General features: G+C 60.4%; 78 protein-coding genes (2 of these 78 running past the window's edge). 43 read left to right on the forward strand and 35 right to left on the reverse strand.

What is annotated here, in order from left to right:
- Both SynBMKMC1_RS10585 and SynBMKMC1_RS10590 read right to left on the reverse strand, forming a co-directional pair.
- Positions 1–300: the 5' portion of a hypothetical protein gene (locus SynBMKMC1_RS10585; protein WP_186471697.1), read on the reverse strand. It extends 84 nt beyond the left edge of the window; the window shows 300 of its 384 coding nt (coding positions 1–300); the start codon lies at positions 298–300; its stop codon lies beyond the left edge, outside the window.
- A gap of 22 nt (positions 301–322) precedes the next feature.
- Complete coding sequence (locus SynBMKMC1_RS10590) at positions 323–526, reverse strand: hypothetical protein (RefSeq protein ID WP_186471698.1); 204 nt, start codon at positions 524–526, stop codon at positions 323–325.
- Between SynBMKMC1_RS10590 and SynBMKMC1_RS10595 the strand changes: the two genes are divergently transcribed.
- A complete protein-coding gene (locus tag SynBMKMC1_RS10595) occupies positions 525–1,010 on the forward strand; it encodes a hypothetical protein (RefSeq protein ID WP_186471699.1) in 486 nt (161 codons plus the stop codon). The two genes, SynBMKMC1_RS10590 and SynBMKMC1_RS10595, sit on opposite strands and share 2 nt — an antisense overlap.
- 215 nt (positions 1,011–1,225) lie before the next feature.
- Here the strand turns inward: SynBMKMC1_RS10595 and SynBMKMC1_RS10600 are convergent, their stop codons facing one another.
- From SynBMKMC1_RS10600 to SynBMKMC1_RS10610, 3 genes are all read right to left on the reverse strand, one after another.
- A complete protein-coding gene (locus tag SynBMKMC1_RS10600; RefSeq protein WP_186471700.1) occupies positions 1,226–1,447 on the reverse strand; it encodes a hypothetical protein in 222 nt (73 codons plus the stop codon).
- Between the two features lie 166 nt (positions 1,448–1,613).
- Positions 1,614–1,841, reverse strand: a complete 228-nt coding sequence (locus SynBMKMC1_RS10605; RefSeq protein ID WP_186471701.1) for a hypothetical protein — start codon at positions 1,839–1,841, stop codon at positions 1,614–1,616.
- A 5-nt stretch (positions 1,842–1,846) separates the two neighbouring features.
- On the reverse strand, positions 1,847–2,602 hold the full coding sequence (locus tag SynBMKMC1_RS10610; RefSeq protein WP_186471702.1) for a C39 family peptidase: 756 nt from the start codon (positions 2,600–2,602) through the stop codon (positions 1,847–1,849).
- Positions 2,603–2,686: 84 nt separating this feature from the next.
- Here SynBMKMC1_RS10610 and SynBMKMC1_RS10615 point away from each other — a divergent pair, with 84 nt between their 5' ends.
- From SynBMKMC1_RS10615 to SynBMKMC1_RS10640, 6 genes are all read left to right on the forward strand, one after another.
- Positions 2,687–2,962, forward strand: a complete 276-nt coding sequence (locus SynBMKMC1_RS10615) for a type II toxin-antitoxin system Phd/YefM family antitoxin (protein WP_186471703.1) — start codon at positions 2,687–2,689, stop codon at positions 2,960–2,962.
- Positions 2,949–3,218 carry a Txe/YoeB family addiction module toxin gene (locus SynBMKMC1_RS10620; RefSeq protein WP_186471704.1) on the forward strand — a complete coding sequence of 90 codons (270 nt, stop codon included), beginning with the start codon at positions 2,949–2,951 and terminating at the stop codon, positions 3,216–3,218. Before SynBMKMC1_RS10615 ends, SynBMKMC1_RS10620 begins: the two co-directional genes overlap by 14 nt.
- Positions 3,219–3,281: 63 nt before the next feature.
- Positions 3,282–4,217, forward strand: a complete 936-nt coding sequence (locus SynBMKMC1_RS10625) for a major capsid protein (protein WP_186471705.1) — start codon at positions 3,282–3,284, stop codon at positions 4,215–4,217.
- Between the two features lie 62 nt (positions 4,218–4,279).
- The gene (locus tag SynBMKMC1_RS10630; protein WP_186471706.1) at positions 4,280–4,738 is read left to right on the forward strand and encodes a hypothetical protein; all 459 of its coding nucleotides are present in this window, start codon (positions 4,280–4,282) and stop codon (positions 4,736–4,738) included.
- 25 nt (positions 4,739–4,763) lie between these two features.
- Complete coding sequence (locus SynBMKMC1_RS10635; protein ID WP_186471707.1) at positions 4,764–5,645, forward strand: hypothetical protein; 882 nt, start codon at positions 4,764–4,766, stop codon at positions 5,643–5,645.
- Positions 5,646–5,686: 41 nt separating this feature from the next.
- Positions 5,687–6,199 (forward strand): hypothetical protein, encoded by a 513-nt coding sequence (locus tag SynBMKMC1_RS10640; protein WP_186471708.1) that lies wholly within the window; start codon positions 5,687–5,689, stop codon positions 6,197–6,199.
- A 29-nt stretch (positions 6,200–6,228) separates the two neighbouring features.
- On the opposite strand, the gene SynBMKMC1_RS10645 is transcribed toward SynBMKMC1_RS10640, so the two are convergent.
- Positions 6,229–6,573, reverse strand: a complete 345-nt coding sequence (locus SynBMKMC1_RS10645; protein WP_255486172.1) for a hypothetical protein — start codon at positions 6,571–6,573, stop codon at positions 6,229–6,231.
- A 133-nt stretch (positions 6,574–6,706) separates the two neighbouring features.
- Here SynBMKMC1_RS10645 and SynBMKMC1_RS10650 point away from each other — a divergent pair, with 133 nt between their 5' ends.
- Positions 6,707–6,877 (forward strand): hypothetical protein, encoded by a 171-nt coding sequence (locus SynBMKMC1_RS10650; protein WP_186471709.1) that lies wholly within the window; start codon positions 6,707–6,709, stop codon positions 6,875–6,877.
- Between the two features lie 72 nt (positions 6,878–6,949).
- Here the strand turns inward: SynBMKMC1_RS10650 and SynBMKMC1_RS10655 are convergent, their stop codons facing one another.
- Entirely contained in the window at positions 6,950–7,294 is a 345-nt protein-coding gene (locus tag SynBMKMC1_RS10655; protein ID WP_186471710.1) for a hypothetical protein, read from the reverse strand.
- A 168-nt stretch (positions 7,295–7,462) separates the two neighbouring features.
- Entirely contained in the window at positions 7,463–8,392 is a 930-nt protein-coding gene (locus SynBMKMC1_RS10660) for a hypothetical protein (RefSeq protein ID WP_255486173.1), read from the reverse strand.
- An 89-nt stretch (positions 8,393–8,481) separates the two neighbouring features.
- Between SynBMKMC1_RS10660 and SynBMKMC1_RS10665 the strand changes: the two genes are divergently transcribed.
- Complete coding sequence (locus SynBMKMC1_RS10665; RefSeq protein WP_186471711.1) at positions 8,482–8,655, forward strand: hypothetical protein; 174 nt, start codon at positions 8,482–8,484, stop codon at positions 8,653–8,655.
- Between the two features lie 205 nt (positions 8,656–8,860).
- On the opposite strand, the gene SynBMKMC1_RS10670 is transcribed toward SynBMKMC1_RS10665, so the two are convergent.
- Positions 8,861–9,040 carry a sigma factor-like helix-turn-helix DNA-binding protein gene (locus SynBMKMC1_RS10670; protein ID WP_255486174.1) on the reverse strand — a complete coding sequence of 60 codons (180 nt, stop codon included), beginning with the start codon at positions 9,038–9,040 and terminating at the stop codon, positions 8,861–8,863.
- A gap of 181 nt (positions 9,041–9,221) precedes the next feature.
- Between SynBMKMC1_RS10670 and SynBMKMC1_RS10675 the strand changes: the two genes are divergently transcribed.
- The 8 genes from SynBMKMC1_RS10675 (at position 9,222) to SynBMKMC1_RS10710 (ending at position 11,745) form a co-directional block, all read left to right on the forward strand.
- Positions 9,222–9,356 (forward strand): DUF4236 domain-containing protein, encoded by a 135-nt coding sequence (locus SynBMKMC1_RS10675; protein ID WP_255486175.1) that lies wholly within the window; start codon positions 9,222–9,224, stop codon positions 9,354–9,356.
- A complete protein-coding gene (locus tag SynBMKMC1_RS10680; RefSeq protein WP_186473499.1) occupies positions 9,307–9,630 on the forward strand; it encodes a hypothetical protein in 324 nt (107 codons plus the stop codon). The genes SynBMKMC1_RS10675 and SynBMKMC1_RS10680 overlap by 50 nt, the downstream gene beginning before the upstream one ends.
- 8 nt (positions 9,631–9,638) lie before the next feature.
- On the forward strand, positions 9,639–10,019 hold the full coding sequence (locus SynBMKMC1_RS10685; protein WP_222930360.1) for a type II toxin-antitoxin system PemK/MazF family toxin: 381 nt from the start codon (positions 9,639–9,641) through the stop codon (positions 10,017–10,019).
- Positions 10,020–10,025: 6 nt separating this feature from the next.
- Complete coding sequence (locus tag SynBMKMC1_RS10690; RefSeq protein WP_186471712.1) at positions 10,026–10,577, forward strand: DUF4236 domain-containing protein; 552 nt, start codon at positions 10,026–10,028, stop codon at positions 10,575–10,577.
- A gap of 185 nt (positions 10,578–10,762) precedes the next feature.
- A complete protein-coding gene (locus SynBMKMC1_RS10695; RefSeq protein WP_186471713.1) occupies positions 10,763–10,957 on the forward strand; it encodes a hypothetical protein in 195 nt (64 codons plus the stop codon).
- Positions 10,957–11,205, forward strand: a complete 249-nt coding sequence (locus SynBMKMC1_RS10700) for a hypothetical protein (RefSeq protein ID WP_186471714.1) — start codon at positions 10,957–10,959, stop codon at positions 11,203–11,205. The genes SynBMKMC1_RS10695 and SynBMKMC1_RS10700 overlap by 1 nt, the downstream gene beginning before the upstream one ends.
- A 67-nt stretch (positions 11,206–11,272) precedes the next feature.
- Complete coding sequence (locus SynBMKMC1_RS10705; protein WP_186471715.1) at positions 11,273–11,461, forward strand: hypothetical protein; 189 nt, start codon at positions 11,273–11,275, stop codon at positions 11,459–11,461.
- A gap of 62 nt (positions 11,462–11,523) precedes the next feature.
- Positions 11,524–11,745, forward strand: coding sequence for a hypothetical protein (locus SynBMKMC1_RS10710; RefSeq protein ID WP_255486176.1), 222 nt, complete (start codon positions 11,524–11,526; stop codon positions 11,743–11,745).
- Between the two features lie 40 nt (positions 11,746–11,785).
- On the opposite strand, the gene SynBMKMC1_RS10715 is transcribed toward SynBMKMC1_RS10710, so the two are convergent.
- From SynBMKMC1_RS10715 to SynBMKMC1_RS10725, 3 genes are all read right to left on the reverse strand, one after another.
- Complete coding sequence (locus tag SynBMKMC1_RS10715; protein ID WP_186471716.1) at positions 11,786–12,787, reverse strand: hypothetical protein; 1,002 nt, start codon at positions 12,785–12,787, stop codon at positions 11,786–11,788.
- The gene (locus SynBMKMC1_RS10720; RefSeq protein ID WP_186471717.1) at positions 12,787–13,239 is read right to left on the reverse strand and encodes a hypothetical protein; all 453 of its coding nucleotides are present in this window, start codon (positions 13,237–13,239) and stop codon (positions 12,787–12,789) included. The genes SynBMKMC1_RS10715 and SynBMKMC1_RS10720 overlap by 1 nt, the downstream gene beginning before the upstream one ends.
- 222 nt (positions 13,240–13,461) lie before the next feature.
- Entirely contained in the window at positions 13,462–13,674 is a 213-nt protein-coding gene (locus tag SynBMKMC1_RS10725; RefSeq protein ID WP_186471718.1) for a hypothetical protein, read from the reverse strand.
- Here SynBMKMC1_RS10725 and SynBMKMC1_RS10730 point away from each other — a divergent pair.
- On the forward strand, positions 13,673–13,822 hold the full coding sequence (locus SynBMKMC1_RS10730) for a hypothetical protein (protein ID WP_186471719.1): 150 nt from the start codon (positions 13,673–13,675) through the stop codon (positions 13,820–13,822). The two genes, SynBMKMC1_RS10725 and SynBMKMC1_RS10730, sit on opposite strands and share 2 nt — an antisense overlap.
- Before the next feature lie 104 nt (positions 13,823–13,926).
- Here the strand turns inward: SynBMKMC1_RS10730 and SynBMKMC1_RS10735 are convergent, their stop codons facing one another.
- From SynBMKMC1_RS10735 to SynBMKMC1_RS10745, 3 genes are read right to left on the reverse strand one after another with little or no spacing between them, the layout of a single operon-like run.
- Positions 13,927–14,715 (reverse strand): RAD52 family DNA repair protein, encoded by a 789-nt coding sequence (locus SynBMKMC1_RS10735; protein WP_255486177.1) that lies wholly within the window; start codon positions 14,713–14,715, stop codon positions 13,927–13,929.
- 16 nt (positions 14,716–14,731) lie between these two features.
- The gene (locus tag SynBMKMC1_RS10740) at positions 14,732–15,352 is read right to left on the reverse strand and encodes a siphovirus Gp157 family protein (protein ID WP_186471720.1); all 621 of its coding nucleotides are present in this window, start codon (positions 15,350–15,352) and stop codon (positions 14,732–14,734) included.
- A 51-nt stretch (positions 15,353–15,403) separates the two neighbouring features.
- Positions 15,404–15,925: an SLOG family protein gene (locus SynBMKMC1_RS10745; protein ID WP_186471721.1), complete on the reverse strand. Its 522-nt coding sequence runs from the start codon at positions 15,923–15,925 to the stop codon at positions 15,404–15,406.
- A gap of 259 nt (positions 15,926–16,184) precedes the next feature.
- On the opposite strand from SynBMKMC1_RS10745, the gene SynBMKMC1_RS10750 reads away from it, so the two are divergent.
- Positions 16,185–16,322 (forward strand): hypothetical protein, encoded by a 138-nt coding sequence (locus tag SynBMKMC1_RS10750; RefSeq protein ID WP_186471722.1) that lies wholly within the window; start codon positions 16,185–16,187, stop codon positions 16,320–16,322.
- Positions 16,323–16,812: 490 nt separating this feature from the next.
- Here the strand turns inward: SynBMKMC1_RS10750 and SynBMKMC1_RS10755 are convergent, their stop codons facing one another.
- On the reverse strand, positions 16,813–18,891 hold the full coding sequence (locus tag SynBMKMC1_RS10755) for a glycogen-debranching protein (protein ID WP_186471723.1): 2,079 nt from the start codon (positions 18,889–18,891) through the stop codon (positions 16,813–16,815).
- Between the two features lie 63 nt (positions 18,892–18,954).
- Between SynBMKMC1_RS10755 and SynBMKMC1_RS10760 the strand changes: the two genes are divergently transcribed.
- The 5 genes from SynBMKMC1_RS10760 to SynBMKMC1_RS10780 all read left to right on the forward strand — a co-directional run bounded on the left by SynBMKMC1_RS10760 (position 18,955) and on the right by SynBMKMC1_RS10780 (position 22,030).
- Entirely contained in the window at positions 18,955–19,629 is a 675-nt protein-coding gene (locus SynBMKMC1_RS10760) for an MBL fold metallo-hydrolase (protein WP_186471724.1), read from the forward strand.
- Positions 19,630–19,783: 154 nt separating this feature from the next.
- On the forward strand, positions 19,784–20,059 hold the full coding sequence (locus SynBMKMC1_RS10765) for an HU family DNA-binding protein (protein WP_006043393.1): 276 nt from the start codon (positions 19,784–19,786) through the stop codon (positions 20,057–20,059).
- Between the two features lie 99 nt (positions 20,060–20,158).
- Positions 20,159–21,007 (forward strand): tRNA glutamyl-Q(34) synthetase GluQRS, encoded by an 849-nt coding sequence (gene gluQRS, locus SynBMKMC1_RS10770; RefSeq protein ID WP_186471725.1) that lies wholly within the window; start codon positions 20,159–20,161, stop codon positions 21,005–21,007.
- Positions 21,008–21,402: 395 nt separating this feature from the next.
- Positions 21,403–21,711 carry a hypothetical protein gene (locus tag SynBMKMC1_RS10775; RefSeq protein ID WP_186471726.1) on the forward strand — a complete coding sequence of 103 codons (309 nt, stop codon included), beginning with the start codon at positions 21,403–21,405 and terminating at the stop codon, positions 21,709–21,711.
- Positions 21,712–21,793: 82 nt separating this feature from the next.
- Positions 21,794–22,030, forward strand: a complete 237-nt coding sequence (locus SynBMKMC1_RS10780) for a hypothetical protein (protein ID WP_011933821.1) — start codon at positions 21,794–21,796, stop codon at positions 22,028–22,030.
- Between the two features lie 3 nt (positions 22,031–22,033).
- Here SynBMKMC1_RS10780 and SynBMKMC1_RS10785 read toward each other — a convergent pair whose 3' ends face one another.
- Positions 22,034–22,270 (reverse strand): hypothetical protein, encoded by a 237-nt coding sequence (locus SynBMKMC1_RS10785; RefSeq protein ID WP_011933820.1) that lies wholly within the window; start codon positions 22,268–22,270, stop codon positions 22,034–22,036.
- 73 nt (positions 22,271–22,343) lie between these two features.
- On the opposite strand from SynBMKMC1_RS10785, the gene SynBMKMC1_RS10790 reads away from it, so the two are divergent.
- The 5 genes from SynBMKMC1_RS10790 (at position 22,344) to SynBMKMC1_RS10810 (ending at position 24,182) form a co-directional block, all read left to right on the forward strand.
- Entirely contained in the window at positions 22,344–22,550 is a 207-nt protein-coding gene (locus SynBMKMC1_RS10790) for a hypothetical protein (RefSeq protein WP_186471728.1), read from the forward strand.
- Between the two features lie 11 nt (positions 22,551–22,561).
- Entirely contained in the window at positions 22,562–23,086 is a 525-nt protein-coding gene (locus SynBMKMC1_RS10795; protein WP_011933818.1) for a hypothetical protein, read from the forward strand.
- A gap of 77 nt (positions 23,087–23,163) precedes the next feature.
- A complete protein-coding gene (locus SynBMKMC1_RS10800) occupies positions 23,164–23,505 on the forward strand; it encodes a hypothetical protein (protein ID WP_011933817.1) in 342 nt (113 codons plus the stop codon).
- 52 nt (positions 23,506–23,557) lie between these two features.
- Positions 23,558–23,839 carry a hypothetical protein gene (locus SynBMKMC1_RS10805; RefSeq protein ID WP_255486178.1) on the forward strand — a complete coding sequence of 94 codons (282 nt, stop codon included), beginning with the start codon at positions 23,558–23,560 and terminating at the stop codon, positions 23,837–23,839.
- Positions 23,817–24,182 (forward strand): hypothetical protein, encoded by a 366-nt coding sequence (locus tag SynBMKMC1_RS10810; RefSeq protein ID WP_186471729.1) that lies wholly within the window; start codon positions 23,817–23,819, stop codon positions 24,180–24,182. Before SynBMKMC1_RS10805 ends, SynBMKMC1_RS10810 begins: the two co-directional genes overlap by 23 nt.
- A 51-nt stretch (positions 24,183–24,233) precedes the next feature.
- Here the strand turns inward: SynBMKMC1_RS10810 and SynBMKMC1_RS10815 are convergent, their stop codons facing one another.
- On the reverse strand, positions 24,234–24,668 hold the full coding sequence (locus SynBMKMC1_RS10815; RefSeq protein WP_186471730.1) for a glyoxalase: 435 nt from the start codon (positions 24,666–24,668) through the stop codon (positions 24,234–24,236).
- 1,207 nt (positions 24,669–25,875) lie between these two features.
- Here SynBMKMC1_RS10815 and SynBMKMC1_RS14555 point away from each other — a divergent pair.
- The 5 genes from SynBMKMC1_RS14555 (at position 25,876) to SynBMKMC1_RS10830 (ending at position 28,342) form a co-directional block, all read left to right on the forward strand.
- Positions 25,876–26,028 carry a hypothetical protein gene (locus SynBMKMC1_RS14555; RefSeq protein WP_222930361.1) on the forward strand — a complete coding sequence of 51 codons (153 nt, stop codon included), beginning with the start codon at positions 25,876–25,878 and terminating at the stop codon, positions 26,026–26,028.
- A gap of 305 nt (positions 26,029–26,333) precedes the next feature.
- Positions 26,334–26,828 (forward strand): SLOG family protein, encoded by a 495-nt coding sequence (locus tag SynBMKMC1_RS10820; RefSeq protein WP_186471731.1) that lies wholly within the window; start codon positions 26,334–26,336, stop codon positions 26,826–26,828.
- Between the two features lie 61 nt (positions 26,829–26,889).
- Positions 26,890–27,228: a hypothetical protein gene (locus SynBMKMC1_RS14745; RefSeq protein ID WP_255486179.1), complete on the forward strand. Its 339-nt coding sequence runs from the start codon at positions 26,890–26,892 to the stop codon at positions 27,226–27,228.
- 63 nt (positions 27,229–27,291) lie between these two features.
- The gene (locus SynBMKMC1_RS14750; protein WP_255486180.1) at positions 27,292–27,537 is read left to right on the forward strand and encodes a siphovirus Gp157 family protein; all 246 of its coding nucleotides are present in this window, start codon (positions 27,292–27,294) and stop codon (positions 27,535–27,537) included.
- Positions 27,538–27,553: 16 nt separating this feature from the next.
- A complete protein-coding gene (locus SynBMKMC1_RS10830) occupies positions 27,554–28,342 on the forward strand; it encodes an RAD52 family DNA repair protein (RefSeq protein ID WP_255486181.1) in 789 nt (262 codons plus the stop codon).
- 107 nt (positions 28,343–28,449) lie between these two features.
- Here the strand turns inward: SynBMKMC1_RS10830 and SynBMKMC1_RS10835 are convergent, their stop codons facing one another.
- Complete coding sequence (locus tag SynBMKMC1_RS10835; RefSeq protein WP_186471732.1) at positions 28,450–28,602, reverse strand: hypothetical protein; 153 nt, start codon at positions 28,600–28,602, stop codon at positions 28,450–28,452.
- Between SynBMKMC1_RS10835 and SynBMKMC1_RS10840 the strand changes: the two genes are divergently transcribed.
- The 3 genes from SynBMKMC1_RS10840 (at position 28,601) to SynBMKMC1_RS10850 (ending at position 30,483) form a co-directional block, all read left to right on the forward strand.
- Positions 28,601–28,813: a hypothetical protein gene (locus SynBMKMC1_RS10840; RefSeq protein ID WP_186471733.1), complete on the forward strand. Its 213-nt coding sequence runs from the start codon at positions 28,601–28,603 to the stop codon at positions 28,811–28,813. The genes SynBMKMC1_RS10835 and SynBMKMC1_RS10840 overlap by 2 nt on opposite strands.
- Before the next feature lie 210 nt (positions 28,814–29,023).
- Positions 29,024–29,476 (forward strand): hypothetical protein, encoded by a 453-nt coding sequence (locus SynBMKMC1_RS10845; RefSeq protein WP_186471734.1) that lies wholly within the window; start codon positions 29,024–29,026, stop codon positions 29,474–29,476.
- Entirely contained in the window at positions 29,476–30,483 is a 1,008-nt protein-coding gene (locus SynBMKMC1_RS10850) for a hypothetical protein (protein ID WP_186471735.1), read from the forward strand. Before SynBMKMC1_RS10845 ends, SynBMKMC1_RS10850 begins: the two co-directional genes overlap by 1 nt.
- Before the next feature lie 33 nt (positions 30,484–30,516).
- Here SynBMKMC1_RS10850 and SynBMKMC1_RS10855 read toward each other — a convergent pair whose 3' ends face one another.
- The 6 genes from SynBMKMC1_RS10855 to SynBMKMC1_RS10880 all read right to left on the reverse strand — a co-directional run bounded on the left by SynBMKMC1_RS10855 (position 30,517) and on the right by SynBMKMC1_RS10880 (position 32,633).
- Positions 30,517–30,738: a hypothetical protein gene (locus SynBMKMC1_RS10855; protein WP_255486182.1), complete on the reverse strand. Its 222-nt coding sequence runs from the start codon at positions 30,736–30,738 to the stop codon at positions 30,517–30,519.
- Between the two features lie 62 nt (positions 30,739–30,800).
- Positions 30,801–30,989, reverse strand: a complete 189-nt coding sequence (locus SynBMKMC1_RS10860) for a hypothetical protein (protein ID WP_186471736.1) — start codon at positions 30,987–30,989, stop codon at positions 30,801–30,803.
- 67 nt (positions 30,990–31,056) lie between these two features.
- Positions 31,057–31,305 carry a hypothetical protein gene (locus SynBMKMC1_RS10865; RefSeq protein WP_186471737.1) on the reverse strand — a complete coding sequence of 83 codons (249 nt, stop codon included), beginning with the start codon at positions 31,303–31,305 and terminating at the stop codon, positions 31,057–31,059.
- Positions 31,306–31,335: 30 nt separating this feature from the next.
- Positions 31,336–31,536 (reverse strand): hypothetical protein, encoded by a 201-nt coding sequence (locus SynBMKMC1_RS10870; protein WP_186471738.1) that lies wholly within the window; start codon positions 31,534–31,536, stop codon positions 31,336–31,338.
- A 185-nt stretch (positions 31,537–31,721) separates the two neighbouring features.
- A complete protein-coding gene (locus tag SynBMKMC1_RS10875; RefSeq protein ID WP_186471739.1) occupies positions 31,722–32,273 on the reverse strand; it encodes a DUF4236 domain-containing protein in 552 nt (183 codons plus the stop codon).
- 15 nt (positions 32,274–32,288) lie between these two features.
- Complete coding sequence (locus SynBMKMC1_RS10880) at positions 32,289–32,633, reverse strand: hypothetical protein (protein ID WP_255486183.1); 345 nt, start codon at positions 32,631–32,633, stop codon at positions 32,289–32,291.
- A 159-nt stretch (positions 32,634–32,792) separates the two neighbouring features.
- On the opposite strand from SynBMKMC1_RS10880, the gene SynBMKMC1_RS10885 reads away from it, so the two are divergent.
- Positions 32,793–33,545: an SIMPL domain-containing protein gene (locus tag SynBMKMC1_RS10885; protein WP_222930362.1), complete on the forward strand. Its 753-nt coding sequence runs from the start codon at positions 32,793–32,795 to the stop codon at positions 33,543–33,545.
- Between the two features lie 70 nt (positions 33,546–33,615).
- Complete coding sequence (locus tag SynBMKMC1_RS10890) at positions 33,616–34,053, forward strand: hypothetical protein (protein WP_186471741.1); 438 nt, start codon at positions 33,616–33,618, stop codon at positions 34,051–34,053.
- Positions 34,054–34,149: 96 nt separating this feature from the next.
- On the opposite strand, the gene SynBMKMC1_RS10895 is transcribed toward SynBMKMC1_RS10890, so the two are convergent.
- Positions 34,150–35,751, reverse strand: coding sequence for a hypothetical protein (locus SynBMKMC1_RS10895; protein WP_186471742.1), 1,602 nt, complete (start codon positions 35,749–35,751; stop codon positions 34,150–34,152).
- A gap of 191 nt (positions 35,752–35,942) precedes the next feature.
- A complete protein-coding gene (locus SynBMKMC1_RS10900) occupies positions 35,943–36,935 on the reverse strand; it encodes an integron integrase (RefSeq protein ID WP_370593957.1) in 993 nt (330 codons plus the stop codon).
- A 211-nt stretch (positions 36,936–37,146) separates the two neighbouring features.
- Between SynBMKMC1_RS10900 and SynBMKMC1_RS10905 the strand changes: the two genes are divergently transcribed.
- Positions 37,147–37,623 carry a hypothetical protein gene (locus SynBMKMC1_RS10905; protein ID WP_186471744.1) on the forward strand — a complete coding sequence of 159 codons (477 nt, stop codon included), beginning with the start codon at positions 37,147–37,149 and terminating at the stop codon, positions 37,621–37,623.
- 150 nt (positions 37,624–37,773) lie between these two features.
- Here the strand turns inward: SynBMKMC1_RS10905 and SynBMKMC1_RS10910 are convergent, their stop codons facing one another.
- The 4 genes from SynBMKMC1_RS10910 to SynBMKMC1_RS10925 are packed head-to-tail and all read right to left on the reverse strand — an operon-like array spanning position 37,774 to position 40,628.
- Positions 37,774–38,013: a hypothetical protein gene (locus tag SynBMKMC1_RS10910; RefSeq protein ID WP_186471745.1), complete on the reverse strand. Its 240-nt coding sequence runs from the start codon at positions 38,011–38,013 to the stop codon at positions 37,774–37,776.
- Positions 38,013–39,134, reverse strand: coding sequence for a ThiF family adenylyltransferase (locus tag SynBMKMC1_RS10915; protein WP_186471746.1), 1,122 nt, complete (start codon positions 39,132–39,134; stop codon positions 38,013–38,015). Before SynBMKMC1_RS10915 ends, SynBMKMC1_RS10910 begins: the two co-directional genes overlap by 1 nt.
- A complete protein-coding gene (locus SynBMKMC1_RS10920) occupies positions 39,124–39,975 on the reverse strand; it encodes a Mov34/MPN/PAD-1 family protein (RefSeq protein WP_186471747.1) in 852 nt (283 codons plus the stop codon). Before SynBMKMC1_RS10920 ends, SynBMKMC1_RS10915 begins: the two co-directional genes overlap by 11 nt.
- Before the next feature lie 8 nt (positions 39,976–39,983).
- Positions 39,984–40,628 (reverse strand): hypothetical protein, encoded by a 645-nt coding sequence (locus tag SynBMKMC1_RS10925; RefSeq protein ID WP_186471748.1) that lies wholly within the window; start codon positions 40,626–40,628, stop codon positions 39,984–39,986.
- 274 nt (positions 40,629–40,902) lie between these two features.
- Here SynBMKMC1_RS10925 and SynBMKMC1_RS10930 point away from each other — a divergent pair, with 274 nt between their 5' ends.
- Positions 40,903–42,105: a hypothetical protein gene (locus tag SynBMKMC1_RS10930; protein ID WP_186471749.1), complete on the forward strand. Its 1,203-nt coding sequence runs from the start codon at positions 40,903–40,905 to the stop codon at positions 42,103–42,105.
- 53 nt (positions 42,106–42,158) lie between these two features.
- Here the strand turns inward: SynBMKMC1_RS10930 and SynBMKMC1_RS10935 are convergent, their stop codons facing one another.
- The 3 genes from SynBMKMC1_RS10935 to SynBMKMC1_RS10945 all read right to left on the reverse strand — a co-directional run bounded on the left by SynBMKMC1_RS10935 (position 42,159) and on the right by SynBMKMC1_RS10945 (position 46,519).
- The gene (locus SynBMKMC1_RS10935; RefSeq protein WP_186471750.1) at positions 42,159–43,124 is read right to left on the reverse strand and encodes a hypothetical protein; all 966 of its coding nucleotides are present in this window, start codon (positions 43,122–43,124) and stop codon (positions 42,159–42,161) included.
- A gap of 446 nt (positions 43,125–43,570) precedes the next feature.
- The gene (locus tag SynBMKMC1_RS10940; RefSeq protein WP_186471751.1) at positions 43,571–44,011 is read right to left on the reverse strand and encodes a hypothetical protein; all 441 of its coding nucleotides are present in this window, start codon (positions 44,009–44,011) and stop codon (positions 43,571–43,573) included.
- Positions 44,012–44,296: 285 nt separating this feature from the next.
- Positions 44,297–46,519 carry an AAA family ATPase gene (locus SynBMKMC1_RS10945; RefSeq protein WP_186471752.1) on the reverse strand — a complete coding sequence of 741 codons (2,223 nt, stop codon included), beginning with the start codon at positions 46,517–46,519 and terminating at the stop codon, positions 44,297–44,299.
- Between the two features lie 148 nt (positions 46,520–46,667).
- Between SynBMKMC1_RS10945 and SynBMKMC1_RS10950 the strand changes: the two genes are divergently transcribed.
- On the forward strand, positions 46,668–47,213 hold the full coding sequence (locus tag SynBMKMC1_RS10950; RefSeq protein ID WP_186471753.1) for a LysR family transcriptional regulator: 546 nt from the start codon (positions 46,668–46,670) through the stop codon (positions 47,211–47,213).
- A gap of 5 nt (positions 47,214–47,218) precedes the next feature.
- Here SynBMKMC1_RS10950 and SynBMKMC1_RS10955 read toward each other — a convergent pair whose 3' ends face one another.
- The gene (locus SynBMKMC1_RS10955) at positions 47,219–48,277 is read right to left on the reverse strand and encodes a hypothetical protein (RefSeq protein ID WP_186471754.1); all 1,059 of its coding nucleotides are present in this window, start codon (positions 48,275–48,277) and stop codon (positions 47,219–47,221) included.
- A gap of 133 nt (positions 48,278–48,410) precedes the next feature.
- On the opposite strand from SynBMKMC1_RS10955, the gene SynBMKMC1_RS10960 reads away from it, so the two are divergent.
- Positions 48,411–49,260: the 5' portion of a VWA domain-containing protein gene (locus SynBMKMC1_RS10960; RefSeq protein ID WP_186471755.1), read on the forward strand. The gene runs 431 nt beyond the window's last position; the window shows 850 of its 1,281 coding nt (coding positions 1–850); the start codon lies at positions 48,411–48,413; its stop codon lies beyond the right edge, outside the window.

The raw sequence follows: 49,260 nt of genomic DNA on the forward strand, positions 1-49,260 counted from the left end.
AGCATTTGGCTGGCGCTGCTGCAGCCAGTTCAGAACCCGCTCGAGGGATGCGGTGGTGTGGGGTGCACCGGTGCCCATGCCCTCACTGCTGGTGGCGAGGATGCGGAGGCCATCGGGGCTGAGGCGTTCCAGCAGCACGGTGACCAGGAGAGCATCGGGTCCGCAGGCGAGCCTCAGTTCCGCATTGCGGGGATCCAACCACTCGAGGTGACCAGTAAGTGCGGTGTTGAGTCGCTCGAGATCGGCCTGAAATGCCGGACCGCGCTCCATGCCGCTTAGAACGGCTTCCAGGCGTGCCATCGCATCCATCGCTATGAGGCCATCATCCACCGCGTGCGCGTGAGAGCAGTGGCAAGAACGACAGAGCGATGCGGATCGTGGAGGGTGTGGCCTGGGCTGGCTGTTCTGGCTGTGTTCTGCTGAGGACTGAGTCGGTGCAGGGTTGAGGGGTCGCGTTCCGTTGCTGTTGCCGTTGTTTGCCGCAGGCGCTGGCATTGGCCTGGGCAGGGCTGGTGACTGTCGTCATGGCAGCGTCACCGTCCTCGGCCGGTTCCCAGGACAGGCAGGGGCAATTGCCAGTTCAGGTTCAGCCGCTGGCCCGTGAGCTCCAGGCCTATGGCTTCCAGATCCGACTGGCGCCGCCACCTAAGCGCGGTGCCTATGGATTGTTTGACAGCAAGAGCCGAACGCTGTGGATTGCACCTGTGGCGATCCCTCTGGGGATTGCCCGGCAGACCTTTCTGCACGAGGCGGTGCATGCCATCCAGAGCTGCCCGTCGGGTCAGTTGACGCCCCTGGGAGTCAGCGGCCCTTTGAATCCGGTGGTGGAACGTGAGATCAGCGCGATCCTGCTGCGGAACTATCACCACACCAACCGCTTGCTCGAACGCGAGGCGTTTCTGATGCAGGCCCAGCCGGATGCAGTGCCCCGCCTGCAGACCCTTCTCAAGCAGCGCTGCAGGACACCGTCTGGACCATCGCCGGCGTGGCAGGACTTGCCACCACCTTGACGATTCCCTCGGGTATGCAGTGATCGTTTCTTTGGTTGTCTTACCTGCACTTCGTCGTTCATCCGGAGATCAAGCACTGCACTCTCAACGCCTCCAGGTTGCTGCGGTGGTCACGGCACGACCTACCGCAAGTGAGCGGCGCTCAGGCGGCCTGCCGCCTGATCCACTGCTGAGCCCCGCCTGGAGCGGGGCTTTTTGATGGCAAGATCTGCGGGTCAGAGCACTGAAACGGTGACGCCGGGCGTGCCCTGCAGCTTGCGGGCGATGGCATGGGCGCGCTCAGCGGGAATCAGGCGCATTTTCTTGACGGGTTTGCCGCGCTTACCGAGCCACTGCAGCTCATCGGGGCTGGTGCCGCCTTTGCGCACACCGGGCGCGTAGCGATGGATGCAGAGGAAACGGATCGGGCAGGAGAGAGGTTGAACAGCGGAGGCCATGGAGCGCAATCGCGAGGGACCCCACCGATGAGGCGCGGCCGCGCAGCGCAGGCAAGGACACCCTGCAGGGGTGCATGGCTCGATCCTTGCCGGGTGAGCAGGCCAGTGGCTGGATGGGGTTGTGACCTCGCGCTGCTCTGTGGCCTGCAGCTGAGCTGGACCCGCGTCATCGCTCTGCCTTGATGCTGCTGCCGCCCAGCAGCGACAGGGTGGTGGCCAGTGCGGTTTCAAAGGTGCGCTGCAGATGCTCGCCGTAGTTGCTGCAGACCGGTCCGGTGCTGCTCCGCTGGTTCTGCTCGATGCAGGCCGCCAGGCCGATCAGAAAGATCAGGAACTGCACCGCAAAGATCGCGGCAATGGCCCGCAACAGAAAACGCTCCCGCTGAAAGCCCATCGATCTCAGGCGCGGCAGCTGAGCCACCAACCGCTGCCGGGACCATCCGCTTCCCAGCGCGGTAGCCAGTTCGTCCAGCTGTAGTGCTGAGCGGCGCCATTGGTGTTGGCGGTGTAGCCGCCCTGGACCAGATCGGCCTCGCCATTGGGATCGTGGTGGATGGCGTGCGTGCTGGAGAAGCCGATCACCACACTCCAGTGGCCGCCGCCTGTAAGAGCTGTGGCGGGGCCGTGATGCAACCAGCCGACAGCGACGGGCCGGCCGGCCTGGATCTCGGCCTCCAGGGCAGCGCGATCACCGTTGGTGGCGAAGTTCGCCGTCAGCCCGAGTGAGCGCAGGGCCGCCAGCTGGGCTTCTGCGGAGGTGGTGTCGCCGTAGCGGGCACGGATGACGTTGTAGGCGTCATCGCCTGAGACCTTGCCCCAGTAGCGGGCGAGCATGGCGCAACTGCTGGAGAAGCACTCGCGATAGCCACTGCCGGATGCGTTGTCGTTCTGGTTCTCCCAGATCACCGGCAGCGGATTGGCATGGACCGGAGCTGGTGGCGCTGGTGGCAGTGATGAGAAGGTCTGCCGCCAGGACGCGACCTCGGTGAGGATCGCTGGATCAGCGCTGATGACAGCCTGGCGCAGCTGCTCGATACCCTCCAGCTGCTGAGGCTGAGCTTTCCAGTGGTCCCAGAACTGGCGCCAGCGTTCGGCGCTGAACGGTGCTTGGGCCGCAGGCGATGCCTGGGATGCAGAGGCAGCGGTGACGGTCATGGCAGCAGAGCGGTTTCCTGCTGTTGCCGCAGCGGGCCAAGCCCGTTGCCCCTAGGCTCTTGTACAAGGAGTTGGACGTGTGCAATGCAGGTCGTCACTTTTTCTGAGGCCCGCGAGCGCTTCAAGGCCGTGCTCGATCGCGTCGAGGCCGACGCCGATGTGACCCTGATCACGCGGCGCAACTCCCAGGGTGCCGTGGTGATGTCGCTCGATACCTACAACAGCCTGATGGAGACGGTGCATCTGCTCCGCTCTCCCGCCAACGCCGCCCATCTGCAGCGCTCCCTGGAGCAGGCCGAGCGCGGTGAGCTGCTGACGCACCCCCTGATCGACGTCGATTCGCTCAATGCCGGCAGCTGATCGACTGGCGTGGACTGCCGCTGCCTGGGAGGACTACCTCTACTGGCAGGGTCAGGACCGCAAGCAGCTGCGCCGCATCAACCAACTGATTCAGGCTTGCCTGCGCGATGCGTTCGTGGGCATCGGCAAGCCAGAACCGCTGCGCGAAAACCTGTCGGGGTGCTGGTCGCGCCGGATTGATGATGAGCATCGCCTCGTCTACCTGCTGGAGGGCGCCACGCTCGTGATCCTGGCCTGCCGCTACCACTACCGCTGAGCCGTGCAGCCGCCTCGGCAATAGCGGGTGACGTCGCTGGGGCCCGGCCCCATTTCTCTTGCCATGGGCCTCACCCTGATCGAGGCGGCCAAGTACGAAACCCGCCTGGAACACCTGGCGGTGCTGCGCACCTTCTCAGAAGGTGAACTGCTCGGCCGCCTGCCCTTTCTGAACATCAACGGCAGTGGGTTGTTCTATGCCGCAGAAGCAGAACTGCCCGCCGTTGGCTTCCGCGCCGTGAATGAGGGCTACAGCCAGAGCTACGGCGTGATCGATCAACGCGCTGAGGCGGTGCATCTCTTTGGCGGCGATGTGGATGTGGATCGCTCGATCGTGGATCTGATGGGCCCGGAGGCCCGTGCCAGCCAGATCGAAATGAAGATCCGCTCGATGCGTCTCACCCTGGAGGCGACGATCGTCAATGGTGACGCCACTGCCGATGCCCGCGCCTTTGATGGCCTGGCCAAACGGCTGACGCCAGCGGATGCGATGGCGATCGACAACGGCGATGCACCGCTGAGTTTTGATCCACTTGATGCCCTGATCGATTCGGTGGACGGCATGGGCCGTCCCAAGGTGCTGCTGATGAGCCGAGCGATGCGGCGGCAGCTCAATGCCCTCGCCCGCAGCGAGCAGTGCTGTTCCTACAGCGCTGAAACCAATGCGCTGGGAATGACGGTGCACCGCTACCAGGACTGCGAGATCCTGACGGTGGACCGTGATGCCCAGGGCCGTGAGGTGATGGGTTACGACGAGGCGGGTGGCACCAGCTCGATCTACTGCCTCGCCCTCGGTGATCAGGGGGTGACCGGATTGCAGGGACCGTTCCAGGGGCGTTATGGGATTTCGGTGCGGGATCTGGGGGAGGTGCCGGATGCGCCGGTGTTCCGCACGCGGGTGGATTGGTACGTCGGCTTTGCCGTGCTGCACCCCAGGTCCGCCGGCCGGCTGCATGGAATCACGCCATCGGCGGCGATGACGGCAGCGGCGGCTCCTTGAAACGCTGCTGTCGCCCTTTTTGGTCACGCTCCCTTCCTCTCAGTCCATCCCATCTCTGAACCATGGCCGCCATTCCCATTCCTCACATCCGAGCGCGGAGCAATCCCCTGCTTGATGCCGCCACCGTGCTGATCGGTCCTGTGGCCGCAGGCGCTGATCGCCCGGTGGCCGAGCAGCGGGCATCCGGCACCGAGGTGCTGCTGAGCACCAAGCTCGATGCCGCCGTGCGCTTCTCCTTGATCTGTTGCCATTCCGGCCACGACCAGGCGGTGACGGTGGAGCTGCAGCTGGCGCCGCAGCGGATTGATGGCAGCCTCGGCAGCTTCCAGAGCGCTGCCACGGTGTCGCTGCCGGCAGAAGGCGGGCGGGTGGAGGCGTTCATCAGCGGCCATGACCTGCAGATCGATGCCGCCGATGCAGACCAGGTGCGGTGGCCGTGCATGGCAGCCGCCAAGGCGATCGCCAGTCCGGGCACACCGGCCGATCTCAGCTGTGGCCTGACCGCCACCCTCCCCGCCTGAACCGCGCCTGCTTGAGGAGACAGCCATGAGCCAAGAGAACCGAGCCGTTGTGATGCCATTGCTGCCGGGCAGCCGCAGTTGGCGCTCGCTGGAGAAGGACAACCTGCAGCAGCTGGTGCCGGTGGTGCATGCCAACCGCTGGCGGCAGCAGGGCTGGCGGCAGCAGGTGCCGCGCCGTAGACCGCCCCTGGCGGGTCTGGATTGCTCGGTGAACAGCGCCCGGGTGCAACCGCACTGCAGCGGTGTTGGCATCACCTTGACCACGACCGCTCGAGTGAATGAGGCCGGTGCCTTCCAGGGCGGCGGCAGCGGTAACAAGGCGATCTACGGCGCCTGCGGCCTGGACCTGCTGCCGCTTGCTGAACTCCAGCACCTGCTGATCGTCTGGCAGAACCAGGCCGGTCCGGCTGGCCCCCATGTGGAACCAGCGCAAGCCGTGACGGTGGCCACGCCCTACCTGAATCTGCTGGTGGACCTGAACGCTGCTGATGCTCCGGCGGGGGCGGACATCCGCGTGCTGGTGTGTTGCTGTGATCAACTCAGCCCGGCGATCAGCGAGGCGATCGGCGTCACGAGCAATGACGGCAGCAATCGACTCACGGTCCGTTGGCGTGCCGACACCCACGGTGTGCTGATCGTGGGTTACGACGGCAGCAATGCCCCCGGTGGCATCAGCCCGGTGCTGAGCAACGGCAGCAGCTGGATGGAGAACGTGTTTTCCCTGGCGGATCTGCTGGTTGCCTGCCCGCAGGCGCGGCTGGTGGATGCGGTCAGTGGTGATGGCGGCCTGCCAGCGGCGGAGCGCACCCCGGCACTGCTGCTCTGCAGTGGCGACAGCGGCTATCAGGAGGCGCAGAGCAAATGGGTGGAACGTCTCGAGATCAACGGCCGTTCGCTGCTGCCATGAGCTTGACCGCAACAGGACGAGCCACCAGGGAAGGAAACGCGATGGGACGGAGCACGGAGGATTGGCAGAGCTACCGCCTGGGGGAGCGGATCATTCACACCCCGGCGGTGCATGGTGCGGGCTGGCAGGCGCTGGGCTGGCAACGGCTGAATGGCCTGGATGCGCCGATGCCCCCAGCAGAGGCGAGAGAAGAGGTGCTGGCTGGTGAAGGCATGACAGCTGTGGCAGCAGCAGCAGCGGACGGTGATGCTGGCGCGGCGAGCGTTAGCGAGGTCTTTCAGGACGCGGAAGCCGAGCCATCACTGGTGCTACCGGCCTCAGAAGCGATGGCTGCAGCCGCTGAGGATCCAACCGCCGGCAGCACGGAGGAGATCGATCTGCAGGCGATGACCAAAGCAGCGATCATCACGGCCATGCAGCAGCGGCATGGCGTGCAGCTGGAGCGTGGCCTGAGCAAAAGCGAACTGCTGGCTGCCGCACTGGAGCTGGAGCAGGCCGATTGGCGCCAGCAGTCAACAGCTCTGGATGCTGCAGACCCCGACACGTTGTTCTGAACAGTCGTGCAGCTGAGCTGATTGGGGCCTCAGCCCCCACCAGCTCCAGCCTGGTGCTGCTGATCCTGCTCCAGCTCGAGCTCATGATCGATTTCATCGATGCGCTGGAGGCAGCGGCTGATCGCGGGCAACACCTCCTCCTCCAGGCGGGTGCGCTCCTCTTCTCCATAGGGGTGATCGATCCAGCAGCGTTGCAGCGGCCGTTGATCGGCATGACGCAGCAGGCGCTCCACCGCCTTGAGCGTGGATTCCAGCAACAGGAATGGATCCTCCTGCGGGGAGCCAAAACCTGCAGCCATTGAGGAGATGAGGGCCATGGTGATCGGCGCCGGTGCGGCGCAGCGATGGGACCGAGCCCAGGGGAGGCCCGACACCAGGAGGGCCTCAGACTGGCGAGGCCCAGAGCAAGCTCACCCAGCACACGTCAAGGTGCTGCTGCCCTTGGCACCACAGACCAACCGTTGCGTTGCCAGACTCATTGGTCTCATGTTGCTCCGGTTGCCTGCCATGACGGTCAACATCGAATGGCAGGACCAACACGGCCATTGGCATCACCTTCAGAGCAAGCAGAACCAGACCGACGCCTATCGCGTCGCCATGCAGCGGGCTGCATCCACCGGCAAGCGTCACCGGCTGGTGGATGCCTCAGGTCGGTTGCTGGAGCTGCTCGCCGCCTGAGCTTGCGTTGCAGCCCTCAGCTGCAGTGAGCGGCTGCTGCCGCCGCCCGGGCGCCATGAGCCGGGAAGGTGATCACGAACCCCCGATCGGCCTGTGCGCAAAGGGGGAGGCCAAAGCGGCCACCTGCCGGAGGCTCAGTGGAACGGGCTGCAGGAGGAGGCTCCGCACCTGACGCCCGACGGCGCCATCGGTGGCACGATCCAGCTCCGCCAGATCACTGCTTCCCTGTTGCAGTTTCTCAGCACTATCCAGCTCATTGAGGCTCACCCTGACGGTGGTTTCCAGCAGAGGAATCTCGATCAGCACCTCCTCAAGGGCCAGAACCGGGGTCCCCGCCAACAGAGCGGTCAGCACCCCGGCACCGAGCAAAGCGGCATTCAGAGCACGACAGCGGCACTGGTGGAAGATCATCGGCATCTCGAGGATTGAAAACGGTTCATGCCCAGAACTGATCGCGACTGGATGCGCCGAAAGGGAGATTCTGAGGCCGCTGCAGCATCGAGGCGGGGGCTGAAGCGGGTAGCGTCTGAGCAGCCAGCTGGCACAACCATGCAAATCCGCGCCGCGCGGACCCATGCATGCTTCTCAGAACAACACCTTCACGCCAGCCTCCAAACCGTTCTGATAGCTGCTGAAGCCGTTGTCCGGTGAGCCTCCGTTGTTGTAGTTGATGCCGAAGTAGCGCCAGGAGAGCCGCAGCTGGGTGCTGTTACCCACTGCATAGGCCAGTCCCAGTTGGGCATTGCCGCTGAGATCGTCGCTGCCACTAAGACCGAAGCCACCGATATCCGCCCGGGCGAACAGCTGCAGCCTTGGAGACAGAAACACCCCGGCCTGGGTCCCCAGCAGCGGCTGCACCCAGGTGCGATCAAGTGTTCCTTCCGGCTGTTGGCGACCATTGAGGAGCTCCGCCGAGACTCCCAGCTCCGCCTGCACCAGGCGTAGTCCTGCATAGGGGATGACGCTGAATTGACCTGGACGGCCCACGGCAGTCTCGCGATCACCGAATCGATAGCGCACAGCGAGGTCGTAGAGCCCCTGGATCGTCGTCAGTTCACCGCTGCCGCTGAACACGCCGTAGCGACCTGTCCGCACCTTCTCTGCACCGAGGCGCACGTAACTCAGATCCGTGAGCAGGCCCAAGCGCTCGTGTTCAACGCTGCCGCGCAGGGCTGCGCCAAACTCGAGCAACGGCAGAGCCTCGCCAAGGGTCACGTCACTCTCGACCGTGAAGCCGCGCACGGTGGTGTCGCCAGTGGTGCGCAACGGAGCGAAGCCGTAAATCTCAGCCGTCCAGGCCCAAGGATTGGCGTCGGATTGCGGCTGATCCGATACCGGGATGGAGAGCTGCTGCACATCAACAGGCAATGAATCTACTGGGTCTGGGGCCGCACGCATCGGCTCGGCCCGCAGCGCTGCTGGTGCGCCGCTGAACAACAGCATCAGGAGTGCAGGCAGGCACGGCCGGCGGCGGATGAATGGGAGCGACGGGGTGGCCTGATGCGAGGCGTCCACAACAGAGCGGCGGTTTGTGCAAATCATCTTGGAGTATCCGCAGCCCGCCCGACCCAGAAGTGCAAATCTCGCCACCACCTGGCACCCGCGTGGGCACTCCTTCGGTGCGGCGGCTGCGGCTGGAGCACGACGACCTGGGATTCCTGGAAGAGGCGGCGCGGCTGCTGGGGTTTCAGGTGCGGCGGCTGGTGCTGGAGACCGCAATCGGCCCGGTTTTGGCATTGCGTGATGGAAAGGAGAGAGAAGCGCGATGGGACGGATGAGCAGCCACAGGTGAGGTGACGCAGGACCCGCCCTGCAGCCGCGCCGTCCGGCAAGGGCCAGCCCCGCCCCGATGGCGCAGCGCAGCGAAGCCGAACCTTCAGCCCGGCTGGCTCGTATCACCCTTGCCAAGGCGCGCAGCATGGAGGGACCTGCGGCCAACGCCTTGGCAACAACGCAGAGCAGCACGGAAGTCAGACGAGGGCCTCAGCCCCCACCAGTGAGCTGCTGGCGCAAAGCTGCCAATGCTTTCTTCTGAGCGCGCTGCACTGACATGCAGCTGATCTCCAGCCGCTCGGCAGCAGCCCGCAGAGACAGGCCCTCCAGGACTGTGAGCCTCAGGGCAGTGACCTGGGCGGCCGGCAGCTGATCAACGTGGTGAGACACAACATCTAGTGGCCGGTGGCCTCACGCCGCACGGCAGAACCCCCTGAACGAACTTTGAATAGATGATTGGCTTATTTAAAGAACTGGGCGTTTCCTTGAATAGCCGTCTGGTTAGGGCTCGTCTCTCGACGCTCGCACCAGGCGCTATTGCCCGCAGAACTGCTGATCTGTTGTTGATGCCATGGCCTTTCGTTTCCGCAAATCCGCCCGACTGGGCCCCCTGCGGTTCCACGTCTCCAAAAACGGGCTGAGTTCGATCTCCGTGGGTGGCCGGGGTGCTGCCATCCAGAGAGCGTGCCAGAGACATCGGGATTAACGTTGGTGCACTGCCCATGCGGTCGGTGAATGCCGCTGCCCTCATGACCCCAGCCGATCGAGCGATTCAGGAGCCTGATGCTCCTTTCTCTGTCCGTCGCCGGCAACGTGGCGGCAGACGGGTTGTGGCGGTAAGCAGTTCTGTGAGCGCCGTGGATGCCCTGCGCTCCCGCATCCGGGCCCAAAGCAAAACGGTCGCTGATCACATCGCCACTGATGTTGAGGCCAAAGCCTTCATCGACGACTGGGCTACCCCTGAGCCCATCACGCGCTGAAAACCGGGGTGGAGCTCAAGGCCGGGCAGATTGTTGCCGTTGACTGGCGCAAGGAACCAGCCGACCCAGCCCAAAATCCTCAGCCTCCAGAGCCGAACAAGCTCCGGCCGGCTGTTGTGGTTCAGGACACTGAGCTGTTCGATCCGGCGTACCCCACGGTGCTGGTTGTTCCGATGACAGGCGACTCAGCCTTGGCCATTCCCGATTTGACGGTGGTGCTGCAGCCATGCAGAACTAATGGCTGCAAAAAGCTGAGCTACTTGCTTCCGCAGCACCTGACCTGTGTGGCCAAGACACGCATCACCGCCGTTACCCAGTCAGAGATCACCTCAGCGGAACTGCAGCAGCTGCGCCAGTTGGTGGTGCTGACCATCGGCGGCCTCAGCTGAAATTCCATGGCCTTTCGTTTTCGCAAATCCGCCCGCTTGGGTCCGTTGCGGTTTCACTTCTCCAAAAACGGGCTGAGTTCGATCTCCGTGGGTGGCCGGGGTGCTTCCTTCAACATCCCGGTGAACCGCAGCGGCGGCAATCGCAGCACGGTGGGCCTGCCGGGCACCGGTCTGAGCTGGAGTGTCGAGCATGAGGCAGACGCTGCCAGGGGCCTGCCCAACAGCCGTCGGCTCAAGCCGGGCCAGTTGGACCTGCTCAAGCAGCAGTGCCTGCAGATCCTGCACCAGGAGCTGTTTGCGCCGGGCAACGATGCCCACCGGCTCTGGAGCGAGGGACTGGTGAGCCAGTTGCTGCTGGATCCACGCCTCAAGGGCCGCAACGCTGGATTGCTGGCGCTGATCGAAACCCCAGAAGCGATGCAGGCCTATATCGAGCGTGGCCGCAGCCAGGACGACGTCAAACGGCGGGCGCAGCGCTGCCTCAAGGCGGCGGAGCTGGCCGGGCAGTTGCTGAATCCCGGTGGCGAGAGATACCTGAATGAGACAACTGAGAAATGAGTGGTTGGTCTGATCGCGGCACCCCGTCAGCTGCGGGACGCTCGGGACAGCGGGCTGGGAAGCCTGCATCGGCCGTTGTCATGCCAGGCGGGCTTGAGACCCCCGCCTTTTTCTGGCCAAGTGCTGCATCGATCACAACAGCGTCCGCCGATCCGGACTAGACAATCCCGAGACGCTTGAGACTGATGCCTGCCTTTGCTGTGGCCTGCACCCCGCGCGGCTCCTCGATTGAGCGGTTGCGACCCGGTCGCTACCGGGTCTGCGACACCGACCATCACTGCCGTGAGGTGGAGGACGTCTGGAGCGCCTTTGAGCTGGTGCGGGAACTGGAGCTCGAGGGTGCCCCAGTGAGCGACACAAGTCTGGCGGATCCGAGCTGATGCCAGACGAGCGCCGCTATCGCCTCACCGATGCTGCGATGCAGCCCCATCCCCATCTCGACGACGAATTCGCCTCCCTCCCGGAAGCCCTGGAGACGGCGATTCATTGGAGTCGTTTGCTGGCGTTTGATCCGATCCAGGCGTCGATCGGCGTGGAGGTGAGCACCGCCTGCGGCAGCTGGCGCACGTTGCAGAACCCCACCAGTGCCGCTGCTGTCACCACCGATCAGGGCGGACGCAATCTCTGAATCCATCGCAGAGCGAACATCAGGCCTGCGCTGGATGCGGTTTCCTGCGGCAACCTGCGCTTTCGGCATGGCTTCTGACGCCCTCAAGTCACACGCATCCTTCCGGCAACAGCGTTTCGGCTCCACCGCCCATGCGGATCTGGTGGCGGTTCAGTTCTGGATGAATGGTTGCGCCCAGGTCGCCCATATCAGCCCAGCCGGCCTGAGGCGGTATCGCCAGGAGCTGCTGGCCACAGGTGCTGTGTTGCTCACTTGAACAGGCATGATCCCAAGGTCAAACTGAAACTTTCTGGCCATATCCTCTGAGCTCTGCATCGTGTGGTTAGCTCAGAGGATGTGTTCGCCATGTACACGATCGAGCGCCTTGTCGATCAGGGATGGGCCAGGGAAATCAGCTTCAAAACGGAATTCAAGGCCTTTATCAATGCCCGCACCAAGTGCATGGCAACGGGCAAAACCTATCGCGTTATCAACAGCGATCGAACAGTGGTGTGTGTGATCACGTTGGATGATTGCAAGCGTCAGCTCCGGGCGATATAAGCCCCGGAGCAGATGGACGCATCAAGTGCAGATTCAATCTCTAGAGAAGATCTATCTGCTTTTCGGGCTGTTTCAGGATCTCAATGGTTTCCACTTCCACGAGCCTGGGCTGCTCATCAGCCGAGGCTTCGTAGCTGCCACTGACGCGGACATTGCAGTCAAGGATCTCGCGCACTGTTCCCTTGTGCCGATCGTCGTAAATGCAGCGAATACCACGCTGATACCGGGCTCCTCGGATCTCAAAGCGCAGAGCATCCAGGTCGATTTCCCGCACAACACCTTCAAAGGAATCTGTGCCACTGGAGCGCTTGCTGGATGGCTGGACGAGGGTCTGCCTCAGGATCTCCCGGCTTTTCTTGGTGAGTGGCAACGGAGCGATCTTTTCTTCTCCGGGGCAGCTCAGAAACAGATCGGTGATGCCCTTGCTGCTTTTGGTCGGCGCCAGCTTGTGTGCAGCCAGCATCACGGTGTCCCGCACCGCCGGGTCAGGGAAGAGCGAATAGACCTCGTCGCTGACGCCATCTTCCTGGATCAACCTGGGAATGATCGGCAGGCTGCGTACTGCATCACGCACCGCCGCGTACAGCCCGTCGGTGACGCCTTCAAGAACAAGCTGGCCCTGGGAGTCGACTTCCCCAGGACGCGGCACCCGCATGCCGACAACGAGACTGCCGTAGGCCAGGCCGGAAAGGTGAGGATCAAGATGTGTAGGCCAGCGCAGCTTCTTATCCTCCAGGCCGGCGATCGATTTAGCGATGTGCTGAATCTGGGTGCGCAGCTTGGAGAAGGCCCCTGTGACCAGGGACACCGGTGGTTCCGGTCTGGCAACACCAGGCCCAGTAAAGCGGGCCACTAGATCAGCCTGATCAGCCAGTGAGGCGTAAGCAAAGTCTTCCCGGTAGAGCTTGGCCAGCATGTCCAGGTAGGGTCCGCTGATGGCATCAGGCTCCTGGCCCATGCGCACAGCAAGCGCGCGAGCTGTCTGCAGTTCCTGGTGAATGATGAGGGCCCTGGCCTCGATCGCCTTGATCCAACTGCCCATCACATCAACCTCAACACGCCTTTGCGATGACCGTGATACAGCCCCTTTTCGAGGGCCGTCTGAGGGCGCAGGTTCTGCAGCAGATCAACGAAATCCTTCTTGAGACCGTTTAAGCCCAGATGCAGATCGATCTGGTAGCTGCGGAACAGTTCTGCTTTGCCCTGAAGCAGCATCTGCCCCTCCCACTGGTCGGTATCGGGAAGATCGCTGAGCTCAAGAACCAGATTGATATTGCTCGGGCTGGCCTTCTGGCTGACGTAACTGCCATCGAGAACAACAGGAGGGACCACGGCAAACCGCGGTACCAACTCAACGGCAATGAAGTCCCTCAGTTGAGCAGTCAGCTGGCGCCGCACGTCATTCCAAGCCAGGTTCATCTCGACCTCTTCGATGGTGCACTCATGAATGCCACCAGGCAGCAGGCCAAACCGATCGAAAGCAGGGATGGGCATCTGCTATCCAGCAATCGCGGCCCCGAGGCTCAGGGCCCTGCCTACGGCTACAACAGATGACGCCGCCTCGGTGATTGCGCTGATGGCGTAGCCGGGCATGGGCTGCCGCAATTGTCCGGTTTATACCCAGGCCTGTGTGCTTCTGGTAGTCGCTGACAGGGTTTGTTGGCATCGAGACCAGTGGAGGCAAGCCGGAGGCGAAGCCGCCTCCGGCCAGGCGCGTCACAGCACCTGAACCCTGGCCTGGGGCCCAAGCACCCGCTGCTGATTGGAGGCAAGGATCAGGGCCTCGGCCCGTGGCACGAAGTGCGGCTCGGCGCTGATGTGGCCTTCGCGATCGAGGAACAGCACCCGCAGCAGCCGGCCGGCGGCATCAAGCAGATGGACCGAGATGATGCGGATCGGGCAGGTGCGGACCAGGGGAGTGGCGGCCATGACTGGACTGGCGAACGACACCGCTGTTGAGCCCCGGCGCCGCCTGCGCCGCGCAAGGGTCGCGCAGCGACTCGCGTCAGCCCTTGCGCGGTGCGCAAGCCGGGGCAGGCCGGGTGGCGTGATCGCCAGCCCCATGGCCAACCCCTGAGCTTCCCCTGAACACACCTCCCCTTGTGGATTGATGCAGTTCAGCAGGCTTCCCGAGCAAGGCAGGAGCCATGCGGGGCGAATCAATCGCTTCAGAACCGATTCCTACGTTGGCTTCCGCACTGTTTGGTGCTGCAGGAGAAACGCTTCAATCCAGTCATGATGCCGCCGCTGGTTGATGCGATCGGCGATCGATGTCGCCTCTGCGGGGACCTGGAACCGCTTGCGGAACGCCTTGGTGAAACCCTCCAGCTCTGGGCGAGGCAACCTGCGGACCGTGGCAAGGATCGTCTGGACCGTGGCGGCATCAAGGGGCTCCAGGCCGTCCTCTGCCTTTGCGTTGCTCACGGCGCCCGGGCGTTGAGCCGTCAGCCGATGGCGGGTGTTGGGTGGTGTGGATGACGCCGGGCTGGTGACCTGCCGCTGCTGCTTGTCGTAGAGGGCCAAACCAAACGGATTACCAAAGGTCATCAATGCCCGCTTCATCGCATCGGTTTCGGCTTCCTTGAGCGCGGATTCATGGGCCTGGCCCAGGTCAGCGTCGATGCCATGGCCGGCGCCGCTGCCTTCCCGGATCACTGCACCGACGCGGATACGGACACGGGCGGTGTAGGTGACGCCCCAGCCAGAGCGACCATCGTGGCCAATCGAGCGCTCGCTCTGGTTGACGCATGCCAGGGCGATGGTTTCGCGCTGCCAGCCGTCAAAGCCAAAGATGCGGTTGGCCTCGGCGATCACCTGCCAACCCTCCAGATAGGCGAGGGATCGCCCGGCCTGCTGGCGGGTCTGAACCTTGGCGCGATCGAGGGGAGCGGAGAGGGCTGCTAGCTGCTCAGGGGAGAACCCAGCGGTGGTGGGGTGCATGGCGTTGGACGGGGAGAGGAGGACGGTCAACAGGGGATGGGCCGGGTTAACGGATGCGCCAGCTGCGGCGGGAGATCAACTGGGCACCGGTGATCTGCTGGCCGGCTTTGAGGGCCTCCTTGATGGCGGCCTTGTCTGGCTTGCTGCTGGTGGTGACGGCGAGCCACTGGTGATCGAGGGCCTGCTCGTCGTCGATCACGACGGCCGAGGACCTGCGGGAGCTGAGCTCGTGATTGGGGAAGGAGAACCGGGTAGAGGTGGGCTGCAGGCGGGTGAGCACCAGCACCAGGGACTCCTCCAGGGCATCGGCCCTTCCGGCGTCGGAGCGGGAGAGCTCGGTGAGCCGCTTGGCCTGCTGCTGGCGGTAGGTCGCCTGACCACGCAGGTGGTCGATCACCCAGCAGGTGGCATCGGCCTTGGCCAAGAGGGCTTGCTTGTTGCCCTCTTCTGCAAGCAGGGCGGCCTCTAGCTCAGCGAGGGCCTGGGCCCGGGTGTCGTTGTCATCGGTTTCCAGCTGTTCAGCCAGCTGGCCGATGGCGGTGGTGAGCTCCTGGGCCTCGATGCCCAGCTGCCAGAGGGAACCGGGACGCTGGAGCGAGCAGGCAGGCCCGGAGGCCTGGGGGACAGCCGGGGAGAAAGGAGCGGCGGGTGTAGTGAGAACGGCCATGGGCAGGTGAATGGGGACGAGGGACAAGAAAAACGAGACGGCGACTTCCGCTCAGGCGGCAAGGGGCTCTGGCGAGAACGGCGGCGGCACTTCCATCACCACCACCGGCACCGGCGAGCGGGAGGAGCAGCGGCGGGCCTGTTGCACCAGCGAGGCCGTGCCGGCCCCACCGGGGAAGGCGATCACCAGCACCGAGGCGCTGAACGCTGGGGAGGTGTGGGCCTGGGCCTCCACCAGGGCCTGCTCGAGCAGACGCCGATTGCGGATGGGCCCAGCACGGCGGCCATAACGGCGCCAATCAGCGGCGAGCGACTGGACGCGCCAGCCGAGCTGGTGGGCAGCGCGGCCGATGGCGCGATCGGCGCCACGGGCACCGCCATGGAGCAGCAGATGGACAGGCCGGCCACCGCTGTGCTGAAGCAGAGCAGAGGCGATGCGCGCCTGAGGCCAGATGAGATCACGACCACCGCCAGCGACGATGACGAGCGAGCGACGGGCCAACGCCGGCGGCGGCAGGAGGCCATGTGAAGGCAATGCAGCGGCCTGGGCCACTGCAGCAGAGGACAAGCTCATGGGCTACAGAGCAAACGAACGGGGCAAGTTGTCCGAGAAATTCGTTGCCGCAGGCGATGGGCTCGGGGCCTTTGGCGCTGACCTTATTCTACCAGTTCAAATGCACTAAGAACCGATCAGAGTGGCTGCGGCGCAATGGATTGACGCCTAGCAAACTGATCAGCCGGCGGCATTGAAAACTGATAAGCAAGACCACCAGATTCCCGCCTGAATGCCCGGCTGGCCGCGCAGCCGCGCGAGGACACTTGATGCCTTTCCGATGCCCATCAACGCGAGCGATGACCCTGCCACCGCAGCCGCGGGAGAGCAGCCATGCCCACCACCCCAACACCGGACCCGGAGCGGAGGGCGGCGGCGGCTGGCCGCTGCAGGCCACGGCGGAGCCGTGGCACGTTGAAGGACGGCCGCTGTCGCACCGATAGGTGCGCTCTGCAGATCGATACGGAGTCCTGCGGTGTCTGCTCAGCCTTGCGTCATGGAGCGCAGCGAGGTGAAAGCTGCGTGGGTCGTTCAAGCCGTATCTGCCGACCATTTTGAGTGAACCTTGAATTCGCCGGATCCTTATTCAGCGAAGCGGCCGTTTCCCTGAATAAGGGGCGACTTTGCACTTGCCTCTCGCATGTCCCGCTTTCGTCTCGCGTGCCTGCGGCATGACGGGCATGCCCCCCGGGCGCCCCCAGCCTTGACCGGCTGCCGGAGGCAAAACATCTCACCAAACATCTCACATGCGGCATTTTCCTTGTTGAGAAGTCAGTACTAGCAATGAGACTGGGCGATTTATGGCTCAGCCTTCCAAGCTGATGATGCGGGTTCGATTCCCGCCGCCCGCTTCCTGAAATCCGGTTCTACCCGGGCTCCTGGCTGTTTTAGGCCTTGGCGCTCCTGGCTTAGAGCTTGAGGCCATTGGTGTACTCCCTGGCCACCATCACCACCAGGCTCCTGGCCTCTAGGGGCACTCCCGATGGAGTCCAGGGTTCGGGCTGGGCCGGAAGGTCCTCTCCCGGTGGCAGGGCCGTATCGATCAGGCGATGCCACGGTGTGGCGGCCTCGGGCAGGTCGAAGTGCATGGCCTTGAAATAGGCGTTGAAACCGACCCACAGCACCGCCCCCTGGCTGCCCCGGTGCACGCTCAGGGCCAGGCAATGGGACCAGCTGGCCCAATCGGGTTTGCCCAGCTCCACGCCATGCCACTGTCGCCAGAACCCCTCAGGATCACTGCTGAGCTGCTGGGGCTTTTCGTTGTGGGCGATCAGCGGGGTGAACAGATCCTTGAGTTGGTGACGCACAGCGATCAGCCGCCGCACATAGGTGAGCAAGTCCCTGTCGCAGTGATCATCCGACCAGATCATCCAGCTCAGTGGGGTGTCCTGGCACCAGGTGTTGTTGTTACCCCCCTGGCTGCGGCCCACTTCATCACCCATTAACAGCATGGGCACTCCGCGGGCCAGCAGCAGGGTGCTGAGCATGTTGCGCTGCTGGCGCCGGCGCAGAGCTGTCACCGCATGGTCGCTGCTCGGCCCTTCCACACCGTGATTCCAGCTGATGTTGTGATTCTCGCCATCGCGGTTGTCTTCCCCGTTGGCCAGGTTGTGCTTGCTGTTGAAGCTCACCAGGTCCATCAGCGTGAAGCCGTCGTGGGCTGTGAGCAGATTCACCGAACGCCCAAGCGTCACGGGCTTGCCGTCGTAGAGGTCCGGGCTGCCGCGCAGGCGTTGCCCCAGGGCCCAGGTGGTGTTCTCATCCCCTTTCCAGAAGCCGCGCAGGGCGTCGCGAAAGCGGCCGTTCCAGGTGCCGATGCGCTGGGCCGGAAAGTCGTTGAGCCGGTACAGCCCGCCGCAGTCCCAGGGTTCACTCACCAGTTTGAGGTCGCTGAGAAGCGGGTCGGCTTCCATGGCTTCCAGCAGAGGTGGGTGGTCGAGTGGTTTCAGGCCCTCTCCACGGCTGAGCTCGATGCCCAGATCGAAGCGGAATCCATCCACTCCCAGCTCCAGAGCCCAGCAGCGCAGGGACTCCAGGATCAAGGCCCGTGTCAGCGGCTGATTCGCGGCGATTGAATTGCCGCAACCGCTCACATCGAGATAGTTGCCTTTGCTGGATTGGTGGTAGTAGATCCGGTCGGCGAACCCACGCCAGCTCAGGGTGGGGCCGGCTTGGTTGCCTTCGGTGGTGTGGTTGTAAACCACATCCAGAAGCACCTCGAGGCCGGCGTCATGACAGGCGGCCACAAGGGCGCGCATCTGCTTGCGGGCCTGCAGGGGGTCGTCTCCGCAGATGTAGCCCGCGTGCGGGGCGAACCAGCTCAGCGGGCTGTAGCCCCATACGTTGTCGCGGCCTGGAGGCGCATCGTGCGGATCGAAGGCTTGCACCGGCAGCAACTCGATCGTGGTGACACCGAGGGCTTTGAGGTAAGGAATCTTGTCGATCACCCCCAGGAGGGTGCCGCGCCGCTCCGGCGCCACACCGCTGTCGCTGCGCCGGGTGAAGCCCCCCACATGCAGTTCGTAGATCACCGTCTGCTGCCAGCTGTGGCGCGGTCTGGGGTGGGCATCAAAGTCGAAGCGGTCGCGCTCACACACCACACCTTTGAGGCAGCAGTCGGTGTTCGGTGAGGCCCCGGTGGCCATCTCCCGCTGGTACACCGACCAGCCCTCGATCCCCCGGGCGCAGGGATCGAGGAGCACTTTCGCGGGCCGGAATCCATGCCCACCCGGCGCCAACGGCCCGAACACCCGGTAGCCGTAGAGGCAGCCCTCCGTTAGGCCCTCCACCTCCACATGCCAGTAGTCGCCGGAACGATGGGTGTGCACATCAAGATCGATGATCCGCTCAGGACTGGGAGCCTCACTGCTGCTGAAGAGCAGCAGCTCCACCCGGTTGGCCCGTGGCGCGGCCACCGAAAAATTCACGCCCCGTGCTGTCACGGTGCTGCCCAGGGGCCAGGGTCTGCCTCGAAGGATTGCGCTCACCGAACCACCCGCCGGCCGCAGGACGCACTGGTTTCAAAGTAGTGGTATCTGCGGTGAAGCACCGTGACTGTGTTGACCTCCGCCCTGGAACCCGGACGCCCTCCGCAGCGCATTCGTGCGGATCTTTGGTTGTTCCCCCCCAATCGCGACTGCCGCGGTGGCTCGTCCTGGTGGCTTGATGTGGCTCCGGAACCGGTGCTGATCGACTGCCCCCCGCTCACCGAGGCCACCCTGACGGCCTTGAAGGAGCTGGCTGGAGGCCGTGTGGCTCGCATCCTGCTCACCAGCCGGGAAGGGCATGGCCGCCTGCGCCGCCTGCAGGAACGCCTTGATTGGCCGGTGCTCTTGCAGGAGCAGGAGGCGTATCTCCTGCCGGGGGTTCAAGACCTCGGCACCTTTGCCGAGGCTCACACCACCATCTCCGGCTTACGCCTGCTCTGGACCCCAGGGCCAACCCCGGGCCATGCGGTTGTGTATGCCCCAGCCCCCTCGAATGTGCTCTTCTGCGGACGCTTGCTGGTGCCGGTTGCCGCCGAGTCTCTGGCCCCGCTGCAGCACCGGCGCACCTTTCATTGGCCAAGACAGCAGCGCAGCTTGGAGCGTCTGCGCGAGTGGCTACCTTCAGAAGCCGCTCCCTCACTGGCATCTGGAGCCGGGCTTGGCGCCTTGCGCGGTGGGCGTCTGGCCCCATTCAGCAGTTGGAGTCCCGCCGGGCAGCGCAATGGATCTGAGGTTTGAATCAGGCAACATTGCAGAGAAAGCATTGCGGCACGGTGTTTTTCGGTTGCCGCTCTGCTCAGACCTCCATACGATTGGCGCGCTCAGGCAAGCCGTGCGGATGTCGACTTCCGCATTGTCGTTCCAACCGCTTCCGCCACTTTCCTCCCTTTCCATGAACAAAGCCGATCTCGTCAATCTGGTTGCTGCCCGCACCGAGCTCACCAAAACCGACGTGTCCCTGGTTGTGGACGCTGCCATCGAAACCATCATCGACTCCGTTGTTGAAGGCAAGAAAGTCTCCATCCTTGGCTTCGGCTCCTTCGAGCCCCGCGAGCGCTCCGCCCGTCAGGGCCTGAACCCCAAGACCGGCGAAAAGATCAAGATCCCCGCCAAGCGTGTGCCTGCCTTCACCGCTGGCAAGATGTTTAAGGACCGCGTTCAGGGCTGATCCGCACCTGTTGAACGCTTTGAGGTGGTCCTACGGGACCACCTTTTTTTTGTGATCTGCCCAGACCACCTGCTTGCCATCCTGCGCCGTGGTGAAGCCATGGCTTCCGAGGGATATCGAGGACGCTTTGCTCCCACGCCCTCAGGCCCGCTGCATCTGGGAAATCTTCGCACTGCCTTGCTGTCGTGGTTGCAGGCCCGTTGTCACCAAGGCCAGTGGCTGCTCCGCATCGATGACCTTGATACGCCGCGGATCCGGCCCGGAGCGACCGAGTCCGCTCTGAACGATTTGCAGTGGCTCGGTCTCCACTGGGATGGACCCGTGGTGTTCCAGAGCCAACGCCGGGGTCTCTATGGATTCTTCCTGTCGGCCCTGCGCCGCGGGGGAGTGGTGTATGCCTGCCGCTGCAGCCGCCGGCAACTGGCCGGGATCTCCCGTTATCCAGGAACGTGCCGTGGCCGAGGCCTGAGCTGGGGCTTCGAGGATGGCCGGCTTCCCGCCTGGAGGCTCACCGTGCCGGAACCCTATGCATCCTCGTGTGGTGATCCGGTGGTGCGCCGCGCTGATGGTTTCGTGGCCTACCACCTGGCCACGGTGGTGGATGAGCTCTCCTTGGGGATCACCGAGGTGGTGCGCGGCCAGGATCTGGCCCCGGCTTGTCTGCCGCAGCAGGCTCTGGCGGCGGTGTTGGGGCAAACGGCACCTGCCTACTGCCATGTGCCTCTGCTTCTTGCGGAGGACGGCTTGAAGCTCTCGAAGCGTGAGCGGGCCAGTGGATTGGAGCCCCTGAAACAACAAGGATGGGGGCCTGATCGAGTGGTGGGCCACCTCGCCGCATCCCTGGATTTAGTGCCTGCTGGCACGTCCATGTCAGCGCTTGAGTTGCTCGAGCACGTTGGCCGTCAGCCCAAGCGATGGCAGAGTCTCAGCAATTGCCTTCATTCTTAAGGAAGGCTTCGGGATCAATGGGGCCCATTGCTCCCACACTGAAGCCATTGCGTGATTGTGGTCATGGAGGTCTGCTCCTGTTGCGGTGGCAGTGGAATTCAGCGGGTGGGTGAACAGCAGTTCCGCACCTGTCTGGCCTGTTTGGGACAAGGCTTTGTCGATGCTGAGGATGCAGAACTGAAGTCGCGGCTGGACCAAGCCGCAGCCGAGGCCGTCAACGCAGTTGCTTCTTCCGTTGCTGCCAGATGAAGAAGGTGGCGGTGGCTACCACAGCCAGCAGGGGAACGCTGGTGAACAGCAGCAGAGCGACAGCGGTCCAGTCTGTGTACATCCTTTCAGCAAATAAGCCCCAATAGTCTCTCAGGAGAATGGTCTCAGTGGCTGGTGATCGGCGTATGAGGCGGCTGTGTCTTCTGTGTCTGGCGGCGACCATCCCGTTCAGTCCTGCGCTGGCCCGTGCCCTGGATGGCATCAGGCCTGAGCTCATCGCCTGCTTCACAACGGAGGATGCCAGCCAGTGCGCCCGTGCCCTGGACCTCACCGAGCAGTTGCAACGCCGTGCTGCGAGCAGGGAACGATTTCCCTGCCAATCTCTTCTCCTCGGTCTTCAAGCGGAGGTGGTGATGGTTCAGCTCTCTGAAGGTCGAGGCGATCGGGCCCTGCGGACCCTGCAGGACAGCGATCGTCTCTGTTGGGGCCTATGAGCTCCATTCCAATGCCTAGGCCTGCAAACTATCTGAAGTATTGCCATGACTCATGCAGGCCTTGAAGCAGTCTTTGCCCGCCATGACCCTCGGTGCAATGGTGGCTTTCTCGGTGATCCCGGCGGAAGCCCAGATCCGTTTCGACGATTGTCAGCCAGCGGCTGGGGGAGGCATCACCTGCAACACGGTCCCCTACGGCAACACCAGGGCCAACATGATCGATGGTGAGTACGGCCTGCTGGATCAGGGCAGTCCCGGTTGGGCTGAATACAACCCCTATGAGGGCTACGACGACATGCTGGGCGGTAATCAGACCTGAGCCTCAGGGGCGACGCCAGATCTCCCAGATCAGCAGGGCGGGGACAGCCAGCAGCACCACGATCAACACAAGGATCAGAATCGCGATGGTGGGCCACACAAAGGTGGGCGGCAACATCGTGTTCAGGTCCCACATGGTGGCCATCACAACCGTCTGAATCCCGCTGTTCAGCAGCGACAGGAGCACGATCCAGCAGCCCGTGATCAATGCGGTGAGGATCAGTCGTCGGTTTTTTGTCATCACGTCATCTCGGCTGCACCTCTAGACGCCTGCCGCGAACTGGACCAGCATGGGACAGGTGCGCTCCGATTGTATGGATCAGGATCCAAACGCCACCAGCTCAAGGGAACGCACGGTGCTGATTGTTCTGTTCCTTGCCCTGGGCCTTGGGCTCGTGGCGATTCCTCCGGTTCGCGAGGGGATCCTCAAGGATTTCAGGCGCAAGTGGGATCAGAACGGGCAGCTGCACAACGCCGGATCCATCCGGCTGGCATCACGCGCTGATGTCTTGATGCCATGACGGTGGTTTGAATGCCATCCCAACCCCGCAATCGAGTCGGTGAGGTGTACGGCAAGCTCACGGTGCTGCGGCTTTCAGAGCGGCGCACCAAGGGCGGGAATGTGTACTGGTGGTGCCGTTGTGCTTGCGGCCGAGAGCGGGAGGTTCCTGGAGACAAGCTGTCCCACAACACCCTGCGCAAAAAACCGGTGGTGATCGCTTGCCATGCATGCGCGCGGGAGCTGCAGGTTGAGGCTGTTCAGGCGCGCAATGATCGCGATGAGCAGGAGCGGCGGGAGGAGGCGCGTCGCAACAGGAGCGCGCTGCAAGGTCAGGTGCCCGAGAGTTGGTTGAGGTTGGCATTAACGGATGCCCACGCGCGGGAGCGCGGCCAGGTGCTCTTTTTCCGGGGGACGCGCTGCCTGCGCAACCATCTGGCGCCGTATCGCATCAATGGGGGATGTCTGGCTTGTGCTGGTCAGAAACCCTCCGCGCTGACGGGAGCGTCTGTACCTGAGTCCGATGCGCTGCGAATCCAAGCAACAGCGCCTGAATGAGGCCCTCGGGGTGTTGGCTCTGCGACTTGCGGAATCCTTCTGAACCGCGAAGATCAGATCCACTTCGGAACTGATGCATGGCATCCAAGTTCTTCCATGTGCACCATGAGTTCCGTGCAGGCAAGGCTGCGCAATGGTGGCAGGCTGCGCAAACAGCCATGGCCCCTGGCGGTGGTTGGGATGAAGCTGTTGCCAAAAACCTCGAAGCTGGTTTCTACAATCACTCTTTCTGCCCGGTTGGTCCAGAGGGTCCGGCTTTCTGCATCTGGGAAGTGCGCGAAGGCATCACAGCTGAGCAGTTTCAGGAGTTCATCGATGGTCCGATGGGCGTCAATTTCGGGCTGGATGCGTGGATGAATATCTGCAGAGAAATCAATGTTGACCTTGCGGGTAATCCTCCCTATCCAAGGAAGTTTTGACGCCGTCTCCAATGACCAAACCAATCATGGAGCGTTGGTGGGAGACTGACTGTTGTTCCAAGGCATCGGCGCGTTGAATCCATCCACCATCAGGCGCTTTGTTTTCACGCTGATCACCGGATACCTGGCGATCTATGGAGTCAGGCAGATTCCCTATGAATTTCCCAATGAATGGGGCGTCATTATCCCAGTTCTGATCGTCGTCTATATCATCACCGTTTGGCTTGATGGACTGATCTTTAACGACGTCACAGCAGTGAGCCCGTCGGATCGTGTTGCAGAAACGCCAACAAAGACGAAGCCCAAAAAACGTGCAACTGGATTTGGGGATTAAGCGGCCTATCGCTGCAATTGGAGCCGGTCTTGACGACAATGGTTATATGACAATTCCTCGCTTTGACGCCGCCACCGCTGCGCTCCAACGCCTGCTTTTGAGCAGCATCACCCCTGCTATGGCAGCAGAAACGGAAGGCATGGCGAGCATCAGCGAGCGCATCAATGCCTGCATGGAGCGGGTGAAGGTTGATGCCTCAGAGGGTGCTGCTCTTGTTGCTGAATGCGTTCCCCATGGACGAGTGATGGTGGCCCAGGCGCAGAAGACCTTGGCAAACCTTGAGGCTTTAGCAGTGATGCAAGCGTTTTTCCATGAACACAAGGATGATTTCGACTTCCGCTGAGTCAACATTCCCTATTGAATTCGTATGAAAGGGATTGCAGGGTGATGGAACTCAAGCCTTTGCTTGTTGGAATTCAAGGAACTCCAGGCAGTTGTCAAAGGGATCTTTCACAAAGAAGCGTTTGCGATCTGAGAGCTTTTCTTCCCCAAAGGGCGCATGTTCATGGATTGTTAATGACTGATGAAGAGCCGTCAGACCATTGATTAGGAAGCAGAGGTGTCGGCCTGCTGGGATCGGAGTATGAGCCTCATCAAAAACGATATGGATCATTGCGTCATTAAAAACAAACCAGATGATCCCTGTCTTCACTTGCCCTTGCAGATTGCCAAGGTGGGCAGGGATTGCCCCTTCCTCCATTTTCAGTAAGCCTGAGTAAAAGCTGCGGGCTTTCTTTTCCTGGCCAGGGGGAGCCGTGATCGCAGAGTGATTGATGCCCTTGATAAAGGGGTGGGTCAACTTGATTGTGACTAGCTCGCCGATGCTCATCTGGTATCAGGGAGGCGTTACTCAAAATCTAGCCATGACGATCAAGCAGGCTTTTTCTTCGTTCCGCCAACGTCGCATCAGAATTTCTACTTCAGTAAAAACCTCGTCGTAATGGCGGGGTTTTTTGTTGCTTGTTCTGCAGCAGAGTAGAGTGCTCATCAAAGCTTGAATGCTTAAGCGTTGGGAGTCCAATCATGCACCTTTTGGCTGAGACCGACTGCCACCAGACATGGAACGATTATGCTAACAGCAATTAGATGCAGCAACATCACAGGAAAAGTCATGGAGCTGGATTTGGTGTGGTCGAATCCTTTCAATGCACTCGTCACGACATTTCAATCTCTGGAAAAAATCCTGGTCAAAACTGCTGCGAGAAATCTTAGAATTGAGTGAAAAGCACCTAAGACAATGGTGAGATAGATAGCGTCGATGCGTGCCCCACTGGCTATCGCTTGGTCTCTAGCGCTTACTTCTTCAAGTGGCCAAAGCAGATATCTATGGATGCCTGACGCAGTTCCTTGCTGACTGCAAGCGATACAAAACCCGCAAGGGGAAAGCAGGGGGGGCGTGGTTGTCGCTATCGATCTCCCTACAAAACATTCACCCCGTCTAAATGGCGGGGTTTTTCGTTACTCGGCATCACCTTTCACCCAGCAGGTCGTTCCAAGTCACTGATCCATATTCGCCTTCACGCAGCTGACGGCCACGCTCCTGCATCAGCCTCAACTCCTCCTTTGTATATCTCTCCCCCCATTCCGGTCCACGACACCGGCGCCGGTAATCCTTCCACTGCTGCTTTTGAGTTTCTTCCGGTTTGCCCCGGTGACGGCGCTTTGGCATCAGCGCAATGGGCTCAACAACCGCCGGGAGATCAACAGCGCAAAATGAGGGCTCTCGGGACAACCAAGAACCCTGTGCTTGATGAGTCTTTTGAGTACGCCCCCTGATGGATTCGAACCATCGACCGACTGCTTAGAAGGCTTTGGTTGTAAAAGCCAAGATTCATTCCCACCACTGGTGTTCTTTGTTCGACTGTCTTGGGTGTGAGAAGGGATGTGAGAAGGTTTGGGGTTTTTAAAGGTCTCGGGGCTCGTCGGTAATGATCTGGGTGTCGAGCAAGGCCTCCCGCAATTGTGGTGGTCTTTGTGGACGAGAAGGGCCGCTTCTTGAATAAGCCAACGACGTAATCAAGTGCTCGTCGTGGTCCTTGGCGGCACGGAGTGTCACCGATGTGTTCGGCCGTCCAAGTCGGCCTGGCTTTGCAGACGCCGCCGCCCTCCGCTTCGGGGCCGGTGGTGAGGTGGTGGGCAAAGCTGCTCTCCCGCGGCTGCGGTGGCCGGGCTCGCATGCGCTTGGATAGGGGAGAGGTGAGCCTCAAGTTTCCTCGCCCGGCTGCGCGGCCAGCTGGGTATTCAGGCCTGAATCTGGTGGGTTTGCTTATCAGCTTTTCGATCCATCAGCGCATGCCTTTGCTTTGCGTAGATCCATTGCACTGCAGTCGTTTTGGCCGGCTTAAAGTGCATTTGTACTGATAGAATAAAGACTGCGCCAATGGCCCAGAGCCCATCGCCGGCGGCAACTGAATTCCTGGTCTCGCCATCACTGCTGCGTATTCCTAAACGGTTGTGATGCCCCGATCAGTTGTCCTTTCTGGCAACTGAATCCATGGCTTTATGTCTTCAATCGTGGCCGGAGATCGTTCCGGCACGCTCGCTGGTCATCGTGGCTGGCGGCGGCCGTGATCTGGCCTGGCCGCATCAGCGAGTTGCCGCTGAATTGCTGGCCCGCAGCAGCTGCCGGCTGGTGCATCTGCTGCTCCATGGCGGTGCCCGCGGTGCCGATGCTGCCATTGGCCAAGCAGCCCATCAGCTGGGTTGGCCGTCGTTGGTGATGCCCGCCCAATGGCAGCGCCATGGCCGAGCCGCCGGGCCGATCCGCAACCGCGCGCTGCTGAAGCGGGCCATCGCTCAAGCGGTGCTGCACACCGGCCCGGGCGCGATCGCCTCAGTGCTGGTGGTGGCCTTTCCCGGCGGTGCCGGCACCGCCTCATTGCTGAATCTGGCTTGCCGAATGGCGCCCCGTTCTCCAGTGCCGATCGCCGTTGCTGAGGTCAGCACGTCGGCCGGGCTCTGGGCGGTTCCTGCCTCCGTCCGCCCCTGAAGCCTTGCGCCCCATCAGCGCATCGTTCTTACTTCAGTTCCTTCATTCCTCTTCAGCTGTCATGGCTGTTCTCAACCCGATCCCTGCCGCTCCAGTCGCTGCCCCTGCGCTGGCGGCAGCCTCCTCTGCTGTCCCCCAGGCCGCCGGACCGTCCTGCTCGCTCCAGCGCTCCGGTTCCCTCTGGCAGCTGGGCATCGAGGCCCAGGAGCTCACCACCGCCATCGGCCTGCTGGCCGAACAGCTGGAAACCGATGCCCCAGAGCAGCGCGCCTCAGCCCTGGCTGAGCTGGAGGCTGCACTTCTGGCGGAGGAGAACAACACACAAGCTCTCACCGCCAAGGCCGATGCCAGCTGCTGGGTGATCGAGCACCTGCGTGCTCAGGCGGCCTACCGCCAGTAACAGGCCAAGCGCCTCACCGAACTGGCCCGCGCTGATGCCAGCCGAGCCGATGCGCTTGAGGATTTGCTGCTGCTTGTTCTCACCCGGCTGCAGCCGTCAGCCACCCGCTTCTCCTTGCCGCATCACGAGCTGAGCTCGCGCAAGACGCAGGCCGTACTGATCGATGACGAGAACGCCCTCGATGCCCAGTGGTTGCACATCACCACCACCAGCAGGCCGGACAAGGCCGCCATCAAGGAAGCCCTCAAAGCAGGCCAGCAGATCACCGGCGCCCAGTTGATCTCCCGCCGCAGCTGGCGAATCCGTTAATCCGGCCCATCCCCTGTTGACCGTCCTTCTCTCTCCTTCCAACGACATGCACACCACCACCGCTGGGTTCTCCCCTGAGCAGCTCGCAGCCCTCTCCGCTCCCCTCGATCGCGCCAAGGTCCAGACCCGCCAGCAGGCCGGTCGATCCCTCGCCTACTTGGAGGGTTGGCAAGCGATTGCTGAAGCCAACCGCATCTTTGGCTTTGACGGCTGGCAGCGTGAAACCATCGCCCTGACGTGCGTCAACCAGAGCGAGCGCTCGATTGGCCGCGATGGTCGCTCTGGCTGGGGTGTCACTTACACCGCCCGCGTCCGTATCCGCGTCGGTGCAGTGATCCGGGAAGGCAGCGGCGCCGGCCATGGCATCGACGCCGACCTGGGCCAGGCCCATGAATCCGCGCTCAAGGAAGCCGAAACCGATGCGATGAAGCGGGCATTGATGACCTTTGGCAATCCCTTTGGCTTGGCCCTCTACGACAAGCAGCAACGGCAGGTCACCAGCCCGGCGTCATCCACACCACCAAACACCCGTCATCGGTTGTCGACTCAACGCCCAGGCGCCGCAAGCAACGCAAAGGAAAAGGGCGGCCTGGAGCCCCTTGATGCCGCCACGGTCCAGACGATCCTGGCCACGGTCCGCAGGTTGACCCGCCCGGAGCTGGAGGGTTTCACCAAGGCGTTCCGCAAGCGGTTCCAGGTCCCCGCAGAGGCGACATCGATCGCCGATCGCATCAACCAGCGGCGGCATCACGACTGGATTGAAGCGTTTCTTCTGCAGCACCAAACAATGCGGCAGCCAACGTAGGAATCGGTTCTGTAGCGATTGATTCGCTCCGCATGGATCCTGCCTTGCTCGGGAAGCCGGCTGAACAGCATCGATCCACCAGAGGAGGTGCGTTCAGGCAGGGGCGGTCATGGGGGGTTGGCCACGGGGTTGGCGATCACGCCACCCGGCCTGCCCTGGCTTGCGCACCGCGCAAGGGCTGACGCGAGTCGCTCCGCGCCCCTTGCGCGGCGCAGGCGGCGCCAGTGCTTGACGGCGGTGTCGTTCGCCAGTCCAGCCATGGCCGCCACTTCTCTAAACCGCACCTGCCCGATCCGCATCATCTCGGTCCATCTGCTTGATGCCGCTGGCCGCCTCCTCAGGGTGCTCTTCCTCGATCGCAAGGGGCACATCTCATCGATGCCTCACTACGTGCCCCAAGATGAAGCCCTGATCCTGGCTGCCAATCAGCAGCGAGTGCTTGGGCATCAGGCCAGGGTTCTGGTGCTCTGAGGCGCCAGCGCCTCTCCCGGCCGGCACTGCCGGCCGGGATGCCGATCAACCCTTTCAACAGCTACCCGGGATGCAGATCGCTGGGTATAAACCGGTTCATCGCGGCAGCCCATGCCCGGCTATGCCACCAGCGCAAGTACCGAGGCAGCTTCTTCTGTCGATGAAGCAGGAGGGTCACTGAACCACCGAGCAACGATTGCTGGCTAGCGAATGCCCATCCCTGCTTTCGATCGGTTTGGCCTGCTGCCCGGTGGCATCCATGAGTGCACCATCGAAGAGGTCGAGATGAACCTGGCTTGGAACAACGAGCGGCGCCAACTGACTGCTCACCTGAGGGATTTCATCGCCGTTGAATTGGTGCCGCGGTTTGCCGTAGTCCCACCTGTTGTCCTCGATGGCAGTTACGTCAGTCAGAAGGCCAGCCCGAGCAATATCAACCTGGTTCTTGAACTCAGCGATCTTCCCGATATCGACCAGTGGGAGGGGCAGATGCTGCTTCAGGGCAAAGCAGAACTGTTTCGCAGCTACCAGATTGATCTGCATCTGGGCTTAAACGGTCTCAAGAAGGATTTCGTTGACCTGCTGCAGAATCTGCGCCCCCAGACGGCCCTCGAAAAGGGGCTCTATCACGGTCATCGCAAAGGCGTGTTGAGGTTGATGTGATGGGCAGTTGGATCAAGGCGATCGAGGCCAGGGCCCTCATCATTCATCAGGAGCTTCAGGCAGCTCGCGCGCTTGCTGTGCGCATGGGCCAGGAGCCTGATGCCATCAGCGGCCCCTATCTGGACATGCTGGCCAAGCTCTACCGGGAAGACTTTGCTTACGCTTCACTGGCCGATCAGGCTGATCTGGTGGCCCGTTTCACAGGGCCTGGTGTGACCAGGCCTGAGCCCCCGGTGTCTCTGGTGACAGGGGCGTTCTCCAAGTTGCGAACCCAGATTCAGCACATTGCCAAGTCGATTGCCGGCCTGGAGGACAGGACGGTGCGCTGGCCTACGCATCTTGATCCGCACCTCTCCGGCCTGGCCTACGGCAGCCTCGTTGTTGGCATGCGGGTGCCGCGTCCTGGGGAGGTCGACTCCCAGGGGCAGCTTGTTCTTGAAGGCGTCACCGACGGGCTCTATGCAGCGGTGCGTGATGCAGTACGCAGCCTGCCGATCATTCCCAGATTGATCCATGAGGAGGGTGTCAGCGACGAGGTTTATTCGCTCTTCCCGGACCCAGCGGTGCGTGACACCGTGATGCTGGCTGCACACAAGCTGGCGCCGTCCAAAAGCAGCAAGGGCATCACCGATCTATTCCTGAGCTGCCCCGGAGAAGAAAAGATTGCTCCGTTGCCACTCACCAAGAAAAGCCGGGAGATTCTGAGGCAGACCCTCGTGCAACCATCCAGCAAGCGCTCCAGTGGCACAGATTCCTTTGAAGGTGTTGTTCGGGAAATCGATCTGGATGCCCTGCGCTCGAGATCCGAGGAGTCCGGTATCAGCGCGGTATCCGCTGCATCTACGACGATCGGCACAAGGGAACGGTGCGCGAGATCCTCGACTGCAATGTCCGCGTCAGTGGCAGCTACGAAGCCTCTGCTGATGAGCAGCCAAGGCTCGTGGAAGTGGAAACCATTGAGATTCTCAAACGGCCTGAACAGCAGATGGATCTTCTATAGCCATTGAGTCTGCGCTGGATGCGTCCATCTGCTCCAGGGCTTATCTCGCCAGGAGCTGACGCTTGCAATCATCCAACGTGATCACACACACCACTGTTCGATCGCTGGAGATCACGCGATAGATCCTGCCCGTGGCCATGCACTTGGTGCGGGCATTGATGAAAGCCTTGAATTCGGTGTTGCAGGTGATCTCTTTTGTCCATCCCTGATCGGCAAGGCGCTCGATCGTGTACATGGCGAACACATCCTCTGAGCTGATCACACGATGCAGCGCTCAGAGGAGAAGGCCAGAAAGTTTCAGCTTGAGCTTGGGATCATGCCTGTTCAAGTGAGCAACACTGCACCTGTGGCCAGCAGCTCCTGGCGATACCGCCGCAGGCCAGCTGGGCTGACATGGGCGACCTGGGTGCAACCATTCATCCAGAACTGAACCGCCACCAGATCCGCATGGGCGGTGGAGCTGTAACGCTGTTGCCGGAAAGATGCGTGTGACTTGAGGGCGTCAGAAGCCATGCCGAAAGCGCGGGTCGCTGCAGGAAACCGCAGCCAGCGCAGGCCTGATGTTCGCTCTGCGATGGATTCAGAGATTGCGGCCGCCCTGACCGGTGGTGACAGCAGCGGCACTGGTGGGGTTCTGCAACGTGCGCCAGCTGCCGCAGGCGGTGCTCACCTCCACGCCGATGGACGCCTGGATCGGATCAAACGCCAGCAATCGACTCCAATGAATCGCCGTCTCCAGCGCCTCCGGCAGGGAGGCGAATTCGTCGTCGAGATGGGGATGGGGCTGCATCGCAGCATCGGTAAGGCGATAGCGGCGTTGAGCTGACATGAGCGTTGGCAGAGGGAATGGCAGAGCTGATCAGCTGCACTGGGCGAGATTGGTGTCAGAGAGCGGTGCACCCTCGAGTTCCAGCTCCTGACCGTGCACCAGCTCAAAGGCAGTCCAGACGTCCTCAACCTCACGGCAGTGATGATCGACGTCACACACCCGGTAGCGACCGGAGTCGAGCCTTTCGATCGACGAACCGCGGGGCGTGGCGGCAACAGCAAAAGCAGGCATGCGTCTCAGGTATCTCAGAACTGTCTAATCCCGATCCGCGGACGCTGTTGTGATCGATGCAGCACTTGGCCAGAAAAAAGGCGGGGGTCTCAATCCCGCCTGGCATGACAACGGCCGAAGCAGGCTTCCCAGCCCGCTGTCCCGAGCGTCCCGCAGCTGACGGGGTGCCGCGATCAGTACAACACTCATTTCTCAGCTGTCTCATTCAGGTGTCTCTCGCCACCGGGATTCAGCAACCGCCCGGCCAGCTCCGCTGCCTGGAGGCAGCGCTGCGCCCGCCGTTTGACGTCGTCCTGGCTCCGGCCCCGCTCGATGTAGGCCTGCATCGCTTCTGGGGTTTCGATCAGCGCCAGCAAGCCTGCAGTGCGGCCCTTGACGCGTGGATCCAACAGCAACTGGCTCACCAGGCCCTCGCTCCAGAGTCGGTGGGCGTCGTTGTCTGGCGCAAACAACTCCTGGTGCAGGATCTGCAGGCACTCCTGTTTGAGCAGCTGCAACTGGCCTGGCTTGAGCCGGCGGCTGTTGGGCAGGCCCCGAGCAGCATCAGCCTCATGCTCCACGCTCCAGCTCAGGCCCGTGCCCGGCAGCCCCACCGTGCTGCGCGCTCCTCCTCGGCGATTCACCGGTACATTGAACGATGCGCCCCGACCACCCACAGAGATCGAACTCAGGCCGTTCTTGGAGAAGTGAAACCGCAGGGGGCCCAATCGGGCGGAGCGGCGGAAACGGAATCCCATGGCGTCGTCCTCTGATCAGTTGTTTGTCACGCAATAGCTGCCGGAGCTGAACCAGCCCATCGGGCAAGCGTTGCCCTCCTTCTCCATCGCCTCGCGTTGGTTGCTCGGGCTGCTCAGGCAGTAGTTGCCCGAGGCGTAGAAGCCGATCGGGCAGCTGTTACCCACCTTCTCAATCGCACCGCGACTGTTGCCGCTCTTGCTTGGCACGCAGTAATCGCCTGAGGCGTAGTACCCCACCGGGCACCCACCCACCTTGGGGAGGGGACGCACCGGTTGCTGGGCCAGGGCGTTGGAGGCACTGACAACGGACAGGGCAAGACCAAGTCCAGCAAAGGGGATGCTCGAAGAAAAGACGTTCAATTTCGAACTGACAATGGCTACCAACAAATGGGCACTGCTTCCTCGCAAGACAAGAGAAAAAATGAAAACACGACAAGCTATTCATAAATCGCATAAAATACGTCTGCGAAACTGAAACCCCAGGACTAAACTGAATAAGGCTCGGGCCAGGATTTAGTGGTGGACGGCTTCCCTTGGCGAGAAAAACTCTTAGCCTCGCCAGCCGTGGCGGTCGCAGTCTTCTGTGTCGGCCTTCTTTCCTGCACAGGGTTGGGTGTCGCTCTTGTCGTCTCGTTGATTGACAAAGGTGGTGCCAAGGTCGACGTCACAGGTGTCAGCACCGAAACAGTGCGCAGTGATCGAGTGCAGTGGTCGTTCACGATTAAGACCGAGTCTGTTGATCGCTCACAAGGGGCTTTAACTCAAGAGAAGCAACTTAATCAAGCCCTTGCTTTCCTTCAGAAAAATAAGATTTCCACCGACGATATCTTTGTCAAGGTTCTGTCTGTGAGCCCGAACATCGAGACTAATCGCGAGACCGGCAGAGAGACCATGCTTGGCTGGAAATTCAGCCAGGAAATTGTCGTCATCAGTGCTGATGTCGACAATGTGGCGGAAGTCAGCCGGAGATCAAGCGAACTGATCAGCAATGGCGTCGACGCAAGATTCCAAATGCCCCAATACACCTACTCAGGGCTTGCAGACAAACGGATTGAGCTGCTCAAGGAAGCCACGGAAAACGCAAAGCAACGCGCAAAGGCGATCGCCACCACCGGCAGCCTTTCCCTCGGCCGAATGACTAACGTTGGCACAGCCACATTTCAGGTCACTGCACCTGGCTCTAGCTCAGCTGGCAGTGGCGGCCTCTACGACACCGAAACGATTGAAAAAGAGGTCAGCGCAGTGATGGATGTCAGTTTTAGATTGAAGTAACGGATGATAAGACCTTCTGGAGGCAAGTTCACTCATTTAAGCGGCACTTATTATCTCTCGGGTATTAACAATGAAGAAGCAGATTGGTCGTTACTTGCGCTATAAGCTAGCCTTTGAACGACTTGATGAAGCATTAGAGCAAGGTTGGCTTTTGGAAGCCATCTCTCTGGAGGAAAGCATCATCACAGATCGCCTCCTCTCAATACTTGAGACCAAAGGAGTGGCGGCCTCAAGCAGGCAAAGCCTTGGTAATCTCATTGCGCAGGCAAAGAAAGCGATAACAGGCAGCGGTGAATTGATCGAGGGAGACGCCTTCCATGAACTTGATCAATGGCGAGATGCTCGCAATGAGTGCGTCCAAGGGTTCTGCAAGTTGGACGACCACGCGTATGCTGAGAATTCAGCCGAGATCTTCAGCGAGAAGATGTGGCAGACAGCCAAGAAGGGACGAGAGCTCGTTGACTTGGTGAAGGATCTCTCAACACAGGTCAAGAAAGTCCAGAGCTGAGCGGGATAAGGGCTTCTTCGCAAAGCAGCCTGTCGCTTCGTCTGCCTAACGCTCAAGATCAGCGGCGGGCGGCATCTAGCTGCCATCAAAAGGTTGCTATGGCTCCGGCCGCTGGATCTTGTTGTTCGGTGGTTGAATCTTGCTTTTCTCTTCTGGGACGCTAATGACCCGTCTTCCAAATGAAGGATCGCGGGAGCCAGGGGGAACGGATTGATCGCCGCTTTGTTTGAGCAAGGGCTTCGAGGGCATAGGCGAGGAAATAGGAAACGTGAGATCCAAGAATCTCTGTAGAATAATTTGCGAAATTGGCACTGCAATAGCCAAACCTATAGCCCATCGTTGAAGTCGAAGGATCGTTCGATCGCTGAACTCATCTTTCGCAATCGCATAAGACTCTTTTAGCCTTGGTATCTGAACGTCAATGAGACTCCGCAGCCATTTAACTGACTCTAGGCCATGCTGACAGTATTCAAATGCCTTGCCTGGGAGTGGTTCCCAAATAAGGCCCGTGCCCGGGGGCTCAAAAGTTCTTTGGTCAAGGTCTTGCTCCTCGTCATGGGCTGATGTAAAAGTCTCATAGATTGAAGTATGTTGGTATAATTGAAGTCGCTGCGAGGCCAAGCTCTTTCTTGTTTTCTGGATAGAGTGCATTAATATCTTGCTTTGTAAGTTGTCAAGCTGCCTGCTTTGTAATCTCAAAATCTCTTTCAGAGTATTGATCCATAGAATCTGATTAAGAAACACTGAGAAACTCTCTGAAGAGGCTATGTATTTGCCAAGGACTCTAAGCTCACTGCCGGACCTGCGTTCTTGCTCAATATATATGTCATTAGTCTGCTTGTTTCCATAGATATTGAAGCCGTTTGTTCCAGCTGAAGCAAGCAATCTAAAGAACTCGCTCATAGGAGCACTATCCTGTGACTTGCTGATCAAATCGGGCTGGGTCTCTTCTTGACATCTAAACGCCAGCAAAACCGGAATTCCACTGTAGTTGCCTGCCAGAATTCCAGGAGCATCCCGTCTCACGATGGCATAGGCCTCGGTTCGGATTCTATCGTCAAGATCCTTGATAAGTTGACGTTTTCGATTATTGCCTTTCTTAATCTTGAATGATGGGTTTTGGATTCTTCTGATACTAGTGAGCCAATCCACAAATATTCTTACCCTAGTATTAGTCTGCGTTTGCGCAACAAATATGATCTGCTCTTGCAAGTTGGCAGAAGGAGTAAACGAAATGCTGACCTTTAGCAGTGAAGATCCAATTGATTCAATTTTAACCCTGTATGACTTAAACAACTTTGACCTGGCAGGCACAACGAGGCCATCTATAAAGTGATAGGACCGCGACTTCTTTTCACTTGCAATCCTGTCAACTGCTCGTTCAATACTTTCTATGGCCCTCTCGTATGCGCGGCTATCTTTTCTCTGAATCCTGCGTGCCATGTTGAGCAGGAGTAGTCGAAGTCGCTCCTTGTCTGAAGGGCTATACACCTCCACTGCGACTACACGATCCAGAGAGAAGCGATAGCCAGGTGGAACGATATTTACATCGTTCTCTAGAATTTGATGAGTTCTGTGTTGAAAAAAAGACGCGTAGTTTCCGTCTTTATCATTGGACTGCAGTTCCGAGTGAATTCTCCTCGATCGTTCGTCCTCAAATTCTATGGAATCACTGGAGCCATCAGCTGATCGAGTCATGCTATACACAAGTTACTTCGCTCGGATCGATACTATATCTTGGATCCATCGAACGCTAATTAGAACGTCTGCGTAGCAACCTAGATCGCGTATATCAGCCCAGATAGCAGCGGATAGGCCTTTCGTCTACTCAACCGGCGGGAGGCTTTTTGATGGCGTCCCCGGTGTTCTACGGACCCGCAGAACCTGTCTCAAAGTAAATCTGCCGGGCTCGTTACGCCTGCAGGGCCTCGATTAAGCACATGCGTGTAGATCATTGTTGTCTTCACATCACTGTGTCCCAGAAGCTCCTGAATGGTTCGAATGTCGGATCCACGTTCAAGTAAGTGGGTAGCAAAGCAATGACGAAAGGTATGGCAGCTGGCATGTTTACTGATCCCGGCAGCTTGGACTGCAGAGCGAACGGCTCGCTGGATGACAGAAGGATCAAGATGATGGCGACCCTGTTCCCCAGTCTCCCGATTCCGCCAGCGCGTTACTTGCGGGAACACCCATTGCCACATCCATTCACGCGAGGCTGACGAGTATTTTCGGGCCAGTGCATTCGGGAGTGGGACTTGCCCCCACCCAGCTGCGAGGTCTTTGCGATGGAGCCTCCTGACCTCCTGCAGATGGATCTGCAGAGGCTCCATCAGGTTCTGAGGAAGCACCGTCACCCGATCCTTGTTGCCTTTGCCGCCATGAATCACCACCTGACAAGCCGCAAAATCAATGTCTTGAACATGGAGCCGTAGGGCTTCCATCAGCCGGAGCCCACTTCCATACAACAGTCCGCTCACCAAGGCAGAGGCTCCTTCTAATTGTTGAAGCACCGCGCGGACTTCCACAACACTCAGCACCACTGGCAGACGCTTGGGCCGTCGCGCTCGAACAACACCCTCGAGGTCGCCAGGATCAACGTTGAGCACCCGCCTGTAAAGAAACAGCAACGCGGCCAGGGCCTGATTTTGAGTGGATGCGCTCACATGCTCTTCAACGGCAAGGTGGGTCAGGAAAGCATTGATCTCAGGCCCACCCATCTCACGTGGATGGCGCCGCTGATGGAACCTCAAGAAGCGTCGGAGCCAGCGCTCATACGTTCCGATCGTTCGTCGGGCGTAGTGACGTGAAGACAACGCTTCCCGATACGTGGCAATCAAGCCAGGACTGGCACTGGTCAAAGCATTGGCGATCTCTCCACGAATAATTCCCCCCTCGTTATTCGCACGAAGGAATGGTGTTTATGGCTGAAAGGCCTAATGTCTGGTCGTGGAGCTTGCTCCGTTCATCCCGAGCATCGGCGCCAATCTTCCAGGGGATTGCCGATCACCAACCTGCCGTCCGTTCCTGCTGGGCAAGGTGGTCAATCCTGGAACCCCGAGGGGTTGATGAGCAGGAACGCCATCCCGAGCAATCATGTCGTCCACAGTTCGGCGCAGCACCCATCTCTCGCGCCATCTCCAGCTCCTGCGCGAGCAGCGCGGCCTGCGCCCCGGGCAGCTCGCCGTTGCACTCGGTGCCTCCAACCCATCCAAGGTGGGCAGCCTGATCCGCAGCTTTGAGCTCGGTGAGCCGCTCAGTGATCACTGGCTGCAGGCCCTGATCGCTGAATTGCAGCCTGATCCTGACGATCTATGCCATTGCCTCGCTCTGGATCAGGCAGATGCCCAACGGCAACTGGAGCAGGAACGCCAAGCCTGGGAGGCTGGGCTGATGAACCGATTGAGCCTTATCTCTCTATCCGATATTCCCCTGGAGCGGGACGTGTGCGAAAGGTACCCAAAGCATTCTGCACCCCGCGTGCTACAGAAGAGGAGAAAGCCTGGGCCAGGCAACGGGCAGAAAACTGGGCTGCCGATGAGCTCAGACGCAGCCCACGCAAGGGGATCCTGATCTGGAGTCGCCGGGAGAGCACGGCTTTTGAGGCACACGGGCTTAATCCTTGCCGCCGAATTAGCAGCTTCGGCAACAAGAGCTGTGAGTCCTGGATGCAGGTCAACGAGTCACAGCGGCGCTTCCTGCTGGGAGAACACGGTGCATTCATCAAGACAGCCATCGCCGAATCTGAAGGATCACGGAGCCGATAGCACCCAACAACACCCATTCCCAGTACCTGTACACCAACCAGGCCACTGCCAACAAAAGAACAATGATGCCAATCAGCATTGCGAACATCAACAAATTCTCCAGACTGAACAGAGGTTCACGCTGTCTCGAAGCAGGCGCAGCGGCAGTGGCCTGGCTCTGAGCGCGGATGAACTCTCCCCTTTCGTTAAAGGGCATCAGTCCATTCCTCCTCGCGCACGACACGAACACGACTGACTGCTGGAGCCGAAACCCACCTGAATCGAAGTGGTCACCTGCAAGGGATGGGAAAAGATCTCGGCAGCATCACCGCCGATGCGGGGATCGTTGGTGTTGCACACCAGCGTGTACTGGCTGAGGTGACCCAACAGCCGCGGCGCGTAGCTGGGTACGTTACGGTTGAGCAAATCCAGCGCCAGCTTCAGGCCGATCTGGGTGACATGGGCGATCTCAATCGCCAGGCCGGGTTGAAAAGCCAGAGCTTCAAGATCGGTTTCGTTGCTGTAGAAGCGGCGCTGCGACTGCGGGCGGACCGGCATCGCTTCATCAAGGCCTTCGAGAGCGCAGCTGTAGCAGGGCATCGGCTGGTCGGGATGCCAGTAGAACAGCTCCCCGGCGAAAGCGCGTTCCCAGAGTCCGATCGAAAGGAAGGAAAGCCGCAGACTGGCAGCAAGGCGCGCGGCGTAGCGATCGGCGCGCCGACTATCGGCGCAGGCAAGCATCAAGGTGTTTGCATCGCTGAATGCAGCCACCACAGCTGGATCCAGCTGCTCGAGCGGCATCGCGGCAACCTCCACCAGGGCCTTGGGATTGATCTGACGGATCCGGTCCGCTACCGCCTCCACCTTGCGGCGGCCCACATCCGCCAGGCCACATTGATGGCGGCACAGGTTTTCGATCGACAGCAGGTCCTCATCAACCAACAGGAAACGACCCACACCACTGCGGGCCAGATCCAACGCGGCCAGGCTGCCCACCGAACCACAGCCGCAAACGATCACGCCGCTCGACTGCATCGATGCGAGCTCGAGCAGGCCGCGATGGCGGGAGAAGAGATCGGCATCGAGGTCGTAGGGGCGGGCACCACAACGCCAGCCATCGGCATGGAAGGTCCATCCCTGCTCATCGAAGCGGGCCTCAAGCCTTGGCATGCCCCGGCTGAGGTTGCGGCGACCGGCAATAGCAGCATCGGGCTGAATCACGACCACTTGAGCGGTCTCGGCATGGAAGAAACCGTGCAGATCCACCTCCGCACAGCCCGGATCAAGATCAGCCGGAAACCAGATCATCAAGCGTGATTGCATGCTGTCACGAGACATGGCTCAACTCCTGTAGCTGTTCAACGAACTGGCCAGCGCTCAGCAACCAACCGTCTTCGCGGACGGCCTGAAGCTGACCGGAACGGCTGAGGCTCAGCTCCCAGAGCTGACGGCGTCGGCCCAGCGTCTCGACGAGTGCCACCTGGAGCACGGGCCCGCAGGCGCGCAGACCAAAACGCCAAACCGCTTGCGACTCCAACGCAGTGATCATCGGATCAAGGCAAGCGGCCAACCCAGAAGCCAAGCTGCAACGCGCGCGGGGAACCCGGGCCAGGACCTGCCGCAGTTCTGTCGCCAGCGCTTGGTCCGCCAGCCGTTCTGGATCGAGGTCAAAGGGGTGAAGAGGTTCACGCAAGGTGCTGTCGATCAGCGCATCGCCCACCAGCCACGGCAAGCGCACGTAGCTCAGGTCGGGCGGAACGTGGAATGCCGTGAGACGGAAGCCAGGATCGAGATTCACCAAGCACGACAGCGCCCCATGGGGCGTGCGCTCCGCGAAACGCTGGTTGGTGATGTCGTCCTCGGCGGAGAAACGATCAAAGCTGCCGGGGTGGCGATGCCACAGACCAATCAGTTGAAGGGGCTGCCTGTATTGGCACGCCAGCTTCCTCGCCAGGTGGTTCACATAGCTGCTGTCGTACTCGAAGGTGGTGGCGGTGCAGCGGGCACAAGGTCCGGGATCGATCGCCTCAAGCACCTGCCAACGCCGCTGGTGGAAGTGGCCAAGCAGAATGCCGCCTGTTTCCAGGGGATGGTGCTCCAGGGTTTCGGCGCAGATCGCCGCCACAGCCCGCCGACTGAAGAGCACCTCCAGCGGCGCGGTGGGATGGATGTTCTGCATCGCTTTGCTCAGATGCGGTGACCAGCAAATTGATCCGTGCTCAGCTCCCCGAGCATCCACAACTCAAATGCGGCTATCCACTTGGAGGCCCAGGCCAGTGCGCTGGCGGCAGTGCTGCTGTGATCCCGGCCATGGCGAAAGGCATCGGTCGCCACGGTGCAGATGCTCAGCGATCCATCGCCTCCATGGCGGAGGGTGTGGGGGATGGGTTCCCCGATCTGCTCCCGCAGTTCAGCAAGGTTGGGCTCAATCGGAACCACAGTGATCGAGCCGCCGTAATCATCCCCATGGGGATGGTCATGGTCGTACACCAGCTGCAGGTGCCAGATGCGACGGCTGCCGGGGATGTCGCTTGCCAGCGAACCAAGCCAGCTCATCCGGCCATCTGGCAGGCGATCCGGCCGGAACTGAGGAAAAAAGTGGCTCATCGCCTGCAGCTCAGCCTGAAACAGCTCCGGATCCCGCTGGTACCAGTAGAGAGATGCGGCGGCGAGCTTGCCTTGCGGCACGGTGATCGCCACCTCGTTACTGCCGCGCTCATTCAGCGGGCGGATGGCACCTTGCTGAGTAACCATCACCTCCTCACCGCGGAGGAGCTGGGCGGCGAGTTGCTGGCGGCGGGCGGCGGCGGCGTCTTTGGTGGTGGTGCTCATGAATCATCAACGGATGAGCACATGATTGGCTGGAACGCCTGGCCTGAAGTCAGCTCTCGTGCGAAGGACGGAAGGTGGCACCAGTCCAAGACGAACCAATTTCTACTGAAACCAACTGGCGAGCAAGCGTCCCTGCTGCTCCGCCCACCAGCGCCCAATCATCCCGGGCCCCCTGAGCCGAGGCGGGTGAGCTTGGATGGAGTAGCGATGATCCGGGTGATCGCTGAAGCTGGAGCTGCTCGAAAGACGCATCCGCAGTAGCCGCTACCCCTCGGTGGAAGGGCTGAAAAGCCCGCAGGCGATCGACTTTTGCATCAAGATCGACCTCTGGAGGTTGATCGATCAGCTCTTCTCAGAAGGCGAGCAACCCGATGCGCTCGAGAAAGAAGAACGAGGCGGGTCGAGTGCCCGGATTAGGAAAACAGAGAACTGCTCGACGCTGCAGCAGCGCTGCGCGTTAAGTTCGAGGAGTTGTGATCCGTGGTTGCCGAAGCTTCCTTGGAATAGTCGCATTAGCGTTAAAACTGAACTTATTCTTCTCATGAAAACACAAAACTTGATCAATCATAGACTTCTACGGCTCGTCGATGAGCTTGGAGCAGGGATGAGCCAAGATTGTCTGGCTATCGAGTGTGGGTATTGCGGCCGCGTAAGTGGACGACCACAAGTTAAACAGTTTCAGGAAGCTATTCGGAAAGCCAACGAAGAGATTGAGTACGACTTTGGGATTAACGTAAAAATGTCAAATGGCATCAATGAATTTACAAGTATCACAGCTATCAGAGACCACTATCCGCAGCTACTGCATCTTGCCTCAGAAGAAGCCACTAGCACATTCAAGTTAACTGCATATTTCAAGCGAGTAGAAACATTGGACCTGCCATTATTCTTCATCGCCAGCAGGGACGGAGTCAGCGGTCAATTGATATCAGATCTCAGATCCTTCAATGATCGCACAAAAGGAAGCCCAAGCTTCGCGTATACAGTACTATCTAGAGAATCCTATGGCACACCAAAGAGCTGCTCAGATGAGCTTGTGCAGGCATTTTCTATGACGGATGCCGATATATCTTACCTCAGCGATGACGCCCATCCGCGTCTACTCATGGCCTGTTTGGCAGGATGTATCTATGCCAGAATCTCTGAGAGCCTAGACCCCAAAATAAATATGTTCCTCCCACGCAACTACGGCTCCGTAGTTGCGGGATATCGGCCGACTCATAATGATATTTGGGAACGAAAAGCGAATGGCACTCAGCTAATAGATCCCAAGATTGTAGAAAAGCTACTAAACGCTAAAAGCGTTATCAGCCTTAATGTCACGACTGGATTTCCTGTGAGTTCAGAAAACATCAGGATACCTGGGTGGAAGTTCATCGAAAAGCACCTTGATGAGTATTGGTGCTACAACGACGGCTTGGAGGTTAATGACAGACTCGATTGGCATCTACTCTTCAAGCTAGGCTCAAAGGGGTAGCATCTAGCGTAAGAGGTGGCATTCATTTAGCAGTAAAGTGATCAATAAAGGGCTCACTCACTCGGAAGATACTTCCCGTCCACCATCGGCCATCTACAAGCTCTGTCCCAAGCCTCCACTGTATATCTGGCCCTCTCTGCCGCATAATCAAGCCCTGCCCAGGATTGGAAGATTCTGCTAACGCTATCAACATCACAATGCATCCTACAGATCGAAAAGATTCTGTCCCAGTCAAGTTTCTCAAGGAATGCATACAACTCCATCCGTGTTTTCCCTTCCACTAAATGCGTGACATGGACCTCGTTGTCTGGCGTGCCGTAATAACCTCGGAAATATTCGGTGAATTCTTCCTGGCCTGAGTGACACACGATGTGAAACATCCATATGACGAATCTCTGGTCCTGAGGGCTGGAATCTGAATAGTCAAGAAGATCGCTTAATTCGATGTAGCTAGCAATCTCTCGCATCATGAGTTGAGTATCAGTATCCACCTCGTCTTCATTTCTCAAAATCAGGTTCATCAGCTCACTGGGATCCAGCTTGATGTGCACCCCGCTGGTGCGGATGAATAAATCATCAGTTTTTTCAAAACTGTTCCCGCCACTGGGTACCTCTTGATGATTTAAGGACTCTGAGTACTCTGCATCACTAAGAGGATCGGTCTTGATCGATAGGTCGCCAAAACAGATAAATCCCCCATCCTCAATCCAGCGACAGGCGAAGGGGGCAGTGAAACGAACGATATATCCAAGATCCGAGATCTCATCGATGGCATCGACGGGGACACAGCCAATGTTGGCGACATCCACTGCATAGGAATTACCATCGCTATCAGCAAAGATGCCATCTCCATACATTTTACTATAAATAGCGAGTTGATATGAATCCTTGGTTTTATGCACCCCTTCAAGACCGTAAAGACCCTGATCAAAAAAGTCTTCGATTACATAGGATAGATCTCCAACCCAATACACACCTGGCTGAAGCTGACCTACCGGCTTGATGGCGCTATATGCCATAACATTGTAGGTGAAGCAACCTTCTTAGTATAGCTCATAAAAACATAAATACTATCAAGAAAAGCGATTCCTATTCGTGTCCCATGGCGACAGGACCGGGCTTTGGCGACAGAAACGGTAAGCAACTCTGCGAAGTCATCAAAACCGCATAATAAGACGTGAGATCAATAATGTCGGGCGGTGATTGCGCAAGAAGCACACCAACTCACTCGCACCTCGTTCATGCATCTCTATTAGTCCTCCTCTAAACACCGTCGCTTTCCTCGAACAATCGTATCAATTCTCCATTTCTCATATTCTTCCTGAAACCTTTCAGAATCCATAATCTCGCCGACAGTTATCTCTTTGATATCCTTTTCGCCAAAAGAAGCTGGCTTACTAGAGATCGACTTTTTAACATCAGCATCCATGCTTGAGGAAAGATAGAGGGCATCTGATAATAGCAATCAGCCCATCTCCACGTTCTGGAGCAGCAGACGGGCCTGGTACAGCCGGTCCGCATCCACGGCCCAGCTGACGAGCTGGGTGTGCTTGGCGTCCTCGTCCTCAGCCAGCTCGCTGACAACCTGATCGTGGAAGTCCTCCAGTTTGTTGAGCAGCGACAGGGCGATCGCCTGATCATCGGCAGGGCTGGTGCTGAGGCTCTTGATCAGATCCAACACCTGCGTCACTTTTTCGCTGCGCTTGCGTTCGGGCTTTTCCGGCCGGTTCGGCCTCGGCGGCGTGTCTTGCATGGCGATCAAATCCTCAGGGCTATTGGGGATGTCGGCATTCAGCGGCTCCATCGCCGCGGAGGAGAGCATCTCAGGGTGCACATCGGCGTTGGGATCCATGGGCTGCTGGCCCTGGAAGCGGTAGCGACCGTTGGAGGAATCGGGCTGGCTCATCGGTGCTTGATCGGGATGCACCCAGCTTCAACGGCACGATCGGTAGGTGCTGCGCTTGTCGCGCGAACGACGGCCCAAGCTCGTCTCACGCATCCATGCAAATCCTGCATACCTCAGCAGCATGAGTGCCCATGGCCTTTAGGTTGTTGGGGTCAAAACAATGCATCGGCGATTGCACCGTGGGGGCCACGGAAGCGTCGACCGCTCAGGCGGGGGATGACCAAAGAAGTTCCGCCAGAGCGAATGTTGTCACTCCTCTCCAGGTTGCAGCCCAGCTGGCTTCAATCACCGCCTGGCGAAAGCCTCGCCTTCGGCGTACTTCCCCACCACATCCCGCGCCATCTGCTGGTGCAGCTCGCGCAGCGCAATCGGGGCTTCAATGCGTAGGCCTGCCCCCCAGCGGAAGAGCCAATTGCGCAAGTCCCAGTCCTCCTGCACGGTCCAGCGCGGTAGAACCAGTTCCACCGGGTAGGGGTGGCTGTCAGTGGCAGCATTGGGCTTCAGCCGATCCAGGCGGCCTCTCTCCCAATCGTTTTGGCCGGGCAAGGGCAACGAGTAGCTGGTGTGCTCCAGGGGAAAGCGATGCGGTTCCTCACGAATCAGGCGGAACACCTTCGCTGTGCAGGAAAAACGCAGCCGTTCGTACACCTCCAGGCCTCCAGCCATCAGGCCATCGCGGGGTTCCATCAGCGCCATCTGCGCCTGGATGTCATCACCGAAATACAACCCCCCGCAGAGATGCAGCAAGCGCTGCATGCGCTCCATCGCTGCACGGTGATCCTGCTCCTGACTGCGCCGGAGATTGCCGTCTTCGCCAAGCAGCACCAGACGATCCAGGCGCAACATCCGGATCAAGCCCTGGGGGTGTCCCGGTGACTCGGTCTCAAACGCCAGATACCAACTGATGTTGTGAAACAGCAACTGCAGCGGCCAAGCGCGGAAGCGACCGTCGTCTCCGCGTTGGCGCTGCTCGGCGCTGGGTTGATCCGGTTCATGCCGCAGCCAGACGCAGCGACGTTGGTGGATCGCCCGCTCCAGGCGCTGGCTCTGCTCACTTCCCGCCAGGGTGCCGGGCCGGGCTTCCGTGGCGGAGCGGTGCGCCAATGCCCGCTTCGGTTCACGCCTCGCCTGCATGCCCCCATCGAGCAGGCCCGCCCGGCGCAACCGCAGTTCCAGTGTGGTCAACAGTGGTTTGGTGGAGGCATCACTGAGGCGTTCCATCGACGCCGACAGCAGGACATGGATCTCCAGCAACTGATCGGCTGAGAGCAACGCCGTGCCGATGGCATAGCCGCTGCGCAGGCTGTCGGGCCGCCCCTTGATCTCCGGACTGAAGCCATAGGGCCGCAGTAAACCCTGAAGGTCTTTGCGCAACACCGATTGCTGGCTGGGGTCGGGGCCGTAGCTGCCCTCGATGTCGCTGAGGCGGTCGATCAGATGCTGGTACAGCGAGCCCGAATCACCAGTTGTCTCGGCATCAGTCGGCGCATCGAACGGCTCCTTCAACACATGGCGCAACAACGTGAAGACGCGAATGAAAGCGCGGCGGTCCGCCAGGGCGGGAACACCGCCATGGCAGGAGCTGTCTTGAATCGGTCCCTCCGGCCCGAGCTCAATCGCTGCGTTGCTGCTCCAATCCAGACGCGTGAAGCCATTGGCTTCTAGCCAGTCGAGATCGGCTCGAATCGCCTCCACATCGCCATACACCTCGCTGTTGCCGCCATGCACCTGATCCCACCGGCTCAGCAGCGCAGCGGCCAACTCCGCCACATCGCCACTCGGCAGCGGATTGCAGATCTGTTCCATCGCTAAAACAGTGGCCGAATCCTGCCGATCCAGACCGTTGAACTGCGTCAGCAATCGCAGCAGGAACAGCAGGCGTTCCAGGTCGAGTAAGCGCGAATAGCGATGCAGATACGGGGTTTTGGCCTGATCGCGATTCAAGGCATTGCGGATGGAGCCATCCAGACCGCGCAACCGGGTGGCCAGAGCCTCAGGTTGGCTTTCACCGGCAGCGGGGTTGAGTTTCACCACCGTGGCGAATCCCTCCGCCCGGTGGGGGCCGAACTGTTTGTGGGTGATGGCGGCGTGAAAATCACGGATCACCGAAGCTGGCACCGGTCGCTCACGCGTTTGCGCCCACTTCAGACAGGTGTCAAGCGGTGTGGTGAACCACCAGCCGATCCACTCCACGGGCCTGCTGAAGCGCAGGGCCTGGGTGTAAAGCAACCGCCAGGGCCTGCGGGCATGGGTGGCATCAATGATCACCGGATTGCCCGCATCAATCGCCGATTGAAGGCGCTGCAACATCAGCGCGCGTACCTCATCCCAGGGCCCCTGCACCGCCGCGTCACCGAACAGTTCAGCGCGGATCGCATCGGTGGAGAGCACCAGCGCTGTTGTGCCGTCCTCTGCAGGCAACAGCGGCGCCAACTGATGGGCCATTGTTGTTTTGCCACTGCCGGGAGCGCCGATCAGCAGGTGACAGCGCAGGGGTGCTTCAGTCATCCGGGCATCCTGACTGGAGTCAGACCAGAAGGAAAGTCACTCGCGCGAACGACGACATCGCCATGGTGGCTCAGGTTGTCGTTCGCAGGAGCTGCAACCCGTTCACCAGAGGAATCCCGAACACTGAGGCCTGTTCAGGGAGGGTGTGATGGGCCGAGACGCAGAGCAAGTGCAGTACCGGATTCCGGGCGCACTCCTGGATCTGGTGCTTGTGGATCTGCTGGAGCTGACCGGCAGCACCACGTCGGCAGGCAAGTTGCTGAACCTGTCGCAATCCACCGTCAGCCGTCGCTACAGCGCCTTGGCGCGGGAGCTCGGGCTGGAGCGCTGCCGGCACAGGCCTCTGGGCAGTCGCTTCGGGGATGCGAGCTGGTTGCAAGACCTGCGGCGTGGCGTCAATGGCCATCGCCATAGCTGTGGCGTCCTGCGGGTCAGCGGTGCACCGGCGCTGGCGCCAGTCGTGGCGACCCAGCACTGGGCGCAATGGATTCCCGTGACCGCAATGAGGCCTGGCGATGACCCGGTGGAGTTGATTCGAATGGAACTCCTCGATGGCTGGGTGTGTCACGCCGATGACAGGCAACTTGAGCAGATGCAACACCACAACGACATGCAGATCTCGCCGATTCCCGGGCTTCCCATCCGCTTGCTGCATGACAAACGTTTGCGGCCACTGGCTGCAAATCTGAATTGATACATTCAAGCGTCGATCAGCCATGGATAGTCCTCCAGTACACGCTGCAGGGCGGACAACACAGCCAGTACATCGACCAGCTGAATGTGCCGTTGCTGGCCTTCGCGCTGTGGATGCCCCATCCAGTTACCAAAACAGCGCACTTGATGCAAGCAGCTGATCAGCCAACGATCGGCGCCGCGCTGAGAGAGAAGGCGAATGCCTCTATTGAGATTCAGGCGGTGGTGATCAGGCTCATCACGTAGGCTGAACAAGACCAATTGCTCCACCACTCGGCGAGCATGAATACCCAGGGCGATGGGGGCGATCTGCTCGCCCTTCAGGATATCCAAAAGTTCGCTGAGATCATGGGCGAGCACACTGGAATGCTCCTTTCGTGAATCAACGCGATCCCGCAGCAAACCGTTCAACCGCTCCAACCCAGGCAAGTCTGATGGCAAGGGAATTCGCAAGTCCTGCGCATCCACGCGCGCCAGCGCGGAATCAATTGCCTCACCCAGAACACTGAGATGGCGATCGGTTTTGTCGAACAGAATCAACTGCTCAAGATCTGGCAGATGGCGAAAAGCCTCGCGATAGGCCTCGAGCAGCTCCGGCATGTGGGAGAGCGCATCAATGCCTTGGTTGCCGCTCCCCAACAACGGTGAAGCCACCGTGGCGCAGGAAATGCCCCGCATGGGCAAGAGTGCCAACAGCGAGAACAGTCGGTTGAACGGCGGCCATGGCACCAGATCGCCCTCCTGCCACTCGATGGCGCCTTCCACTACTGCAATCCGTTTGAACCGGCTTGGAGGCGCCTGATCACCCAGGTCCAGCGGAGCACTCACCCATGCCTTTAGGGGGCTTGAGCGCAGGTCCAGGGCAACGTCGAGCTCAGACAGCGTGAGCCCATAGGCCTCATGTAACCGTCCGAGCAAGGTGCGAGGCACCGGCGCGTAGTGCCCCTGAAACGCTGATACCACCAACAGATCGCTCTGGAGCCCCAACTGGGGGTAGTCACCCACCTGGAGTTCAACGCTGCGCTCTCCCGTCGCTGTATCGACATCAAAGAAGTTCAGCAGCACAGCGGCGTGGCGCAGCGGCCTCTCAGTCTGTCGCGGGTCGGGCTGAATGCCTTAGTCGTTCTTCGCAGGAGAACAGCTCCGAAAACCCGCCGCGCAGGAAACAGTGGCTGCAGACCACGCGAGAACTTGCGCCATGGAAACCAGCCCATCGATCCCTGTTCTGAGCACTCACCCCGAGCGCCCAGCCATCAGCCAAGGCGGCTGCCGCCTGAATGTGCTGCTGAGACTCAACGCCCCGCCCCTGGTGGCGACCCGCAGCGAGCGCCAGCCGGTTGCTCTGTCGGTGGTGATCGATCGCTCCGCCTCGATGGCCGGCGCCAAGCTCAAGGCCGCCTGCGCTGCGGCGCAGCAGCTCGTGCGTCAACTCACGCCGGCCGATCGCATCTGCGTGATCAGCTTTGACTCAGAGGTGCGCACCGTGGTGCCCCTCAGCCCACCGAGTGAGGAGGCCATCACCCGCATCGGCCGCATCCGCTCCGGCGGTCAGACCGCACTGTTTGACGGCTGGGGCGCTGGCATGGAGTCGCTGCTGCAGGCGGAAGAGCTCCAACACAACCAGAAACGGGTGCTGTTGCTCACCGATGGCCAGGCGAATGTCGGCCTGTGCCGCCGTTCTGAGGTGGCTCCCTGGGTCGGAACAGCCCAAGAGAGCGCCATCAGCACCAGCTGCATCGGCTTGGGGGAGGACTACGAGGAGCGGTTGCTCATCGCCATGGCAGAAGCAGGTGGCGGCAACCTGGTGCACCTCACCGCTCCGCAGCAACTGGAGGCGATCTTCCAGGCGGAGCTGGAGGGCCTGAACCTCACCCTCGGCCGTGACCTGCGCCTGCGGGTGGGCCTGGCAGAAGGCGTGGCAGTCGAGCGGCTCTACAACCCGATCGACCCCACCGCCGATGGCTGGATCCCCCTGGGTTCCCTGCAGGCCGGCACAACACCCACGCTGGCGCTGCAACTGCGGATCGCTCCAACCGTCGCAGCAGCGG

Source organism: Synechococcus sp. BMK-MC-1, assembly GCF_014279955.1.
Lineage (GTDB): Bacteria > Cyanobacteriota > Cyanobacteriia > PCC-6307 > Cyanobiaceae > Synechococcus_C.

Bases quoted from the DNA above. Each gene is read 5' to 3' on its own strand.
- SynBMKMC1_RS10595 (WP_186471699.1), top strand. From the start codon at position 525: ATGGCAGCGTCACCGTCCTCGGCCGGTTCCCAGGACAGGCAGGGGCAA.
- SynBMKMC1_RS10590 (WP_186471698.1), bottom strand. From the start codon at position 526: ATGACGACAGTCACCAGCCCTGCCCAGGCCAATGCCAGCGCCTGCGGC.
- SynBMKMC1_RS10600 (WP_186471700.1), bottom strand. From the start codon at position 1,447: ATGGCCTCCGCTGTTCAACCTCTCTCCTGCCCGATCCGTTTCCTCTGC.
- SynBMKMC1_RS10605 (WP_186471701.1), bottom strand. From the start codon at position 1,841: ATGGGCTTTCAGCGGGAGCGTTTTCTGTTGCGGGCCATTGCCGCGATC.
- SynBMKMC1_RS10610 (WP_186471702.1), bottom strand. From the start codon at position 2,602: ATGACCGTCACCGCTGCCTCTGCATCCCAGGCATCGCCTGCGGCCCAA.
- SynBMKMC1_RS10615 (WP_186471703.1), top strand. From the start codon at position 2,687: ATGCAGGTCGTCACTTTTTCTGAGGCCCGCGAGCGCTTCAAGGCCGTG.
- SynBMKMC1_RS10620 (WP_186471704.1), top strand. From the start codon at position 2,949: ATGCCGGCAGCTGATCGACTGGCGTGGACTGCCGCTGCCTGGGAGGAC.
- SynBMKMC1_RS10625 (WP_186471705.1), top strand. From the start codon at position 3,282: ATGGGCCTCACCCTGATCGAGGCGGCCAAGTACGAAACCCGCCTGGAA.
- SynBMKMC1_RS10630 (WP_186471706.1), top strand. From the start codon at position 4,280: ATGGCCGCCATTCCCATTCCTCACATCCGAGCGCGGAGCAATCCCCTG.
- SynBMKMC1_RS10635 (WP_186471707.1), top strand. From the start codon at position 4,764: ATGAGCCAAGAGAACCGAGCCGTTGTGATGCCATTGCTGCCGGGCAGC.
- SynBMKMC1_RS10640 (WP_186471708.1), top strand. From the start codon at position 5,687: ATGGGACGGAGCACGGAGGATTGGCAGAGCTACCGCCTGGGGGAGCGG.
- SynBMKMC1_RS10650 (WP_186471709.1), top strand. From the start codon at position 6,707: ATGACGGTCAACATCGAATGGCAGGACCAACACGGCCATTGGCATCAC.
- SynBMKMC1_RS10655 (WP_186471710.1), bottom strand. From the start codon at position 7,294: ATGCCGATGATCTTCCACCAGTGCCGCTGTCGTGCTCTGAATGCCGCT.
- SynBMKMC1_RS10675 (WP_255486175.1), top strand. From the start codon at position 9,222: ATGGCCTTTCGTTTCCGCAAATCCGCCCGACTGGGCCCCCTGCGGTTC.
- SynBMKMC1_RS10690 (WP_186471712.1), top strand. From the start codon at position 10,026: ATGGCCTTTCGTTTTCGCAAATCCGCCCGCTTGGGTCCGTTGCGGTTT.
- SynBMKMC1_RS10695 (WP_186471713.1), top strand. From the start codon at position 10,763: ATGCCTGCCTTTGCTGTGGCCTGCACCCCGCGCGGCTCCTCGATTGAG.
- SynBMKMC1_RS10700 (WP_186471714.1), top strand. From the start codon at position 10,957: ATGCCAGACGAGCGCCGCTATCGCCTCACCGATGCTGCGATGCAGCCC.
- SynBMKMC1_RS10705 (WP_186471715.1), top strand. From the start codon at position 11,273: ATGGCTTCTGACGCCCTCAAGTCACACGCATCCTTCCGGCAACAGCGT.
- SynBMKMC1_RS10715 (WP_186471716.1), bottom strand. From the start codon at position 12,787: ATGGGCAGTTGGATCAAGGCGATCGAGGCCAGGGCCCTCATCATTCAC.
- SynBMKMC1_RS10720 (WP_186471717.1), bottom strand. From the start codon at position 13,239: ATGCCCATCCCTGCTTTCGATCGGTTTGGCCTGCTGCCTGGTGGCATT.
- SynBMKMC1_RS10730 (WP_186471719.1), top strand. From the start codon at position 13,673: ATGACTGGACTGGCGAACGACACCGCTGTTGAGCCCCGGCGCCGCCTG.
- SynBMKMC1_RS10725 (WP_186471718.1), bottom strand. From the start codon at position 13,674: ATGGCCGCCACTCCCCTGGTCCGCACCTGCCCGATCCGCATCATCTCG.
- SynBMKMC1_RS10740 (WP_186471720.1), bottom strand. From the start codon at position 15,352: ATGGCCGTTCTCACTACACCCGCCGCTCCTTTCTCCCCGGCTGTCCCC.
- SynBMKMC1_RS10745 (WP_186471721.1), bottom strand. From the start codon at position 15,925: ATGAGCTTGTCCTCTGCTGCAGTGGCCCAGGCCGCTGCATTGCCTTCA.
- SynBMKMC1_RS10750 (WP_186471722.1), top strand. From the start codon at position 16,185: ATGCCCATCAACGCGAGCGATGACCCTGCCACCGCAGCCGCGGGAGAG.
- SynBMKMC1_RS10765 (WP_006043393.1), top strand. From the start codon at position 19,784: ATGAACAAAGCCGATCTCGTCAATCTGGTTGCTGCCCGCACCGAGCTC.
- gluQRS (WP_186471725.1), top strand. From the start codon at position 20,159: ATGGCTTCCGAGGGATATCGAGGACGCTTTGCTCCCACGCCCTCAGGC.
- SynBMKMC1_RS10775 (WP_186471726.1), top strand. From the start codon at position 21,403: ATGAGGCGGCTGTGTCTTCTGTGTCTGGCGGCGACCATCCCGTTCAGT.
- SynBMKMC1_RS10780 (WP_011933821.1), top strand. From the start codon at position 21,794: ATGACCCTCGGTGCAATGGTGGCTTTCTCGGTGATCCCGGCGGAAGCC.
- SynBMKMC1_RS10785 (WP_011933820.1), bottom strand. From the start codon at position 22,270: ATGACAAAAAACCGACGACTGATCCTCACCGCATTGATCACGGGCTGC.
- SynBMKMC1_RS10790 (WP_186471728.1), top strand. From the start codon at position 22,344: ATGGATCAGGATCCAAACGCCACCAGCTCAAGGGAACGCACGGTGCTG.
- SynBMKMC1_RS10795 (WP_011933818.1), top strand. From the start codon at position 22,562: ATGCCATCCCAACCCCGCAATCGAGTCGGTGAGGTGTACGGCAAGCTC.
- SynBMKMC1_RS10800 (WP_011933817.1), top strand. From the start codon at position 23,164: ATGGCATCCAAGTTCTTCCATGTGCACCATGAGTTCCGTGCAGGCAAG.
- SynBMKMC1_RS10815 (WP_186471730.1), bottom strand. From the start codon at position 24,668: ATGAGCATCGGCGAGCTAGTCACAATCAAGTTGACCCACCCCTTTATC.
- SynBMKMC1_RS10820 (WP_186471731.1), top strand. From the start codon at position 26,334: ATGGCTTTATGTCTTCAATCGTGGCCGGAGATCGTTCCGGCACGCTCG.
- SynBMKMC1_RS14745 (WP_255486179.1), top strand. From the start codon at position 26,890: ATGGCTGTTCTCAACCCGATCCCTGCCGCTCCAGTCGCTGCCCCTGCG.
- SynBMKMC1_RS10840 (WP_186471733.1), top strand. From the start codon at position 28,601: ATGGCCGCCACTTCTCTAAACCGCACCTGCCCGATCCGCATCATCTCG.
- SynBMKMC1_RS10835 (WP_186471732.1), bottom strand. From the start codon at position 28,602: ATGGCTGGACTGGCGAACGACACCGCCGTCAAGCACTGGCGCCGCCTG.
- SynBMKMC1_RS10845 (WP_186471734.1), top strand. From the start codon at position 29,024: ATGCCCATCCCTGCTTTCGATCGGTTTGGCCTGCTGCCCGGTGGCATC.
- SynBMKMC1_RS10850 (WP_186471735.1), top strand. From the start codon at position 29,476: ATGGGCAGTTGGATCAAGGCGATCGAGGCCAGGGCCCTCATCATTCAT.
- SynBMKMC1_RS10860 (WP_186471736.1), bottom strand. From the start codon at position 30,989: ATGGCTTCTGACGCCCTCAAGTCACACGCATCTTTCCGGCAACAGCGT.
- SynBMKMC1_RS10865 (WP_186471737.1), bottom strand. From the start codon at position 31,305: ATGTCAGCTCAACGCCGCTATCGCCTTACCGATGCTGCGATGCAGCCC.
- SynBMKMC1_RS10870 (WP_186471738.1), bottom strand. From the start codon at position 31,536: ATGCCTGCTTTTGCTGTTGCCGCCACGCCCCGCGGTTCGTCGATCGAA.
- SynBMKMC1_RS10875 (WP_186471739.1), bottom strand. From the start codon at position 32,273: ATGGGATTCCGTTTCCGCCGCTCCGCCCGATTGGGCCCCCTGCGGTTT.
- SynBMKMC1_RS10890 (WP_186471741.1), top strand. From the start codon at position 33,616: ATGAAGAAGCAGATTGGTCGTTACTTGCGCTATAAGCTAGCCTTTGAA.
- SynBMKMC1_RS10895 (WP_186471742.1), bottom strand. From the start codon at position 35,751: ATGACTCGATCAGCTGATGGCTCCAGTGATTCCATAGAATTTGAGGAC.
- SynBMKMC1_RS10905 (WP_186471744.1), top strand. From the start codon at position 37,147: ATGTCGTCCACAGTTCGGCGCAGCACCCATCTCTCGCGCCATCTCCAG.
- SynBMKMC1_RS10910 (WP_186471745.1), bottom strand. From the start codon at position 38,013: ATGCCCTTTAACGAAAGGGGAGAGTTCATCCGCGCTCAGAGCCAGGCC.
- SynBMKMC1_RS10915 (WP_186471746.1), bottom strand. From the start codon at position 39,134: ATGTCTCGTGACAGCATGCAATCACGCTTGATGATCTGGTTTCCGGCT.
- SynBMKMC1_RS10920 (WP_186471747.1), bottom strand. From the start codon at position 39,975: ATGCAGAACATCCATCCCACCGCGCCGCTGGAGGTGCTCTTCAGTCGG.
- SynBMKMC1_RS10925 (WP_186471748.1), bottom strand. From the start codon at position 40,628: ATGAGCACCACCACCAAAGACGCCGCCGCCGCCCGCCGCCAGCAACTC.
- SynBMKMC1_RS10935 (WP_186471750.1), bottom strand. From the start codon at position 43,124: ATGGCATATAGCGCCATCAAGCCGGTAGGTCAGCTTCAGCCAGGTGTG.
- SynBMKMC1_RS10940 (WP_186471751.1), bottom strand. From the start codon at position 44,011: ATGAGCCAGCCCGATTCCTCCAACGGTCGCTACCGCTTCCAGGGCCAG.
- SynBMKMC1_RS10945 (WP_186471752.1), bottom strand. From the start codon at position 46,519: ATGACTGAAGCACCCCTGCGCTGTCACCTGCTGATCGGCGCTCCCGGC.
- SynBMKMC1_RS10950 (WP_186471753.1), top strand. From the start codon at position 46,668: ATGGGCCGAGACGCAGAGCAAGTGCAGTACCGGATTCCGGGCGCACTC.